This window comes from Caproicibacter fermentans, from assembly GCF_009746625.1.
Classification (GTDB): domain Bacteria; phylum Bacillota; class Clostridia; order Oscillospirales; family Acutalibacteraceae; genus Caproicibacter; species Caproicibacter fermentans.
The window spans coordinates 1-51,113 of sequence record NZ_VWXL01000002.1 but is presented as its reverse complement, the minus strand read 5'-3'; the positions used below and the strand labels follow the sequence as shown (position 1 = coordinate 51,113).

Genomic DNA, 51,113 nt, shown 5'->3' with positions numbered 1-51,113 from the left:
GAAGTTTCAGTGAGACCTGACAAGGGAGAAGTGCGCCCATTTCCGCAAAAGTGGAAATAAATTCAGGAGTATAGCGTTGAAATTCGACGTAATCATTCAGTTTGGAACGCCTCTTGAATCCCTTTTCTCTGAATTCCTCTTCCTGCGCCATTTGTTCAGAGGTTCCCTAATAATCGTTGGGAAAAAATGTAGGCTAGACATAATAAAGTAAAGGCTTGTGATGTAAGCTTTCCCGCAAAAAGCGTTAGATAATACCCGCGAAAGTAATAATTATCTTGCTCTGTCTCTGTATAATATCGATAATAGTATAATAAACGCTCTTTTCGTTCACTGATTTCTTCTTTTCTTAAAATAGACTGAATTTCAGGGCAGTGAAATTCATAAAAGCAATTTTGATCCTTATCTATAAAAATCTCATGTTTTGCAATATCTAAGCTATTAGAAACAACATTATTATCTTTATTTGTTATTTCTGATATTTCAATTGATGTAAATTTTTCCAAGGAAAGAGCAGAGGACATAATGATGTCTTCCATATCAGATTCGGCAACATCACTCTTTCGACCATTGGATTTTAATTGATCCAAACGATAGTGTACAACTTTTTCCAACGCATCAAAATATTCGCTATTTTGTAGCTGAATATCAGCAAACAGAAAATCAACCAAGGCAAGATTACCACCGCTGATCTTTTGTATTTGTGCGATTTTTTTTTGAAAATTCTCTGTAATAGTAAGGGAGAAGTGTTCTTTTTGTAAATATGCAATGATATCTTTTTCGCTATAAGGCTCCATATTAATATTTTCAATCGATGACAACTGATCAAAGACATGTCGATCAAAAAAATCTGATCTTGTGTCTGTTAGTATCAAAAATATTTTTTTATTGAATTCAGTTTCCAGATTGATGATGTTTTCTATGATTAGTCGGATAAAGAGCTTTATAGTACTATCTGCATCAGAAAAATTTTCCACGCAGAATAACGTATTTGAATGCAACCGCTTCCGGAGAATTTTTCTTAATTGCTGATATTGATTATTGCAATCTTGCAGTCCAACTCCAAAACCCAAATTTATAACAGGAGTCCCGATTGAAAACGATATTTCGCTTATGCGTGGGTGTTGAAATGTTCTACCAGGAGAAACGAATACGTCTCCGCGATTAATATAAGCATTGACTGGATGTATACCCCGTTGCTCTAGTCCTTTAATCACCCTGTTGATCACATATCGTTTCCCGCTTCCAGACGGACCTGTCACCAATACGACTTTTTCTGCATATCCATCCAGATAACTCCGAATCATCCGTTCCGCTAATTCGTTGCGTCGATTAAGACCTACACAGTTGCTGTTTTTCATACAATTCTCCCGATGATAATTACATATTATCCTTCATTCTTTTATAGTATATCACGCCCCTGTACGTATTTCACCAATATATTCCTGATTTTGCAAAAATTTTAGAAACTCAATGTCAAACTAAATCACATACTGCTCATCATCGCGTCAAAACCACGTACAGAGTGACGATTCATTTTAGTACCACCAGCAGTGAAACCATGAACGATAAAATCAAGCAGATGCTCCGTAATGAGATACAGCGGATATAGCCCGTAACATTAACAGTCCGGGAATCTGAAAACGGATTCCCGGACTTATTTTTGTTCTACGAACAAAAGATGATTTGTGGAATAAATCTATCGGTCAGATATTAATTCGGACTCAATCATACATACTTTTGTAAAGTTAAAACCCATCTGTGTTAGGCGGACGAATCCCTTCTCTAATACGATTTTATCAAATTCGCCATGTATAAGCATATTGCCCCTTACTGTTGAAATGGAAAATCCGCTGCCCGGACTTCCTGGAGCAATATACTCAGCTAATTTTTTATATGCTTGATTATCATAGAAAGAGGTGTACTTATCATCAGCAAGCGCTTGCGTATATTTAATTTCAATTAAGCCTAACCTTACCAAGTTAACTATGGATGCTGAAATAGCTTCCCATTCTTCACATGCTGGTACAGAAACTATATTGCTGTAGATCATTCTACGAGTATTATTTTTTGCCAATAAATAATTGACTATCGGAAGGTATGTTTCTGGGAATGAATATATTCCTGTTCCACTTAATTCTGGAGTAGGATTAGAATTTTCATTGGTTGATATAGAAAGGCCTATTTTCATTTCTTGTTTAGGCCTAAATAGCATAAGAATTTTGGCATCCAAAGGAGACAGCTGAGTAAGTATGTTAACAAACGAAGGATGCACAGCAGAAAGCATTTGGGAATCACAAGAATGCGCAACCAGATTAGCAAACATTTCTCTCATCTGCTCTTCTTCGAGATAATAGCGACTAGCATCCAATGCCGGGCCTATTACATTCAATGGCGGAGATATTTGTCGTACGGTTGGAATTTGATTGAACTTTCTATTTATCTTCTCTTTGAAATCATCCAGCCACGCATTACGAAAAATTACTGCTGCTTGAATAGGGGTAAATAACACATTGATTAAATCAGATATTCCTTTGCCAATTTCTTTGGCTGGAGCATCCAATGCCTGTAAGAATAGGTGAAGAATAAAGGCTCAGAACACTTCGCAGTATTTCCTGCGTTTGGTTTTACAGTCATCGGCTTCAATTACAATTTGTCAATGGCAGATGATGGCTGAATACAATCACGGGATTTAGGTAAAATGCCGCTTGATTCATACATACCACAGTTTAGCGAGCATCCCTTAATTATCCCTTAATTTGTAAAATGAAAATGCAAAACTTGTATTTTTAGAAAACAAGGTTAGCCGGATCGTTTTATATAAAAAAGCTGCAAACCCTGATTCTGACTGGGTTTGCAGTGTCTCTATCTTCTTTAGAAATCATCAAGACCCCGTTCAGTCTTTAATGGATGAATCGACTTAAAATCCTTCGGAAGTGATTCCTTGCCGGTTCAAGTCCGGCTGGCGGCACCAGAACGGAACTTCTCCAAGCCCAGTATTCATGCGGGTTTGGAGACTTTTTTTGCTTTTTTGCGCTTCGCTGAATTTACGGAATCCGTGGAATTTACCGCCTTTTTTTGTAAGGGATGTGTAAGGGATGGAGCACCGGGAAAAACATTCAGGATTGCGTTGGCGGAGGAAACCTTCGAATCGAAACTTAAATAGGTATCGATATTGGCGGTTGTGCCGATATTGCTATGCCCCAGCCACTCCTGTATTTCCTTGAGGCTCACTCCATGAGCGTACAGCAAACTCGCGCAGCTGTGGCGGAGATCGTGAAAACGAATTCTGCGCATGTGATTTTGCTCCAGCACGCGAGGGAAATGATCCGTAATATACGCCGGCTTGATCTGCTCTCCAATCTCGTTCACATAAATGTAATCAAGATATTTTTTACAGTAGGAGCTGCCGCATAATTTTTGATTTCTTTCCTGCTTCTGCCTCAACTCTTGCAGTACCTTTTCAAATGGAGCAACAAGCGGCAATGTTCTGCAACTGGATTTCGTTTTGGTGCGGTCGCGCGCAATCGTCAGAAATTTGCCGTCGATGCTGACTTCCGTAACGGTATGCCGAATCGTAAATGTTTTCTGGACAAAATCAACGGAATCCCATTTCAGCCCAACAATCTCGCTTCTTCGCAGTCCATAGAACGCACCCAGAAGAACCGCCAGTTCAATCAGCGTTCCCTTGACAACCTGGAACAGCTTTTCCAATTCTTCTTCGTTGTAGATGTTTCCTTCGAACGGTTGTTTTTCCATTTCAACCTAATTATCATTGAGCAAGATAGAAGTTTATGATAAAATGAAATAGATTTATCGCTTTAATATTGGCCCGAACCCGTTTGGGTAAGAACGATACGAAGTAGGTGTAAAAAGTGGATTCCGTGATAAACGATAAAATACGGCTGGCCCAACAAGGGATTGCACGGTTGCGTAAGATTGATGCTATGCTTCAGAATCTGCAAAAACAACAATCTCAGATAAACCACAAAGTTGCTGAGCTCAAAGCCGTTTTGGGAAAAGAAAACTATGATGTTGCTAAAATTGAGGATAAAAGTATTACATCCATTTTTTATTCCCTGTTTGGAAAGCTGGAAGAACGTGTTGAAAAAGAACGGAAAGAAGCTCTCTCTGCAAGATTAAAATACGATCAGGCCGTCAGAGATTTGGAAGATATCAAATGTCAGATTTCGAAGCTCTCCGCGGAACGGCAGAATTATATAAATTGCCAGCACGATTTCGACGCTCTTTATGTCGAAAAGAAAGAACAGATCATGAAAAACGGCGGTAAAGCCGCCCAGAGGATTCTGGAACTGACAAACCAAATAAACAGTGAAAAAATAAACCTGAAAGAAATCAAAGAAGCCATATCCGCCGGTCGTGATGCATTGGATAGTCTTAACCGGGTTCAAAACAGTCTCTCCAGCGCCGAAGGGTGGGGAACTTGGGATCTCCTTGGCGGAGGGCTTATTTCGGACCTTGCAAAGCACTCGCATATTGACGATGCCAAAACGGAAACTGAAAATGCGCAGCGGCTTCTGCGGCAATTTCACGCTGAGTTAGCCGATGTCCGGATCAATTCCGACATTCGCATTGAAACGGACGGCTTTGCTAAATTCGCAGATTTTTTCTTTGACGGACTGATTGCGGACTGGTTCATGCAATCGAAAATCAACCAGTCACAGGAAAGCGTTTCACATGTGCAAAGCCAGGTTCATGACGCCGTACATTGCCTTGAATCAATGGAATCCCAGACAAACTCCAGTATTGGAAAATTGGAAGTGGAACTGGAAAGTCTGATTGTCACTACGTAATAACCAGGTGGGAGAGGACATGCCTGGTTTCAAAACACAATACAAATATTATTCTTATAAGAAAGACAGTCTTAATACGATCTACTTGATCTAAGACTCATCTGAAAATTATATTTACGCGGTGGAAGATTTGTACTGATTGAAATCTATAAAGAGGTGGATCATGAAAAAAATCTAAAAAAACTGTTTCTGCCGATTTTTTATTAGCTCTCATCCTTGTTATGGCATTCTGGTCAGAAACCGATACGCCTTCGGAGCATGGAATCCATTGAGTATGCCTAATCGGGTTCCATTGATAAGAAAATATTCGATTAGCGCTCCGGATAACCAAACAGATAAAAAATTATATGCCACGGAGCCCAAAAACGAATTAGTGCCACCCATCATTTATCTGAAAATGGCGGACGGCAAATATCAACAGTACGTTTTGTCCGGAGGACCGTAAATTCAAAATGAAAAGCGTTAAAGCAAGTAAATATTACGCATATATGCTGCGCTGTTCGGACGGCACGATCTACAGTGGCTATACAACGGATCCGCCCCGCCGCGCTGCCGTACATAATCGCGGGAAAGGTGCGAAATATACCCGCTCCCGCCTGCCGGTTACGTTGGTTTATCAGGAAAACTTTTCCACAAAAAGTGAAGCTCTCAAACGGGAAGTATCTTTAAAAAAGTTGTCCCATTCCGAAAAGATTGCGTTGATAGAGGGTAAAGCGAAAATGCAATTGGACTAAGACTGCTCTTTGCTGATGGCTGAATCCTCAGATTCGCTTTTTGCACTTTTATCCTTCAAATATTCCAGATTATCATATCCCGTCCGAATCAGCTTTTTAATCTGCGGGTTGTCGGGGTCAAGGACAAAGCTGCCGAAGGCTTTGTCCTTTTCCTTATCCGTCAGCCACCGCTCCGAGCCGTGCTGGAACTGCCCGACCGCCTTCGGAGTTTTGATATCCGGCGTAATCGTGTCCAAATTTGACTGATAAGGCCGTAAATTTGTAAGATAAAATAAGAGTACCAAAATCAGAATAAATTCCTGCAAACACAGAAAAAGCATCAAATGCTGACGACTGGTAAAAAGTCCAACGATGCAGTTGCCAAACGGCAGGATTGCCAGTCGTGTCATTTTTCGTCAGCAGTCCATGAAGTGTCGCGGAGAAAAAGAGATTGAAAATACCCCCCACAAAGAAAATCAGGAAGCAGATCAATTTGTGGAGTTCTGTTTTGTGCTAAAGAAGTCATATCATGATTTATTTATTATATTGATTAAAAATTTTATACCATTCAGCACAATCTTTCCCATAATCGTTTGGCATGTCTGAAAGCAAATTGTATTTAATGAAAACCATTGCAATCTGATCCATCGAATAATTTACAAAATTGTCTTGATATCATATTGAAACAATAGTTTGACACCAAGAGGGAAAAGTGTTAAATTTACTAGATGACAATGAATTGCATTTGCATATAACTCGGATCATAAAAGCCCATCATTGACTTGGAGGGACATATGGATACAAAAATCGGCGTCATCTCAGGATTTCTGGGAGCCGGCAAAACCACTTTAATACAAAAACTGTTGAAAGGCACCATACCGAATGAAAAAGTTGTGCTGATAGAAAATGAATTCGGTGAAGTCGGTATAGACGGCAAGCTTTTCAAACAGACCGGGATTCGGGTACAGGAAATCAATTCCGGCTGCATCTGCTGTACCCTTGCGGGAGATTTCAGTGACGCACTGAGAGAAGTTATCCGCAAATATAAGCCGGACAGAATTCTAATTGAGCCTTCCGGCGTGGGGAAGCTATCGGAAATTCTCCCTGCCTGCCGCAGAATTGCTTTGAGAGAAAGAGGGGAAGTCAGTTTTTGCATCACGGTTGTCAATGCTCTGAAATACAAAATGTATGCCAAAAATTTTTCCGAATTCTTTTTCGACCAGATTGAAAACGCAAAAACAATTTTCCTGAGCCGAACGCAGAATGTCGAATTGGATCGGCTGCAGGAGGTGGAGCAAAGTATCCGCGAACACAATCCGAAAGCCGCGATTCTCACAACGCCTTGGGAACAGATTTCTGCAGACCGGATGCTGCAGCTTGCCGAAAACGGCATTCCGCTGCTGATAAAGAATGATGAGCTGCCGGAACATCATCATCACGCAGACGAGACTTTTCAAGTCTGGAGTGTGGAGACGCCGAATCTTTTTTCCCGCGACCTTCTGGAATCAGCACTGGAGTCGCTGCCCAAATATGGAAATATTCTTCGTGCAAAAGGGCTGGTTGCACTGAAAGAGGGCGGCTGGCGTCAGTTCGATTATGTCCCTAGTGAAAGGAATGTTCAGGGAGCACAACCGGATTTTACCGGACGGATTTGCGTCATCGGGGAAAATCTGGACAAACCGGGTCTCGCCGCACTGTTTCAGGTATAATTTATGACAAGGATTGAAGTGTTCTGCGGATTTTTAGAGAGCGGAAAAACGACCCTGATTCAGCATATTTTAGAGCAGGAGTACATCGAAAATTACAAAAAAATCCTGATTTTGCAGTGTGAGGACGGAGAAGTCGAATTCCGCGCGCCAGCCATACGGAACAAAAACGTGCTGTTGGATCAAATCGACCGGAAAGAAAAAATATGCTATGAGCTCTTCTATAAAATCAAGCTGGAATTGAATCCCGATCTGGTACTGATTGAATATAACGGAACTTGGCCGATTGAGACACTGCTCGCCATATCAATGCCTAAAAACTGCAAAATTGACCGGATCTTTTTTTGCGCCGATGCTTCTACTTTTGATTTTTATATGAAAAACACCGGCGGGCTAATGGCCAATCAGCTCGCCAATGCCGACGCGGTTTTTTTTAACCGCGTATCGGAAGGTAAGGGAACGCTGAGAAATACGGTTCGCAGCCTGAACCGTTCCGCTTCCATTTTCTTTAGCGTGGAACCGGCGGATTCTTTTTTCAAAAAGCTGTTCGACCCTGAAACATTCAGAGAAGACAGACTTCACCACCGGATCTTTCTGCTGATTGCTTCCGCTTCGCTGGTTTGTATGTTTCTGCTGTTAACGACGGTGATTTTTAACCCGGCACAGCTTTATGCGTCGGTCCAGAGCGTTAATATGGTTTTTATCGGCATTTTGATGCAAGCGGTGCCGTTCCTGCTGATCGGGGCATTCGTCTCCGCCCTGCTGCAGGTATTCATTCCCGATGAGACACTGGTCAGGCTGTTTGCCGCACACAAATGGCTTGGATTCCCTCTTGCGGTAATTCTCGGATTTTTCTTTCCGGTCTGCGATTGCGGCATCGTGCCGATCGCATCGAGGCTGGCGCAAAAAGGCGTGCCGTTGCCGGAAGCGATGGTCTTTATGCTTGCGGCTCCGGCGGTAAACCCCGTTACAATTTTATCCACCCTATATGCTTTCCCCGGTCAGCCGCAGTACGTGCTCTGCAGAATCGGCTTCGGCATCCTCATTTCTCTGATTGCCGGTTCAATTCTGGGTTTGACGCATCAGAAGGCGTCACTTGTTCTGTTCGGCGGATCTGCTGTGGCATGTTCCTGCGGGTCAGGTGGCTGCGTCCCCCGCCATTCCGGGAAAGCAGGCAAGCTGGAGGCCGTTTTTATGACCGCGGGGCAGGAGTTTCTCGGTATGGGCCGCTATATTATTATCGGTTCCCTTTTATGCGCCACCCTTCAGCAGGCACTGCCGGCCTCCCTGTTTCAGAGTGCGGGCGGGGTTATGATTGTGCCGATTTTCCTGATGCTTTTAGCGGCATTTTTTATGTCGGTTTGTTCTACCTCAAATGCGTTTATCGGCAGAAGCTTTTTGAACGTGTTTCCGCCTGTTGCCGTGCTCGCTTTTATAGTTATGGGTCCTATGCTGGATTTGTCCAATTTATTCATGCTGAGCGCCAGCTTTAAAAAGAAATTCGTGTCGCGTCTTGCGGGAACTCTTTTTGTCACCGGCCTTTTGATTTTTCTGCTTCTTTCCCTGCTGCAGAAAGGAAGGGCATTATGAAACATAAAATAAATTCGGAAGTACTTTTGGAGACGATCCTCTGTTTTTTGTTGTCCATCCTGTTTTTTTACGCATTAATTTCCGGCAGAACAACCGATTATGTGCATCCACGCATCAATGGATATCTTTGGTTTGCCGCAATCGCCTTGCTGATTATTTCTATCATGCTGCTGCCGTCCGCGCTCACCCCAAAACATAACCCGGAACCCGGCAGATACCTTCTGTTTTTCATACCGATTTTATTTGCCCTTCTGATTCCTGCGGGAGCCGTTCAGAGCAGCGCAATTTCGTTTGGGAACGCGCCCGCCGCCGGGACGGCGACAATTTCGACCGGAACCTCGTCACAGGATAAAGGGACCATTATTGCGGACAGTGCTTCTTCGGATGATATCGGGGCCGAAGCGTCTTCCGCCCCTTCTCTTCCAAAGGAAGACGGCAGCGGCGTCATAACGGTGCAGGACGAACAATTTGCCCGTTGGTATCAGGATATCAATCAGGATATGGATAAATATAACGGAAAAACATTAAAATTCAAGGGGCAGGTCTTTCGGATGAAAGAGTTTGCGAAAAACGAAATCGTTCCTGTACGGTATGCTATGGTCTGCTGCACCGCGGATTTGCAGCCATGCGGTATTCTGTGCAGGGGAGACGGGGTTTTAAAATACAAGGAAAACGAGTGGGTATGGGTCACAGGTAAAATTAAAATTGAGAATTATATGAATCAGAGAATGCCCGTATGCTATATTACCAAAATAGAAAAAGCGGAAAAAGCACAAAAGGCTTATATTTATTTCACTTATTAACGACCTTCGTCGTTGAAGGTGTGTATCCTTAGATTCTTTTTTTGCTGGGATTGGGAAACATGGGGAAACGTTTTCGCTTCTTCAGGCCGTTGACCGACGGATTTCCGGATTAACCAGGCCGATATCACTGTGGTAAACGGAATCGTGAACAGCATGCCAAGGCTCCCTATCAAAGATTGAAGAATTTCAACGATAATTTCCTCTTTGTTGAGCAGTTGAAGGATCGGGTAGTTAGAAGCGGCATAGATCAATACCATGATCAGGCTGCTTCCGATATAGGCAAGGATCAGCGTGTTGGTCATGGTACCCATGATGTCTTTCCCGATATTGAATCCAGACTGGATAATCTCGATTTTTCTCATGTTGCTTTTGCTTTTTTGAATTTCTTCCAACGAGGACGCAATCGACATTGCAACGTCCATGGTTGCACCCAAGGCGCCGACGGTAACCATCGCAAAAACAATTGCTTTTAAGTCCAAAGGACACTGTGTGAATGTCTGTTCCAACAGGGACGTTTGATCATTATAATAACCGGTCAATTTCATAATCCGTTCCATAACGATGTAAACGGCTCCTGAAAACGCAACGCCGCCCGAACAGCCGATTGCGGCCGACAGACTTTTTTGGTTGATTCCGCCTGTAAGAATATAGGATACGGCTATGATATAGATACAAATGACAACTGTCGAAGCGAAGATGTTGAATCCGGCCATGATACACGGAACAAACACGAAGAAAATTGCGAAACAAGTCAGTGCCAGCGACAGAACGGTTTTCAATCCTCTCTTCCCGCCGAAAACGACAATCAGACCGACAAAGACAAGCGACAGCCAAAAGACCTGTTCGATTCTGTCATAATTTTCAAACGTGTATTCTGTGGAACTGCCATCGGACAGCTTGCCAAGAACGACTTTATCGTTTGGACTGACCTGCGGCGGCATAGCCGCATTATTTTTGTATGCATATTGGGTGGCATAAACAGATGTTCCTTTTTTATCGCCCGATGTAATGATACAAGTGAATTTTACAACATTGGTGCTGGAATCCGTCTGGCTTGGTGTGACGGAATCAATTCTCGTGACTTTTGCAAAAAGCTGATCGTTCATCTCCGACTCATACCCGGAAATCGTGATATGCAACGCATGTGCGGATGCATATCGATTGCCTACCCATAGAAATAAAATGGAAAACAATAGAACGATCCAAGCAGCCTTCCCTTGACTGATCTTCATTTTTGTCACATCCTTTTTCAATAATCTATGTCCTCTTAAAACAGGATATGACGATCACTGCCTGAATGATCAAGCCAGAAAATACAAAAAGAGAACCGAAAGCATAGCACACACTTACGGCACTCTTCTATTTTTTAAGATAATGTCGGTTGTTTTACCGGCTGAGGCTGTCATATATTTCATTCAGATTTGACTTCATTCGTTCCAGGTAGGTCTTATGATCTTCCCCGCTTTCAATGGTATAAATCTGTTCCACCTTTGCGCCGATCTGATTGGCAAGTGTTTGAGAAACGGCAGGACTGACCATATCCTCAACAAAAATTGTTTTTACGTTGTTCTTCTTACAGTAATCCACCAGTCCAGCCAATTTCTGCGCACTGGGTTCCCCCTCTGCAAATACGTCTTCAACGCTGTTTTGCTTTAATCCAAAATCCCTGCATAAATAGGCAAAAGCGGCATGACCGGTCACAAAGCTCCTGTTTTTGGCGTCGTGAAATTTGGTGTTGTATTCTGAATACAAACTTTCCAACTGCGAAATGAAACTGTCACAGTTTTGCTTAAAGTAGTCTGCGGATGACGGATCTGCCTTAACTAATCCATCGCGGATGTTCTTTGCCTCTGTTTCAGCGCCTTTCAGACTGATCCAAATATGGGGATCATATTGCCCGTGCTCCTTGATTTCATCGGTATCTGTATTTTGGATCGGTGTCGCTCCTTTGGAAGCTTCCACCGCAACCAGATTTTTATTATCGGCCGCTTCAATTGCTTTATCCGCCCAAGATTCCATGCCAAACCCGCTGTATACAAAAACTTGCGCGGAGCTTAGCCCGGTAAGATCCTTCGCTTTCGGCTCAAAATCGTGCGGTTCCGTGCCGTCCGGTATAATGGTCGAAATTTCCACTTTCTCTTTACCGACAGCTTCTGTAAATTCTTTCATTGCGTTGAACGTTACAGATACTTTTACCTTTTTGCTTAAAGCAGTGCTTACCTGACCGGCGGTACTGCTTGCGGCGATCTTGTTATTCGTACTGCCGCAGGCGGAAAAGGCCGGAATGATAAACAAACTTAATAACAAGGCAACAGTTTTTTTTAACATTTTTGCTCAACCTCCAAGTTTTACTTGCAAATGATTATCATTTGCATTTATAATAATCTTATTACAGTTACTTTGTCAAGGAAAAAATTACATTAAATTAAAAGGACGGTGTTTTTAACGATTCAGGCGAAAGGATTATACTTTTCCTATACCGTTTCGGCGCCCTATATACTGGATGGAATTGATTTTGAGATTAAAGATGGCGACTACATCTCGATATTAGGTGAAAACGGCTGCGGCAAAAGCACACTTATGAAACTAATTTTGAAATTATTAAAACCGACAAAAGGCACCATCGTTACAAATGCAGACCATATTGGTTATGTGCCTCAAAAAAATGATTTTTCAAACGCTAATTTTCCTATAACGGTTTATGAAATGCTCAATGCCTACAGAAGACTCTTAAAAATCAAAAATAAAGAGGCAATCCTTGAAGTCTTAGACAGAGTCGGAATGAATCCCTTTATGGATTCTTTGATGGGAACACTTTCGGGAGGGCAATGCCAGAAAATATTTATTGCACGGGCGTTGATGGGAAAACCGGACCTGCTCATTTTAGATGAACCGTCTACAGGTGTGGACATCGGCAGTCAAAAGGAAGTCTATCGTTTTCTGAAAGAAATCAATAAAAAAAACGGCATCACGATTGTCTCAGTCGAACACAATCTTGATGCTGCCATTTCAAATTCTACGCTTATTTATCATCTGAGCGGCGGGAAAGGCCACCTTTGCACGCCCGAAAAATATACGGCTGAATTCTTAAAGAACGAACAATAGGAAGGATTCTCTAGAATGTTAAACTATAGTTTCATGCAAAACGCTCTATTTGTATCTGTTTTCATTTCCATACTTTGTCCATGCATCGGAATTTTTCTGGTACTCCGGCGGTATTCCATGATAGGAGATACTTTATCGCATGCGTCCCTTGCCGGTATCACAATCGGATTATTATGTGATCAGAGCCCGGTCCTGGGCGCTTTTATCTTTACTTCGATCTGCGGCGCTTTGATTGAATTTCTGCGAACTTATTTAAAAAAGTATACCGATTTGATTTTAACGATCGTGCTGTCCCTCAGCGTGGGCATTGCCATTACAATCATCAGTTCCGGAAAGCTTCACGCCAACGCGGATTCCTTTTTGTTCGGAAGCGTTCTGACTGTTACTGAGTTTGACATGATCACCGTACTTGTTCTCAGTATGATATCCGTATTAACACTCATTTTTCTTTACAATCAAATGCTCTATATTGCGTATGATGAAGAAGCCGCTAAAATAGCGGGTGTAAAAGTTAAATTGATTAACTATGTGTTTTCAATCCTTGTTGCATCGGCGATTTCAGTCTCCATCCGTATTGTTGGCGTCCTTGTTTTAAGTTCCATGATTGCTCTTCCGGTGGCTACTGCGCTGCAGCTCGGGAAAGGTTTTAAATTGACCCTTGCTTTTTCCATCGTGTTCAGCGTTGTAGACATTTTATCCGGACTATTTATTTCATACGATTTAAACGTTGCGCCCGGGGGATTTACAGCCCTTGTTTCAGTAGTTGTACTTGTGGTTGTCATTTTAGTCAGAAGAATAGCATCACAAGTAAAAATTAAAACATCGTAAAAAATGCGGCGTTTTCCTCGCCTGTCTTAGGCGGAAATGAGCGATATATTACTTTTTTTCATCCTTTTGACTGCATTCCTTACAATATCCATAGATCTCAATGTGGTGACTTTTTACGTTGAATCCATATTTTGATTTCATGATCAGATCAAATTGACCGTAAGGACAGTCATCAATTGGCATGATTTTATTACAGCCGAGGCAAATCGCATGATGGGTGTGTTCAGACTTCATGTACTCATATCTGGCCACACCGTCATCCGTTAAATTCATTTTTAACAGGATGCCCTTTCCTGTCAGCGTTTCGCAAGTCCGATAAACAGTAGATAAACTGAGTTTAGCATTATTTTGATATAAAGCAGAAAAAATTTCATCAACTGTTTTTGGTGATGAATCTTTCAAAATTTCAAGGACAAGAATTCTTGTTCTTGTCCTTTTTATATTTCTATTTTTCAACAATTTTTCAATTTCCGTTTGGTTTGGCAAGTTTTTCACCTCTTATATAATAATATTATTACTGATATTAAATAGATCTAATTCCTTTTGTGATGGACTTGTCTAAAGCTTGGGCGCCGCGCAATAAAATATGCCCCTCTTCAAGGTCAAATTCTTCCGCCTCATAGAGCCGCGTTTTGCACAATTCTGCGGATAATCCCGTTCGTAACCTACATGACTTGATTGGCAGTGTTTTCTTCTTAAATTGTACAGCAGGAAGAAAAAACTGTCAATTCAAACAGAAGGTAGCCGTACGTGTTTTCAGGCCGCTTGCCTTGAATTTTTATTCGTATTGAATGCAACAAACCATTACTTAAAAACAGCGTCGCCTCTGATGCCAGCATGACATCAGAGGCGTATCTACCTTCATTCTGTTTTAGTTCTTGCCTCATGGATTTTGCACGTTTCATTGCGAGGTGAGCGGCAAAAACCGGATTTCCATGACAGACGTACTCGACGGCGTTGAAATTGGAGAATTGAAGATACCGGGAACCGCGCTTTTCCATATGTGCATAGCAGTTCCTGAGTTGCCCGGATTGGCAGACCGAGGGCGTCCTATATAGCCAATTTGGCGTGGATGCACTCTGACGCCATATGTGCGGCGCAGTCCAGTCCCAAAGATGACGTATTGACTGCCAGATCATAAAGACGGACATCAAGGCGATCGGACTTAGTGAACGCTCGATTGTAAGCGATCCTCTGCCGATCGTTCTCTTCGATCTTTTCTTTTGCCGCCTCTTTGGAAATCTGAAACAGGGAAGCAACGCGCTCAATGCGTTCCGGCAATTCAGCCGTAACAAAAATCTTCACATGTCTCGGGCTCTCTCTCAGAACATATCGTCCCGCCCGCCCTAAAATTACCGCCGAAGTCTTCTCGGCAATTTTGAGAATATATTCCGACTCCAGGTAGAACAGTTCCTTATCGCTTGGGTGATACTGCGGAATCCATCCTGCAGCCGGTACGGTATACAACTGTTGCGTAAGCTTCTCCCACACGGAAGACAGTCGTCCGTCGCGGTGCTCCAAATCCTCTTCCGCCAGATGAAGCTCATCGGCTACCTGTTTCAAAATGTCGCGGTCCACAAATGGGATGTTAAATTCTTCTGAAAGTTTTTGCCCGATGTACGCTCCTCCACATCCGAGCTGGTGGCTGATCGTTACCACATAGCGTTGTTTTCCCACAATCGATGCGCTCCCTTACCATAAGATCAATATTTGCGGCTCCTCCGCCAAAATGATTAGTCTATCGCATTTTCTTCTTTTGCAACTTCATTTTCCAGCTTTGTTTCCCGTTCCCTATCCAGCCTGACATTGCGAACATACAGCACCATATCAATCGTAATTTCAGCGATATTAAGAAAATAGAAAATCCAGCCCAAATAGAAAAGGAAGTCCAATCCTTCTCCTGACGAGAACTGCATAAATTCCCGTATGATCCCAAATACATAGCCGATCCATAAGAAGACCTCAAAGAAAAGGCTTTTTCCTTTCGCGGTTCTGGCTGTATAGGAACGGTAGATGGAAATGGGCCATGAAAGCCCAAAACACAGGATCATGAGTGCTTCCAACAAATTCATTGCTTCGTTGCTCCATTCTCTTCTTAAAAATTTACTTGTACTTTTGCAACGACTCCATTATACTGGAAGCACAAAAAAATGTGAAAAGTATATTCGACATACCGACTATAATGATTTGATATATCAGGAGCGAAAGATGAGTGCAAATTATGACTACTATCGGATTTTCTATTACGTCGCCCGATACCAGAGCTTTACAAAAGCCGCGAATATTTTGCTGAACAGCCAGCCGAACATCACCCGCGGCATGAACCATCTGGAAAGTGAGCTGGGGTGCAAACTTTTTTTTCGGACAAATCGGGGCGTGACGCTGACTCCAGAGGGAGAACGTCTGTATGCGCATATCGCCATTGCCTACGAACAGATTCGAACAGGGGAAGAAGAATTAGCGGGTGACAAAAACCTGCAAAGCGGGATTCTTTCCATCGGCGCAAGTGAAACGGCCCTGTATGGCCTTTTGCTGGAAAAGTTGAGCAGTTTTCACCAATCGTTTCCCGGAATACGGATCCGGATCTCGAACCAGTCCACGCCTCAGGCCGTGGCCGCGCTGAAAAACGGTCTTGTTGATCTTGCCGTGGTAACTACGCCGACCGGCGTTGACAGGACACTGCGGGAAATTCCTTTGAAATATTTTGAAGAAGTTCTGGTTGGAGGACCTCAATTCGCTTTCCTCGCGGGAAAAAACATTCACTTGCGGGAATTGGAAAAATATCCGCTGATCTGTCTGGAAAAGAATACAATGACTTTTGAGTTCTATAACCAATTGTTTCTGGAACACGGATTAACCCTTCAGCCCGACACCGAGGCGGCCACAACCGATCAGGTGCTGCCCTTGATAAAGAACAACCTTGGAATCGGATTTTTACCGGAAGATCTGGCAAAAGATTCGCTTGCACGAGGCGACATCTTCCGCATTTCCCTGGCGGAAACAATTCCGAAACGAGCCATCTGCCTGGTGCGGGATGACCGGCGTTTTTTAAGCATCGCGGCAAGAAAGTTTGAAGAAACGCTTTATCATAAAAATGAAATAGTGAAGTAATTTTCACTTGCCTTTCTACAGCATTTCCAGTTAATTTTGCACTGTGTTTGTATTCCTCCCCCGCCTTCGGCGGGGGAGGAATACGTCTTGGCAATTAAAGCGGAATTGCTGTAAGCAGTGTTATGCTTGTATTTTGACCTGAACCCCGAAAGCTGAGCCAGTAGAAAAGCAGCCCGGTATTCCTGCGGGTTTGAACTTCTGCTCTTTCACGCTTCTCTTTGGCTGTGTCGCAGCAGCCCCCTCGCGGAAAGGCAAAAAAGCCGTTGTCCCCGACTCGGCGGAACGCAAAGAGCGCATCCGATAAATCAGGGGCAACATTATTTTGAAGAGCGATAGGGCAATCTCAGGTTCCGCCGTTCATGTCCCCGAGGCGGAGACCAGAGCGGCAGCCTTTTTATTCAAACGGATTTTCGGTTTTATAAAGCAATCCCTTCGGCTGATTGAAAGCGATCTCCGGGACGCCGAGCGCGCGGAACACCGTAAACAGCGCGCTGCCCGCGTGGGCAAAGGCCACGGCGCCGTGATGCGGGAAATGCCGTTCAATCAGAACATGGCGGTAAAATCGGCCCATTTCCGGAATGGCGAAAATGCCGATTCCGCCGAAGGAGCGGGTGGCAACAGGAAGAACCTCTCCCTGCGCGATGTACGAGGTCAGCCTGCCTTCCGCGCTGCCCTGCAGGCGGAAAAACGTGATCTCTCCGGGGGCGATGTCGCCCTCCAGCGTGCCGCGGGTAAAATCGGGTGTTCCTCCGTTTTCAAGCAGACGGTTCTGGATCAGCTGATATTTGACCGCCGCGCCTTTGGAAAGCTTGCAGAACGGAGTGTTGCCGCAGTGGAAGCCCATGAAGGTATCCTTCAGCGTATAGGGATACTTCCCGGCGACATCGGATTCATAAAGGTCATTTGGCACGCTGTTGTTGATATCCAGCAGAGTGACGGCGTCTTCCGTCACGCAGGCTCCGATGTATTCGCTCAAAGCGCCGTAGAGATCCACTTCACAGGCCACAGGAATTCCGCGGGAGGTCAGACGGCTGTTCACGTAGCAGGGCTCAAACCCGAATTCCTTCGGGAAAGCCGGCCAGCATTTGTCCGCGAAGGCCACATATTTTCTCGAGCCCAAATTATCCTTCGCCCAGTCGAGCAGGGTGAGTTCAAACTGCGCCATGCGCGGCAGAAGATCCGGGTAATGGTTCCCGTCCACGCCGAGCTCCGCGGCCATATCAGCCACAACTCCGGGGATGCGGGAATCGTCCTTGTGAGCGCGGTAGGCAACCAGAAGATCGAGCTCCGAATTTTCCTGTACTTCAACGCCGAGGTCGTAAAGCGGCTGAATCGGCGCGTTGCAGGCAAAGAAATCCTGCGGACGGGGACCGAACGTGATAATTTTGAGCGACTTTACGCCGATCAGCGCGCGAGCCGCCGGGACAAATTTCGCAATGCTCCCCGCTAGATCATCCGCCGTACCGACCGGGTACTCCGGAATAACCGCCGTAAGGTGGCGCAAGCCGAGGTTATAGGAACAGTTGAGCATGCCGCAATAGGCGTCGCCTCTGCCGTTAATCAGGTCTTTTCCCGTTTCTTCCGCGGCAGCAACGTACATGACCGGACCGTCAAAGTATTTGGCGATCAGGGTTTCGGGCGTTTCGGGGCCGAAATTGCCTAAAAACACCACCAGGGCATTGCAGCCGGCCGCCTTGACTTCCTCAACGGCTTTCAGCATATCCCGCTCGTTTTCCACTGTTGTTTTCGCTTCGTAAATGGCGCCGTAGTTCGCCGTATAGGAATCCACAATCGCTTTTCTTCTCTTTTCGGAAAGCGAGATGATAAAGCAGTCGCGGCTTACTGCGATAATTCCAAGCTTTACTTCAGGGATATTCGTCATTTCAAAAACACTCCTTTGTTAATGAAAGCTCCATTTCAGAGCATCATAGAATTTGACGTACTTCGCATAATGTTCCTCATAGCATGCGACATTTGCGGAAATCGGCGCCGTCATGCTTTCCGAACGGATCAGAGGCACGGTTTCCTCCAGGCTTCCCCAGATACCGGCGGTTACGCCGGCCGCCAGAGCGGCGCCGAAAGAGCCGCCCTCCGCGCTGCCGTACACGGTTCTCACGGGAAGATGAAAAACATCCGCGAAAATCTGACGCCAGAGCGGACTTGCCCCACCGCCCCCGGCGATGACAATCTCGCTTGCGTCTTTCGCACTCATCAGTTCGTAGACCTGACGCAGCGAAAACGCGACGCCCTCCAGAACCGCGCGGGCAAAATGCCCCTTGCCGTGGCGGGAGGTTACTCCTAGGAACGCGCCGCGGGCGAAAGGGTCGTTCAGAGGCGCGCGCTCACCGGAAAGGTACGGCAGGAAAAACATTCCTTCACTGCACGGAGGAACGGAAGCCGCCTCGCCATCCAGCAGAGCGAACGCGCTTTTGCCCTCCTCTTTCTCCCTCCGTATTTCATCCTGACCAAGAGAATTCCGGAACCACTGGTAGGAACCGGCCGCCGCAAGGGTCACACCCATCGCACTGAACGATCCGGGTTCATTCCCGCAGAAAACCTGAAGCATCCCGTTGGGATTCGGAAGAAACGAAGCAAGCCCCATGGCGACGACGCCGGAGGTTCCGACCGTCACCCCGACCCGGCCGGATTTTGCGAGGCCAAGGCCGGTTGTTGAGATAACGGCGTCGCCGCCGCCTCCCCCGACGGGAATTCCGGCAGACAGGCCGGTGACATCCGCAGCGCCTTTCGTTACATAGCCGGAAACAGCCGTCGATTCCACCGCCTCCACGAACATTGTCGGATCAAGGCCTGTTTTCCGGATCAGATCGTCGGACCACCGGCGCTCCCTCACACAGAAGAAACCCGTACCGGAAGCATCGGAAACATCCGTTTTAAGCTCCCCCGTCAGCTTCAGCCGAATATAGTCCTTCGGGTTAACGATATGTACGGTCTTTTGATAGTTCTCGGGCTCGTTTTCCTTCATCCATAGGATTTTCCCGCCGGTGTACCCCGTAAGCATCCTGTTATTGGTCTCGGCCAGAAGAGCATCCGGTCCCCCCGCCAGTTTCGTGATCTCGTCGCACTGCTTTTCGGTTCGCTGATCGTTCCACAGAATTGCTCGCCGAACCGCATGATTTTCATGGTCCAGCGCCACCATGCCGTGCATCTGCCCCGAAAGGCCCACGGCACAGACCGTTTTCCCGTTCAGCCGCGGAATGATTTTGCGGATTCCCGCCGCAGTACCGTTCCACCAATCCTCAGGGTCCTGTTCCGACCATCCCTGCTGAGGCGCATAGCAGGGGTACTCCTCCGTGACGGAACCCAGAATCACTCCGCAATCGTCCAGAGCAAGGATTTTGCATCCGGAAGTTCCAACGTCGATTCCAAGGACACATTTTTCAGACATCGTATTTCCCCCGTTACACCCTAGTATTTTTGCCCTGAAGGCCCACGAAAGCTCCGTCCGCCTGCAGACCGGACTCCGGATGTGCAATCATCCACTTGTTTTTGGCAAACAGCAGTGCGTCCTCTCCCTGTGCCGCCGGTTTTGCTTCCAGCGGAAGGTTCGTGCCGCGCGGAAGAATGATCGCGTCCCGGAAGCCCTCCGTTGATGTGCTGCACGGGGCAAAGTGCAGCGTCGTCGCATACAATTCAACCGCGGTTCCAGCCGGAACGAGGAACGCTTCCACCCGTCCGGTATCATAGGTAAACGCCGTGCTTACATCCTGCAGACAGCCAAGCAGAAGGATGAGCTCCGTTCCCGCGATATTGATCTCGGAACTCCGATGATATTCCAGAGCGTTGAGCTTATCATTGCTGCCGTTGCAATAGCCCAGCTCGATCGGAAGTCCGCCGAATTCCCGGTTCTGAAGCTCACCAAAAATATCCAGCTTTTCCAGTTCCGGGTCGGAAGCCACATAAACCGTTGCATCCGGCGGGCAAGGGGTCTTCTTCAGCCTGCTCAGAAGCTGGGCGCAGTTGAGCCCGGAAACGACTCTGCCGTATTTTCGAAAGGCATCGTCCCGGATGGATTGAACCGCGATTGTGTCACTCATGATTTTCACTATCCTTAAATATTAAATTTAATTACAACTTTTAAAAAATACTTTTCATAAAGTATGATAACATTCTATTTTCACCCTGTCTACTACATGAAAGAATAAAACCCTCACTAAAATAAAAGACTTATATAAAACCTGTAAAAATTCGTCCGGATATAAAATATAAAAAAGATACGTGTTATGATTTTTACAAAAGAATTCTATCGGAAAACGCAGTAAGGTTTCCAGCAAACTTTGGAAAAAGGTGTGTTAAGTTTGAATAATCTTCAGGTAAGAGATGTAAACAAGAACAGAATCATGAATTTTCTCTACTCCAACAACGGGGCAACCAAGCAAAACATCGCCGATTCTCTCAGCTTGAGCATGCCGACGGTATCCCTCATTCTGAAGGACCTGGAAAAACGCGGCCTGGTCACGAAATCAGGAACACTGAAATCTTCCGGCGGAAGAAAACCGTTCGTCAACTCACTGGACTACGGCGCGCGGCTCTCCTGCGGGATCGAAGTCACGCAGAACCATCTCCGCTTTGTGGTAATTGACCTCGGAGAGAGTATCCTGTTCTATAAAAAAATCCGTGAACCGTTCCGGAATGACGAGAAATATTTCAGGGCCATGGCCGAAGAGCTAGACCTCTTTCTGCGGGAAAATCACGTGGATCTCAACAAGCTCCTCGGGGTCGGCATTGCCGTGCCCGGGCTGGTAAATTCGAAAGCCGATCTTCTGGAATACAGTCCCACTCTGCACGTAAAGGACCTTCCGATCGACAGTCTGAAAAAGCAAATCCCCTTTCCCGTCATGGTCAACAATGAAGCAAATCTGGCCGGTCTCGCCGAAATCTGGCAAATGGATGAAGTGGAAAGCGCCGTCTTCCTTTCCGTCAACAAAGGCGTCGGCGGGGCCATTATCATTGACAACAAGCTTTATAACGGCATCAACGGCTACTCCGGAGAATTCGGCCATATGACGATTGTGCAGAACGGGCTGCCCTGTAACTGCGGGAAAAATGGTTGTCTGGAGGCGTACTGTTCCACAAAGGTTTTAACGGAACCGAATTTTGAAGACGTGGATGATTTCTTCGCGGCGCTTGAAACGGGAAACCAGTACTGCAAGCAGAAATGGGATATTTATCTGGACTATCTCGCCACGGGGATCAACAACATCCGCACCATTTTCGATGCCGAAATTATTATCGGCGGCGAAATTGACCGCTATCTGGAAAAATACTCCGGCATACTTATGGAAAAACTTCAAGCGCTTCATTCCTTCTGCGGCGAGCCTGACTATCTTCATTTCAGTAAATTCAAAGACAAAGCGAGCGCGGTCGGGGCCGCGCTTCAGCAGATCGACTCCTTTCTGAACGATTAGAAAGAATACGCCGATCAAGCCCTTCCGGGCATAGGATCGGCGTTCACAAAACACAATTTACTTCCGGTCAATCGAGTCGGAAAGATTCTTGCCGCCGTCCCCCGGGGACCCTGGTCCCTGTCCGCTTCCCCGCACGGTAAGCGAATTTTTATATTCCCGCCATGCATAGAGTCCGAACGCAATGGCAGCCAGAAAGAAAACAACACTCGCAAGCACGGTAACCAAGAGCGGCAGGGAGCTTGTGTGCTTCACCTGCGCAAAGACGATTCCTTTCGTCAGATACAGAATATAGAGCGCAACCAGAATGCGAAGAGTCAGCTTGATTCCGGCATTCTTTTTCTTTGTACGAAGTTCCTCTGATTGAACCTGCATTTGTTTTCCTCCCGCTTTTCACTCGCTCCCGAGCGGGCGACGAAATTCCATTTTCGCATTCCGAAACGGGAACCGCCTTCAGCGGACGGTGCGCGCCGCGCTTCGGGTGCTGTTTCCAACAATTTCTTTTGTGAAAACCGCCCGCAGTGCGGCGCGCCCGCAGCGAATCCCTCTGACGGATTTCCCCGCCGAATCGCGAAACGCAATCAGCCTTACTGCTTCCCTACCTTATGGTTCGAAACGACATCGAAGATAACGGCCGCAAGAAGAACAGCGCCTTTCACAACATACTGCCATTCGTCCGGAAGTCCGTAGATCGACATGCCCTGATTCATAACGCCGAGCAGAATCGCACCGATCATAATGCCGGAAACAGTACCGGAACCGCCGTAAGCAGATGCTCCGCCGATAAAGCAGGCCGCGATTGCGTCCATTTCGTAAGAGTTGCCCATGTTGCCGTCGACGGAACCGATGCGGGCCGCCACCAGCAAGCCGGAAAAGCCCGCCAATACGCTCATGAGGAAGTAAGCCCAGAAATAGACGCGCCTCGGGTCAATACCGGACAGTTTTGCGGCCTTTTCATTGCCGCCCACCGCGTAGAAATAACGGCCGAAAGCGGTTTTCATCGTAATGAACGCAAAGATCAGAACCACCAGAAGAATCCAGAGAAGCATAACCGGAATGCCTTTATAGTTGGCGAGCTTCCAGCAGTATGCGATAATCAGGGCATCGATAATGATGACCTTGACCAGCGTGGTGACCAGAGAATCAGCCGCATAGTTCTTTTTTACCTTTTTGGCCCGGCCGGAAAGCATCAGCACGGTCAGCAGGACCGCTACCGCCACGCCGACAATCAACGCCGAAACATGAAAAGACTTGGTGTCCATACCGGGAACGTCAATATAGGAAATAAAGGTATTGAGGAACGCTTCATTCTGAATGTTGACGGTTTTGGAGGCCAGGACGACACGGCCGAGCCCGCGGAACAGGAACATACCCGCCAGAGTCGCAATAAACGGGGGGATGTGGATATAACCGATCCAGAAGCCCTGCCAGATGCCGATCACAGCCGCAATCAGCATGGCAATCAGAATCGTTGGCAGCGCTCCCATGGAGTTTTGGTCCATCAGCTGCGCCGCGACGGCGCCCACAAGGCAAAGCGTGGCGCCGACCGAAAGATCAACGTTTCCGCCGGTCAGAATGCACAGCAGCATGCCGCATGCCATAACCAGAACATAAGCGTTCTGCAGAAGCAGATTGGAAATATTCTGGGCGTAGACCAGTCTGCCGTTCGTTAATACCGTGAAGAAAATGAAGACCACAACCAGAGCGATGGTCATCGTGTACTTTTTAATAATTGAAGATGCCTTTGTCATGCTTCTGCCTCCTACGCTTCCTTTTGTTCCTCTGAAATGCCCTTTTTATCGGAGTGGAGAATGGCTCCCATGATCTTTTCCTGCGTCGCTTCATCGCGGCTCATTTCGGCAACCAGGGAGCCTTCGTTCATCACGTAAATTCTGTCGCACATCCCCAGAAGTTCCGGCAGTTCAGAGGAAATCATTACTACCGATTTTCCCTGCGCAACCATATCGTTCATGATACAGTAAATCTCGTACTTTGCGCCGACATCGATGCCGCGGGTCGGTTCATCCAGAATCAGAACATCCGGGTCCGCAAACATCCACTTGGAAAGCAATACCTTTTGCTGATTTCCGCCCGACAGATTCCCGACCAGCTGCTGCACGGTCGGTGTCTTTATATTCATTACTTTTACATACTTTTCCGCAACATGGTTCTCCATGCCGACATCAATAACGCCGTGTTTGTCACACACCTTTTTGAGCCGCGCCATTGTGGTGTTCTTCGCAATCGTGTCGATTAAAACCAGCCCGTTGGTCTTCCGGTCCTCGGTTACGTACGCGAGGCCGTGCTCGATGGCGTCCTCCTCGGTTTTCAGGTGCACCTCTTTGCCGTTCAGATATTCCCGGCCAGAAATGCCGCTGCCATAGCTCTTGCCGAACAGCGACATGGCAAGCTCGGTACGGCCAGCGCCCTGCAATCCGGAAAACCCTACGATCTCGCCCTTATGTACATGGAAGCTGACGCCGTTTACCACCTGCTTCTCCGTATAAATCGGATGATGAACGACCCAGTTCTTTACTTCCAGTCCGATTTCCTCGCTGACCTTGTGCTCTCTGGCGGGGAACCGGTTTGTCAGCTCGCGTCCGACCATTCCTTTAATAATCCGGTCCTCATCAATGGTACGGTCCTCATTGTCGATGGTCTCAATCGTCGCTCCGTCGCGGAGCACGGTAATCCGGTCGGCCACATAAGCAACTTCGGACAGTTTATGTGAGATGATAATGGAAGTCATGCCCTGCTTTTTAAACTGCAACAGCATATCCAAAAGCATTTTTGAGTCTTCTTCATTCAGGGAGGAAGTCGGCTCATCCAAAATCAGCAGCTTTACGTTTTTGGAAAGCGCCTTCGCAATTTCAACCAACTGCTGTTTTCCGGTCCCAATGTCTTTAATCAGGGTTGTGGCCTTGTCTTTCAGTCCCACCTCTTCCAGATGTTTCGTCGCCTGACTGTATGTCTCGTTCCAATCGATACCGAGCTTTCCGTTGCGCTCATTTCCGAGAAACATATTCTCGCCAATGGAAAGCTCCGGGATCAAAGCCAATTCCTGATGGATGATAACGATGCCAAGCTTTTCACTGTCATGAATGCGTTTAAACTGGCACTCCGACCCATTAAAGAGAATTTTCCCCTCATATTCGCCGAATGGAATGGTTCCGCTTAAAACATTCATCAGGGTTGATTTGCCGGCGCCGTTTTCTCCGACCAGTGCATGAATCTCACCGCGCTGCACTTCCAGATTCACATTATCCAATGCCTTGACACCGGGATACAATTTTGTGATGCTCTGCATAACTAAAATATTGTCTGGCAAGTCAATGCCCCCCTGACTGTGTATTTTCATCTCTGCTTTTATAAATGAAGAGCGGGCGGGGCTGAATAACCCCGCCCGTACAAGCCGTTCGTATTATTTCTTTGCCTTCGGATATTTGCCATCCATCGTGTAGTAACCGGTGTCGACAAGCTCTTTCTGGATGTTGTCTTTGGTAACGACAGTCGGGACAAGCAGATAGGAAGGAATAATGCCTTTTTTGTTGTCGTAGGACTTCGTGTCATAGGAGCAGTCGAACTTCCAGCCCGAGGACTTAATCAGGCTTTCGTCCGGCTTTTGGCCGTTCAGCATCGCCATGCCGATATCAAGCGTGGCAACCGCTTCGTTCGCAACAGCCTTGTAGACCGTCATGGACTGTTTGCCGTCAATGATATTCGCAAGGTTTGCTTCGTCGCCGTCCTGGCCGGTGATGATCGGGGTGTTGCTGCCCATATAGTCGGAGCCGATTGCCTGCGTGACGCCCAGCGCGGTGGAGTCATTGGAGCAAAGAGCAACATCCAGCGTGGTCTTGCCGTTGGAATAATAGGAACCCAGAATGTTCTGCATGCGGTTCATCGCGTTCTTGGTATCCCAGGACTGCGTCGCAACCTGCTGGAACGTTTTCTGGCCGGAAGGAATCTTCAGAATTCCGGCGTCTATGTACGGCTTCAGGAGATCCATGGCGCCGTTAAAGAAGTAGGTCGCGTTGTTGTCGGCCGGATCGCCCGCGGTGAATTCGATGTTGTAGCTCTTGGACTTGTCGTCCGGCTTCAGGCCCAGCTGGTCGACCACGAACTGCCCCTGCAGCTGACCAACCTTGAAGTTGTCGAACGACACATAGTAACTGATCGCGTCGGTGTTCATGATCAGACGGTCGTAGGAAATGACCGGGATATTCGCGCTCTTGGCGGTATTCAGAACATTGGAGAGGGAATCGCCGTCGATGGCCGCCACAACAAGAAGGTCAACTTTATCGGCAATCAGATTCTCGATATCCTTTACCTGCTGGTCGATTTTGTTGTCGGAATAGGTAAGCTCCACGCTGCAGCCCTTTCCCTCGAACTGGTCTTCCAGGTAAGAACCGTCGCGGTTCCAGCGCTCCAGAGATTTTGTCGGCATGGAAATACCGACTTTCTTTCCGCCGGCCGCCGGGGCGGACGCCGCCGAACCCGCCGCGTCTTGAGCGGCTTCGGAACTTGGTGCCGCCGCCGAACTTTGGCCCCCGGCGGATCCATTGCTGCAGGCCACCATCGATGCCGTCATCATACAGGCCAATACAGCTGCAATTAGTTTTTTCATCAATACTTTCCTCCTTACATTTTTCCTGATTCATTGATTACAAAAGCCCGAAGAGGCAAAACACCTCGTCTGAGTCCTGAACCTGCTGGATACCCTCCTATTACGCGTCAGATTAAAAACATAAACATAACGGCGAAGAAAAAATCAAGTGAAAAGAATGAAAGGGATTAAGGGCCTGCCCTGCGCCGGCCTTCCGTGAAAGAGCGGACCGGATTTTCCAAATAAAGTAATTTACTTACTTTTATAAATGATATTTATTTAAGTGTCTAAATCATATAACAATCAGGCGGTAAAGTCAATATATTTCTGTGCAGTTTTCTATTTTTAGTCATTATCCCCAATGTTTATTTTGCTGATTTGGGACAAATACAAGTCAGACACTTTCGATATATTTCTTGATATAGCACCATGCAACACCCATCATATTTGCCTTTCGCGGGTACCGGCCGAGCCGTAAATACTCCGAGCCATCCTCAAAGGTATCCTTTTGCTCCACCATGCGTTTCAGTTCCGGCAGGTACGGTTCCAGGTACTGGGAAAGGAATCCGCCCAGAACGACGTCGCAGTCCAGCATCATATGAATATTGTTGATCCCGATCGCCAGATGTTCCAAAAGATCTTCCCATAAAAGCCGGTATTCCCGGTTTCCCTGTTTGAGCCCGTCGAAAAACTCCTCAATCGAAACACCTATTTTCGTGCTGATGCGAAGGGCGGAGCAGTAGGCCTCCAGGCATCCCCGTTTTCCGCAGCTGCACAGCAGTCCGCCCGGCTCCACACACATGTGGCCGAATTCGCCGCTTCTTCTGTTTTTCCCGTAATACTGCGCACCGTTGATTAACACCGCGCCGCCGACCCCGTTCTCCAGATAAAGGTAGGCGATATTGTTGCCCACCGTGTTCCGCGACCCGAACCACTCCGCAAATCCGCCGCTGGTCCCGTCATTTTCAATATAGGTGGTGTAGGGGATCGGCTCCCGGATGGTGCTCAGGCTGATATTCCGCATCTGCATGGTGGGCGACAGCTTTACCTCGTCCTTTTCTTCGTCCAAAACAGCCGGAAGCGTAATGCCTACGCCCAACATCCGGCTGCGGTCCAGCCTGTTCTCGTTCAGAAAGGTCTCCAAATCCCCTGCGACCCGCGCTCCAATTTCATTCATTTTCAGGGAACCGATCGCAATTTGTTTATAGGCAAGTTCGCTTTGCTTCAGATCGGAGGCCAGAAAATGCACTTTATCCGCTGTAATGGAGATACCCACTGCAAATTTGATATCGCTGACGATGGAATAGCCGATTGCTCTCCTGCCGCCCGTCGATTTCTGCACCTTTCCGACCTGAATGAGTCCGGCGTTTAACAGTTCCGTGATATTCTGGTGCACGGTCGGCAGACTCAGCCCGAGTTTTTGCGCGATTTCATGCTTTGACGGAGGGGACTCGGATTCATAGATGAAACTGTAAATACTGTTTCTGGTCAGCCTGCGCCTTTCGGTTACAGGTACTTTTAATTCCTTCATAGCTGTTCTCCATATTTAAGTTACTTTTGCAAAAGTATTTTATATATTATAATAAATTTTTTCCCCTTTTGCAATCCCTTGCTCGAATGGAGCAATCCGTAAACCTCCCATCACAGAACAATAAAGGAATCGATTTTTTGACTGATCGTAATTTCCGCTCACGTTGCTTTTCTTTTCCTCTTAATCCTTTTCCTAAAAATCATTTCCTATTATTCATGGAAAATAGCGAAGTCGGCCGGGAAACGCGGATTTTATCTTTTTGGTCGAAGAGGTATTCGTTCTCAGCTGCGGCTATACACTGAACTCATCCACGCTCTACGGTCCGGTATCGCATTGAGAATCAAATTTAAAGAACGTTATATCCAAGATAAGAAGTGTCCAGCGCCATTTTCGTTTCGATAAATACCGCGTTTAAGCGGGCAGCGGCAGGTGTATAGTCTTTCAGCAGCATAATCAGGCGGTTTTGTACTTCCGCGGACTGCAAAGCCGGTTCGGGCAAAAACAATACGGTTACGTCATGCTCGCCGCCGTACAGACCGGAATAACGAACCAAAACTTCTTTGGAATGATCGCCGTTCCAGTTTTCATATTCAACGATTCGAAAGGGAACGGGATCTCCGCAAAAATTCTTCAAATAAATTCGCAAAAGCTTCTCCATGGCTGTCCGGGTTCCCTTCCAGCCCTGGAGCCAGCACGCAACGGGAATCAATTCCCGCATTTGTTCCGGGGAAAACTGACCGTATCCATTTCGAAGTCCGACGAGCTCTCCCACAAAATTCAGAAACGGCTCCGGTGTTTGATCCGGGTCGTACAGCATTTCCGGAAGTCGGTCAATGATTTTCTCCAGCTTCAGATAAGGCTCCTCAAAAACAGCCGTTAGGCGGTCCAGCAGCGGATCGTCCTTGTAAAGATCCGGCAGATGGTCAAAAAAAGGACGTTCTTCTATATTGTACATACCGATTGTCCTCCGTTAAGTAAAAAGCTCAAGCCTTATCGATTCGATTTCAAAACAAAGATTCTTTGTTTCCCTGATTTTATCCAGATCCGTTCCTTTGTATTGAATCGACAGGCGTTCAATTTCCCTGACCGCCGGAACGGACAGTATTTCCATGCGGATTCCGCCGGTGTCCGGGCGTTCGCCGATCCTTTTTCTCTCGGCGGCACCGGTGAAAATGTCTATTATTTTTGCCCGGCAGGCTTGTGAACGCCCCGTGTCAGCGTCAAGCCGAACCATGCAGGAAACATTTAATGGCGCCAACAGCGCCTGCCGGATTTCCAGGCGCGTCGTCAGAAGGCAGTGAGGCTTGATTTCCTGATAGATCCGGCCGAGTTCTTCCGATGTCAGTCGTCCTTTCCGAAAGACGGTCAGGCGCAGCATGCCGCCGGTCTGTTCCGCGCGTGCCTTTTCGGGCCGCGGCGAAGAACTCAGGGCCAGCATTTCATAATCCCGGAAAGTCACTGCGCTTTTTACCTGCTGGAATTCCCGCACAAATTCCGCACTGCGCTGCGGAACCGGTTTTCCTTTGGTGCCCGGGGCGACTAAATTGAAGTAGGCGTTCAGAAAGCGGTCTCCGGTCTGATCAAGATAATAGATCTGAATTTCCGTCATTGCGGCCAGCAGCTCTAAAAGCATGATTCCGGTGTCCTGCGGATTGAAATCCGTCCACTTGTCCGTCAGGAGAGGAATTCGGGCGACGGCCTCCTCAAAAAGCCTGCGGTATTTTTTATCATCCAAAACAGGAAGTTCCATCATGCTGAAATCTCCACCTTTATTTTGACGGGGCCGGGAACGTCAAACGGACCCGGCGTGATTTCTTGAAGATCGGTGGTACGGCCGTTTTTTAAAACGGCCGCCGACAGGTCCGAAATCTGCAGCCTAGGGAAACCTTCCTCCAGAAACGACAGGATCTGGTCGAAGGTCGGAAGACGTCCGATTTCCCAGCCGTCGCCGCGCAAGCCGCCGCCGATTGGATCGAAAAAGGCGGTAAGCTTTTCTTCCAGCGTTTCAATTTCTTCGCCGATCGGCTGATCCTTTGCGCGAACGTTCAGGCTGCACCCCATCGGTACCGAAACAGCCCGCAAAATTTCGATTTGCGTTCCGGCCGTCCGCGCAGCTCCGCAGGCTCTAAAAAAAGGGAGCAGCGTGCGGCAGATTCTCGGAAAAACGACACGGCTGTCCGGAACATCCAGCAGTACCGCCAGCCGGACCGGCGTTCCGCCGATGCAGCGCGCCCGGTATATTTCAGGGCAAAGGTCGAGGGCCATAAGCTCGTAATCCTTCTCCGTAACCGCATGGCCGTGGGTGTAAAGCAGATTTTCAGCGCGGGACGCCAGTTCTTCGTCTTTTTCGCTGTCGTAACCATCCAGCACTGGAAATGGATTCCGTATGGATGCAATGTAGGGAATTTCCTTCCTCATTTTATTGATTGCACCAGCTGCGACGTTGGCCCGTTTCCCGTCTCCCGTGTCGTAAACGATGAAGATCACGTCGTCCGGCGTCGAAGCCCGATAAAATATCTGCGGAGGAAAATAGATTCTTCCGCTGCTGTGGTCGATTTTGTACAGGCCCTGCCGGAATTCACAGCCCGGCAGGAATTCTTTCCAAAGCTCCCATTTCCCGTCGTCGGCGGATTTCACAAACACCCACGTTTTGATCAGATTGCCGTGGGGGAGCTGAAGAATTCCGCTTTTCGGCAGGTTTTGGAGCGGGACACCCCTGCGGTGCCGGACCCTGTTTTCGACCCGTTGTGCGTTCAGATAAAATCCTTTGATCTTCAGCCCCTCGGAATTCGCCGGTGGAGTCATCCGGATCCAGTATCGCTCCGCGCCGAACAGAGATCTTTTTTGAACCGATGGAGGGGTAAGGAAAGAAATCAGCCCGCTGCGCCGCAGTCCGCCCGTTTCGTCGTCGACGGCCATTTTGACCCATCCGGTTTCGCCGAGGATTTCCATCGTCAGCTTTTCGTCCGCCTCCTGCGGCTCGTCCAATGCCGCGCACATCTGAACACGAAGATTGCCGGAAAGCCAGTCCAGTCCGAGGAACAGGGATTTCGACCGGCAGGGCGGCGCGGAAAAAGGCCGAACCGGAAAATCCGCGGGCAGCTCGGCCCGGTCGCCGAAATTAACGGTGCGAAAACGTTCCGGACGCAGCGGGCTTAAAAAGCGATAAGAAAACCGCGCGTTCTGAATACACGGCGTATGGACGCGGCGCGGCAGCCGATACAGCTCCCTGCATTCCCCGCAGCTCAGGCGCAGGAAATATCCCTTCCTGCCTCCATACTCCCCCAAGCTGATATCATCCGGGCAGTCGAAAACGAGCCGCAGCTCCCCGTCTTTTGAAAAGTCGTCCGCCGGCCCGCATTTCCCGGATACGGCGCGGAAGGATTTTCCGTTCCAGTACTCCCATTTCACCGAGGATGCGAAAGCTTCCTGGATTTCTTCTTTCGGCTTCGGTAAGGGCTTACGCATGATCCATTTGTAGTTGACCGTTTCTTCCCTCCGCTGCGGGTGCTCCTCCGTCGTTTCAACGGACAGCCGGAAACTCAGGGTGATTTCCGCGCCGTGTTTGGAAAGCGCCTCGCCGCAGAACACGCCGCATTCTTCGAACGGATGAAGAATCGGCCGGAACGGATAAAACCGGTTCCCGTCCAATTCACAGTCTCCCATCACCACGGCGTCCGGGCTCAGTCCGCTCTTTTCCGCGCATATCTCGATCTGTTCAAAGGACAAATCGCGGGCGGCTCCGTCCAGCAGCTCCAGACTTAAGCAGGCCAGCGGCTCTTTGCTGCGGAACCCATCCGCGGAAAGGATCAGTCCGCCGTTTTCTTTCGGTATCACGCGCACGGATTTCCCCAAAGCGCCGTCCGGCTCCGGGGACCAATCCGTCAGGCTCCAGCGGAACCGCACAGGGTCGGCGAGCGCCCCGGCGGGCAAAGGTGGATCTCGCAGGCGGACATTCATAGAAAGAGCGACGTCCAGATTTTCCCCTTCGCCGCCCAATACGTTGCGAAAGGCCATGTCGAACCGGTGGCGCCCGTCCGGTTTTGCCCCGCACCATGGCTCGAACGCTTCGGGCGACGGGTCCCGCACGTCCGAATACACGCGGCAAGCCGTATCGGCAGCACAATCAGCCCAAAGGATATCCCGGATCGACGACGGCACAACCCAGAAATTCCATTTGGTTCGGAATCCTACCGATTCCCCGCCGTCCTCGGGCACAGCGGTCAGCACGGTCCCTTCCGGAATTTTGACTGGGCAGCCATATCCTTTCACCACCTGAAAAACGACAAAAGTATTGGCCACCTGCGCGGGAAAATGAGCGGCCTGAAGACAATTCAGAAAGGCGATGCGGTGCTTTTCCGGGGTCCGGTTCAGGCGTTCCGCCGTTTCTGACCAAAAATACGAATAAAGCGTAAAAAGCGTATTGGCGAGGCCCTTTGGGTCGGAAAACGTGATCCCCGAATCCCCGGCGGATTTTTTCACTTCGGCCAAAAGCTCTTCACGCGATTCTGAAACGATAAGAGGCATTTCCCCCTTCTCTTTCATCTTCCACCCCCCTCTTCCAGATAAAATGGAAAGACGAGATTGTCCGGACGGTTGGTGGCGCGTACGGTATAGGAAACCGTGAGAATAACCTTTCCCCTCGAAAGCTCAGAATCGTCGACAGCCGCGCTCACATGATCCACCCGATGCTCCCAGCGGCAGACTGCCTGGACGATCTCGCTGCAAAGTAGATGGCGGCAGGTTTCGCCGGGCAGATCGAACACATAATCCCACAGGCGGCTTCCGAATTCCGGTAGCATCGGCCGCTCCCCCTGACGCGTCATCAGAATCACATAGATTGCCTGCCTGATCTTTGCTTCCCCATTTTCCGGCTCGATTTCCCCGTCGGCTATTCGAAGCGGAAACGGGAAGCCTCTGCCTAAAAATCCATTCTCCATAGAAATGCCTTTCACCGATTAATTGATCTTGGTTATGCTGCCCTTGATGGTCATAATTCCCTGCGAACTGATTTCCACCATGGAACCGGAAAGCGACGTTTTCGTCCCCTGAACCGTCAGTTCCCCGCTGCTTTTAGCCGAAATGGCGCTTGCCTTCCACTGCAGATTCTCACCGTTTACGGTAATTCCTCCATCCGAACCCATCATCACGGACGAACCGCCGGTTTTCAGTAAAATCTTTTCTTTTGCACTGATTTCCGCCGTACCGTCCGCGTCGCTGATTTTTACCTGATTTTCACCCGCTGAAATTGCGGCGGTTCCATCCTTCTCCGAAAAGATCATCGAGATTTTTTTCGGCGTTTTTACCGAAATGCTCTCTTCGCCCTTTTCGTCGGAGATTTCAATTAAGTTTCCTCCGGCGGTTACGATCCGCTTGTACGCGTTGGTTTCGTGATACGAATCTGAAAGCATGCGGTCCTTTACCGTACAGAGGCTTCCCAGCACGAAAGGCCTGTCGAAGGAACCGTTCAGAAAGCCGACCACCACCTGTTCGCCGATTTCCGGCAGCGCGCAGATCCCGTAAGCGTCGCCCGAAAACGGAACGACGACTTTAACCCCGTCCAGAACGGCCCTGCCGGTTCCCTCGCAAATGAGTTCCACCTTGAGCAGCCCCTTATGGTCTTCGTCATTGTTCGCCAGAACGGTCGCCGGCAAAAATTCGTAAATTTTTTCGCTTTCCGGAGCAAACGGGTCCATTTTTATTCCATCCTTCCCGTAATCGTTGTCGTGAACTGCGTTTCGTCCATACGATGAATCACCGAGGTCAGATACAGGTTCCCGTCCAGTTTTGGGCTGAACCGGGTCAGGCTGACGGAAAAACCCGGCAGAAGTTCGGGCAGGCCGGTCAAACGGACGGATATTTCGCTTGCCATTTCACGCCTTCGCCTCATTTGCGCCTCGGCCAGTTCCTGCGCCGCTTTGTCATCGCCGGCAGAGGAAAAAAACTCCGCGGAACGCTGCCCGATCAGGCGGCCGGCGTCGCTGCTCTCCGCAGCAATCGACTGCGTGTTCTCCGCCTTGCCCAGCGCGCGTTTTTTCTCGCCGTCCCTTTCGTCGTCGGAGCCGCCCCGTACCGTAACCGATTTGATATATCCGGCGGAACTCAGGGCGGCGTGGAACCGTTTGATTCCCCGGTCGGAAGAAAGCTCCAGAAGAACCGGGGCGGAGTCGGGCTTTTTTCGTAAGAGCAGCTTTCCCTTGCAGACGAAGAACTCCAGACCGAACCTTTGGGCCGTGCCGCACAGAAAGCGGTAATCGTCCGTCTGCGCCGGAGAAAACGGGATAGGATTGTCCAGTTCAGGAAGGCCGTCCGTTTCCGGGGAACCGCAGAGCACATTGTAGCCGCGGGCGTTTTCTCCTGAAAAAAAGCTCCGGATCGCCTGCCGGTAGGTCAGCCCCCCCGTTAAACCAAGTCGGCCGTTTCCCATCATGGCCCCTTTGACATCCATACACAGCAGGATCATCCGCGGCGGGTCTTCTTCTCCAAGCTCGTATTCCAGCCGGTAAAGGTAACCCTTGAAAACCGATTCGGTTACAATGTAGCCGAGTTCCACTTCCACGATGGAGCCGAGGGGCCATTCGTCTTCGCACAGGAACCGTGAGTTTTTGCGGTCGTAAACTCCGCCGAGCGTCACGGAACAGATTCCGGCGGAAAGCTCGGTCCCCGTGACGCACTCCACCGATTCGATCCGCCAGGCTGCGGCGGAAAGCGGACTCCCGTTCATGGAAACCTTAGCGGTCGGGGCCCGCCAGCCGTTGTATTTGGCTTCCAGCTGTTCGTATGTATACTGCGCCATGGATTCATTCCTTTCCGCCGGGCATGGCGGGGATGGTCAGGGTAACGGCGGGGGAAAGTTTTCTCGGATTCTCGATGCCGTTGGCCTTTGCGATGGTTCTCCAAAGCTCCGGCGAACCGTAGGCCTGATTCGAAAGCGACCACAGGGTATCGCCCTGACAGACAACCTTTGCCCTCGTTCTGTCCGGGGAGTTGTTGAAACCGGCGACGAGGTCTTCGTCGTTGCAGCCCTGGATACTGAGCGCAACTTTCGCGCGAACCGGAGTTCCGTTTTCGGCAAACATGGTAAATGTTTCCTGTATTGACAAAATGTCGCCGACAAAGGAAACCTTCCCCCATGAGAAACGAACGTGAGGGGGCGAATGCAAATCGGGTTCAATCTTAGTAAAGCCGCGCAAAAGCCGATATTGGTCGCGAACGTCTTTTTGTGAAGATTCCGCCGCTCCATATACGAACGTGTCAAACAACAGCTCGACTGACAGAGTCGCAGGCCCGCTTTGCAGGAATGCGTCGTCGGCCATCTGCCCGGAAGTTAGCCTTGAGTTCTTCTGAAACGTATTTGTCTGCGAAACGGAATAAGTATTTGGATTGAATTGCACGTTTAGAAAATCGCCTTGAACTTTTCTGCTCTTCGGGTCATACGCCGCGATAACGGCCTTCTCCACGGCAGCGCCCCCTTTGTCCTAAGTTCCATTTTTCCGATCTAGAGCCAAATACCCCTTCGTTCCTGATCCAGCCGCATACGCTTTTCCACCTGCTCCAGAACCTGCCCGGCAATTTTTTTCGCGTCCACACCCCGGCAGTCGTCCGGCTGCGGCTGCGCAGCGCTTTCCGCGTCCAGATGGATCTCACTGACCGAACGGGTATCCCGAACGGATTTTTCCCGGACGATATCCGTATAAAACGGTTCCCCCGCAGTTTCCGAAGCCGATTCCGCACGGGTCGGATTGTGCATGTGAACGGCGTAAAAGCTCCGGATCACATGGTACGGTTTCGCATTCAGATATGCCCTCATCCGATTCAGCCGCCTCTGGTTGGAACCGATGTTTTCCCCGCGTTCCATCAGCGTGAGCTCCCGGTCGATTTCTCGCTGCAATTCTCCGTCGATGATCGCTTGGGCCGCGGCACCGACGCTGCCCCAAACTGCGCCCGCCCGGTTTTCTTTCATCCGGGCATTTTGCCGGATCATTACCCTGACGGAAATATGATTGACGGTTTTCAGGTTATTCGTAATATTGGATGTAACTCTTTTGATATGGGATTCGGGTCCCCGCGCTGGATTTAGCAAGGACATACGGGCTCCGCTGAAATTTTTCCCCACGCGGCAGAAAAGCGGCTGAATCAGCGGCTTCAGGGCAATCGTGCCCGACCTGATCACCAGAATATTCGGTTTCATTCAGAATCCTCACACGTGAGCGTATCATAAACCACTTCGACCGTTTCCAGAAGGATGCCGCCGCCAGCCGCGTCAAGGTCGGAAACCTTCCATTTGCTGACCATCCACCCGTTCACACGGTATGTCTTGAGAATTTTGGTCTGAGAGCGGTCGTAGATACAGATGGTCATGAGCTGCTGCTGCCTTACGCCAAGCAGGCGGCTCATTTTTCGGTCCAGGTATTCTTCGCAGCAGCCCCTTTCAAAGATCAGCTTTTTCAGTTCGCTTTGAGGCCGGATCAGCGCGTGGGCATAGCCGTTCACGCCGCCTTCCGGAAAAGCCTCCAGATTGAGCGATTGCTCAATGCTGCTGACTTTGGACGCGCGAAAAACTCCTGATTCCGTGTCTACGATAAAATTAAAGCCGAGTAAAAGTCGGTCGGTCAATGTTTTTCCCATCGTTTCCTCCACTCCATTCAGTTGACTTCAAAGGGATTTTTCGGGCGTCCCGCCATACTGTCGTGAAGGTCGGAGATCTCGCGGCAGAAGCGGCGCCGTTCCTCGTGGGGCAGAACCAGAATTTCGTCGGCCGTCCAGTGAAGGTAGTAGGCAATAAACGTAATTTCCCGGTATAGCTCCCGTTCCGGGTAAACGCTTATTCCTCCCGTGTAAAATTTAGCGGTATCTCAAACTTTTCTCCGCACTGCGGGCATACCGCAGAAACCGTCCGGTCTTCCAGCCCGTTCAGGCGCTGATACATATCGTTCAGGAAGGCTAGGTCCCGCGCGAAAAGGCGCTCCACCACGTCGGTGCCGACCTCCTTCAGGGTACCCAGCCGGACAATAACCCTGCTGAGGATCAGAATGGTCAGGTAAGACGGGTTCTGCTGCACGCGGTAATCCTTCATGGGCAGAATTTCGTCCGCCGCCGTGGCAAGGCGCATCACGCCGTCCCGGTGAAGGGTTCCGGACTCGTCCACATAGCCGTCCGGCAGCGTAAATTCGTATTCCGTCATCAGAGACATATTCGGTCACTCCTTACTTTGTGCGGCTCAGCCCTTCATGGCAGAGCTCAACGCTTTCATACGCGTTTTCATTTTGCGACGCCTTGAAATCCGGCGCCGTGTATTTGGTCGGCCAGGCGTTCTCAAGCGTCCACTCCGCTTTAACCGTGGAGTTCTTTTCGTCCATCAGTTGTATGGTAACCTTTTTCTGCGTTACGTCGCCGCCCGCTGTCTTTGCGATCCAGTCGGAAAATTCCTTGCTGTCCGAAGAACCCCATTTCAGTGTTACATTGGAGTACTTCACCATACCGGGAATCATCTGCAACGACATGGTTTTCTGGTTTCCCTCCCGGTACTCGATATGCTGTACCTCGACATCCGCGGCGCTGACTTCGGAAAAACCGGCCTGCTTAAAGCCGTCGATCAGCACGGCGTAATTGTATTTTTTAAACGGATATGCCATTCTTCATTCCCCCTTTAACCATTCTGTTCCATAATCTGAGTGATTCGGAAGATGACAAATTCAGCCGGGCGCACAGGCGCCACGCCGATTACACAGACCAGTCGGCCGTTCAGAATATCGTCCTGCGTCATGGTGCTGCCTTTTCCGATATTGACAAAGTAGGCCTCCGCTTCCGTCGCCCCCATCAGCGCGCCGTTTCGCCAGAGTGTGCCGAGAAATGAGGCGATGCTGCCGCGCACTTTAGTCCAAAGAAGCTGATCGTTCGGTTCAAACACGGCCCAGCCTGTATTCCGGCGTATCGTCTCCTCAATATAGATAAACAGTCTTCGCACGTTGACGTATTTCCAGCTTGGATCGCTGGAGCAGGTGCGCGCACCCCATACACGGATGCCAAGGCCCTGAATATTCCTGATCAGGTTGACCCCGACCGGATTCAGCATGTCCTGCTCCGGTTTTCCGAATACGGTTTCCAGCCCGGTGCAGTTCCGAAGGACCTCATTAGCCGGCGCTTTATGAACCCCGCGCTCCGTATCGGTGCGCGCGTAAACGCCCGCCATGGTCCCGGAGGGCGGCATATAGACCGATTTCTTTTCCAGCGTTTCAAAGACCTGAACCCAAGGGTGGTACATCGCTGCAAAGGAACTGTCAAACTGTGCGCGGTACTGTTGCAGGTCGGTCACTTGATTCATACCGGACGGCATATCCAGAATACAGACGCGGTTTTCCATTTCCGCGCAGTGCGTTACGATCTCCTGTACCTCCGCCGGGTCGGTTGCTCCCGGGCAGACCAAAATGCTGACCTCCGCAACATCTTTCATGGCACAGAGTCCGCTGCGTCGGTTCGGGCCGTCATCCGTCCCCTTCAGAACAGCCGCGTTGATCTTGTCAGCGGGATTTTCTCCCTTTGCGCAGTCGCACCCGCCGGTCAAAGGTACGGTAACCCAATTCCCGTTTTTCTTGTCTTCTTCACTGTCCGGAAAGAGAGAATACAAATCCGGCACCTCTTCCGCTGGGGTGTATTCCGCCCTAACGAGAAGCGATTTTTCCAACAGGCGGACAAGATAGCCGTCCGATTTCGGGTCCATTGAGACATTTTCGTAGGATTCTTCAAATTCGGGGCTGGATACGAGCAAATTGCAGAGTTTGTCGTTGACAGGACTTCTTTTGCACGATACCCGAATGGAATCACCCCAGGCCCCTACGCTGGACGCCGTGATTTTCAGGGTACCGAGATCGGCCGCGGAAGCCTGCGCGCCGGTTCCATCCAAAAGGCGCATCACAAAGCACCGCGAGCCGCCGTTGGCGAAAAACTGCTCCACCGCCATCGGCAGGAAACGGCGCTGCCCATAGATTCCCTTCGGCAGGTATCCGCCGAAAATGCGCTGGAATTCCGCGAAGCTACCCACAAACTGCGGAACGCCGGTCAGCGGTCCTCTGGCGGTCATGCCCACGAAACCCACCGTACTGGTGCTGACCCCGTCCATCGGTTTGATCCCCGAATCGAATTCTTCCACATAGACTCCCGGTGATAAATATTCAGCCATTATTCCTCGTCTTTAACGGGGTCACTTCCCGCAAAGCTCTCTCCTTTCAATTTTTGAAATTAATATTCGACGGAAGATTGACCCGCCGTACTGATGGTGATGATTCCACCGTAGGAACAAATCAGTTTGCTTTCCTGCGTCAGTGCCGGAAACCCGCCAAACAAAAGAGTTGGATTACCGGGCACCCAGGGTGAAATGGTAACCGGTATGCACGGAGCCGGAGTCGGGACCCCCAAAGCCGCTGCCGTCGCCGCGGCCACCGTCGGGTTGGAGGGGCAGGTGCACATCCCGAACGGGCAGATGTTGATGAGCGGTTTATTATCCATGATATTTGCCGCGGGCATGCCGCCGCAAAAAACACGGCTTCCCGGCAAAACCGCCAGTACGGACGGTACCATGCCGAACGTGCATTGCAGCAGCGCGCCGTTTACGCCCCCCTGTCCCACATTACCCCTCCTCTACAATCAAACTGGAAAAATCCATGTTTTGGGGAATAATCAGGCGGCAGTTCCCGCTGTCGTCCCCTCTTCCGGGATAAATCCTGCAGGCCGTCCCGCCGGTGTAGTCTCCCTTCAGCTCGCTGAGAAAATAGCGATTGGGCGGCTGCTTTTCTAAGATTAAGGCCTGCTCCCGCACGTTATCACGGGAGAAGAGAAGACTTCCCCCGATAAATCCAGGGCGGGCATATAAGCATACCGTTTGCTTTTCCCGTTCATTTGTAAGCAGCCGTATCTCGCAGGAATTGTCCCGAATCCAGCTGATGCCTCCGGGCTTGGCTTTTGCGGTTACAATCTGCCACCCCACAGGCGGGTTGTACCGGCTGTCCGGATAAAGGCAGATGTGCCTGACCTGTCCGGTCTCAACATCCGCCGCTGCATTTTGGTATCCGGGGCATCGGATAGATACCGCACCGGGCGGCAGATCGACGAAAACATAAATTCCGCCCGGTTTCGGAAACGGATTCAGAACGCGCCCATCCATCCGAAATTCCGGCTCTGATTCCGGAGGGGCGGAATCGAACGGACGGTGCAGCACGAGCGCACAGGAAAATACAAGTTTCATACGTTTTCCACTTCTCCGCTAAACTCGCCGACGCGGTTCAGGCTTTCCGATTCTCCCGCCAGAAGGACTGGTCCGATTTGCAGATAGATTGCGGGGCGCAGCGGCTCGGAAAAGCCGTTCCAAAGCTCCTGACGTTGGTGTGAGTCCAATTTGGAAAACGCAATCTCTGCCGGAAGATCCTCTCTGTCCGCTTCCGCGTGGATCCCTGCGATGTCGATCGTCGGGCCGACAGAGAATTGTTGGATCAGCCTGCCGAACACCCGCTGCCCGGTCAGAGCGTCCAGCGGCATCTGCGCGTGTCGGCTGAAAAACAGGATGTACTGAAGGGAAAGTGCTTTTGCCGTTTTCCGGGACGAGGACTGCAGCAGAGACGCCGCGTCCCGCGGGAAATAATCGTAATGATCCTGAATCCCGTACAGATAAACGCAAAGCAGCGCCGTCTGGTTTTCCGAATTCGGCGACCCAAAGGAGATCTGTTCCCGGCTTTGAATCAGATTCGGGCAGACAGAATTTCGCACGGTGTCCAGCAGATATTTGCTTATGTCCGCAATAATGCCGTATCCGGCCATATCGCTCTCCTCCTATTCGTTTTTCTTGTCTTTTTCACAGAAGATGACCCACGGTACGCCGTCTTTTGTGCAGTCGCTTGTTCGATAAAAATAGGTGACTCCGTCCTTGTCAAAGCTTTTTCCAGTGAATTGGGCAGCTTCTGGAAGATTCAACGCTTCAAAAAGATGGTCTCCCCGGATGGTGGTCCTGGGCTGATAGCTTTGCCGGAAGGAAGAATGCGGAATACGGGCAAGCCGGGATTCCATCAGTTCCTCGAACCCGGTAATATTGTTTTTCACAGCGGACGGAGATTCGTTTTCCGGCATTTGCAAAGAAAAGAACCGCTCTTCAACCAGCAGGGTATTAACTACCAGATTATCCTCCGGCTTGGCGAACAAACTGCTGTCTGCTTCGCTTACTATTTCAGAAGACGTAGAAATGGATAATGTGTTTTTCATTGCTGGTCCGGATTGCGAAGAATCCGTTGAGTAATCGTACTTTGTAATAAACGCAAAGCCCAGTTCCTGATAGAGATACCCGACGAAACCGGAACCATAATAAATATCGGGCACTTCTTTTACTTCCGTCCGCAGCGTGGAAACCGGAATTCCCAACAGGCTCAGATAATCCACGGAGCCTTCATATACGGCGCCGCTGTACAGGAGCTGGCCCCTCGCATTGTAAATGGAACCGCTGGGGCCGGGCTTTCCCTGAATGAAATTGCCCTCGAACTGAAGGCGGGCGCCGCCGCCGGAATATAATTTTCCCTCTCCGTCGTAACAGTCGTTACGGAAGGCGCCTTCATAAATCTTAACGCCATCCGGCGTGGTCTGAATTCCCTGCCCGTCCCGTTTCCCCTGCGCAAAGCCGCCGGTATAAATCAGCTTGCCCTGCGTGTAAAGGGAACCCTGACCGCTGTAGAGGCCGTTTTCAAATCCGCCCTCATATACTTTGACACTGTTCGCGTACAGAGTTCCTTTCCCGCTGTAAGCCCCGCCCGCAAACTGTCCGGAATACAAAATGTTTTTTCCTTCGTACAGCGTTCCGGTTCCATCGTAAGCGCCATTCGCAAACTGACCGGAAAAAAGGACATTGCTTCCGGAATATAAAGTGCCGTTTCCGTTATATAAGCCGTTCAGAAAACCGCCTTCATATAGGAGCTGTTTTCCGATGTACAGGCTTCCCTGGCCGGAGTATTTCCCTTCGGAAAAATCGCCGGAATAAATCAGCGTCCCGTCCGACGGGGAATAAAGCTGCCCGCTGCCGGAATATTTTCCGCAGGCAACCTGCCCCGCATAGATTTTTTGATTTCCCTGATTCATCAGTACGACCGCCTGCCCCGAATAGAGCTTCAGCTTCGCATCCGATTCACGGAAAACCGGTACCGCGCCGGCCGGCTGGCGGCTGAAAAAGCAAATCAGCGCCACTGCCAAAACCGGGATCAGAACGGAAACGATGATCAGCAGCTTTTTATAAATCATCCATCTTCCGACGGTGACATAATCCTTCCACGAGGTCGGGTACGCAACAATTTTTTTCCAGAGCGCTTTCAGCAGTTTTTTCATGTCTCTTCCTCCGAGAGGACACAGGCAAGGGCGTTTGCCGAAATTTCCGGCAGGCCGTCGATGCTCGCGGCGATTTCAAAAACGCCGGCCCGGTCGGGCGCCATATAGATTCCGTCCGCGTCGATGGTTCCTCCGTCAGGATCCGCAACCCGGAACCGGCAGTCCCTCCCGGAAATACCGTTGTGAAAAATCGGCGTATATTTTACGGTCTGCCCTCTGCGCAGAAACGCGACCGATGGATTCAAAAGGAACTCCGCGCTTTCGGGAAAAGCGGATTCAGCCGGCTCCGCTTCCTGATTTTCGGGCTTGCTTTTTTCGTTTGGGATCGGTTCTTCTTCCTCAGGCGTCTCTCCCCCGTCCTCCATTTTCCGCGCGTACCAACGCAGACGCAGCAGCCCGTTCTGAACGGAATGCGGCCGCACCACGGCAATGAAGCTCCCGCGCTCCGGGAACAGTTTGACCGCCGTTCGCAGGGGGCAGCCGAACAGCTCCGAATTCCCGCTGATTACGCAGCCGGAATCCCCGTCGCCGTCCAACACGGCTGTTATGACGGAGATATTCGCGCCCGGCCCTAAGCCGTGGGATACCTCCCGGGAATAAAAAGCACCTTCATAGTCCGGAATGCGGTCAAGGTTGACCGACAGTACCCCGCTCGCCGCAGTCTTCGTTTCGTCCTTCACGGAAAACAGAGCGGGCCGGAACGTGCGGCTGCAGGGATTCAGGTCCGCGATCACGGGCAGCCCGTCCCGCGGCGCAATCCGCACTTCCGCAAGCTCAACGCCGTCAGCCGGAACTTCGAGCGCGGAGGCTATTTGCAGGGATTCCTGAATCCGGTTCGGAATAACAGGGTGGCTTCCGTCCGGCAGGGGTAAAACAGCCGCTTCGCCCACGGCCGATTCGTCATACCGGACATAAATTCGGAGCCACCCTTCAAAATGATCTGTTGACGGAAGTAATTCGTCCGCTTTTTTTCGGACTGTCCGCGGAAGATAAATTTCACGCCCGGCGAAATCCAGCGCAAGGCCGGCGCCGATCGTCAGCACCGTCCCATCGTCGTCCGTTCCCAGCGAAAAGCCGTTTACGACTCCGGATCCTATGGCCAAACGGTTCAGCAGCCTGCGCTTTTCCACATGGTACGCCTGCTGCTGCTCCTGATCCTCGGCGGTCAGAAGCATGCCCTTTTCATATCTGTTTCGCTGAAAAAATTCGTTCTCCATAGGTTACCTCGTGAAATTTACGTTTTATAACAGCATTTTACGGAAAACTGTCGATTGAAATAGCAGGATGAATCTTCTATAATGAAAGCAAAGATCGGGCCAAACCAAAAGGGGGATTTTTTTATGGCGGCACGGGACGGGTACCATTCTAACTGGCAGAACCTAATGGATGCCATCGGGATATGCAAGCAATGCGTGTCTCTGATGGATTCCGACAATCCGGAACCGGTTCGGAGCCGGATCGCCGAAGCGGTCCGTGAAATCAGGGAACGTGAACAGTCTTCGGAGCCGTATCTGACCTTGCCCGCGCTGAGGGAAGCGCTTGCGCTGGAGGGATGCGGGTGGTTCTGTGTCGTCCTTGCCCTGTGCTGCGAACTGGACGGCGGCCTGCGCAACAGCGTCCAGAGCCTGACGGGAACTCCCGTGCCGAATTTCGACTTTGCCTGCGGCGTCTATTCCCAATTTTCTTCGGAAGGCAGGATCGACGAGGGTCTGAACGCCGCCGATGCGGAACACTCCGTCCTGCGTTACCTGTTCTGCCTGGAAAAGGGAAGCGACGCGGTTCAGCCGCTTCTGTTCACCCCGCTGCTGCTGCGAAGGAACGTGCTTCGGTTTTTGCTGAACGGGAACGTGCAGGATGGCCGGAACCGCCGCCTGTTTCAAGATCATGCCGACGATTTTCTGCCGGTTCGGAATGAATTGCTGGAATCCGCCGAAAACGCGCTTCGAAAAATGATGCGCGGGGAAAATATTCTTCTCTATGTAACCGGCCGCGCGGGAAACGGAAAAAGGATCTTTGCCCGCCGCGCCGCCGCAAGAACGGAGCGCCCGTGCCTGTTTTACCAGTGCGGAGGAGAGCCGGACGAAGCGGAGCTTTTCGCGCGTTCCTGTGAATGCGCGCTGGACGCGGTGCTTTCCAACAGCGTGCTGTGCGTATGCGGATATGGTCCGGATTGCGCGAAAGAAGCGCAAGCTCTGTTCCGGCAGCTCCCGGACCGGGGAATTCCGTGCCTGATCCTCAGCGACCGGGAAGACTGCCCCGCGCCGGAAATTGAGGGAAAAACGGTTTTGCATCTGACCACCGGCTTTCTGAACGGAAAAGATTATGAAACCGCGCAAAGTTATTTCTGCGGGAAGTACGGAATCGAACCGTCGGAAGCGCCGGATTACTTCCGGATGACCTTCCGGCAGATCGAAACCGCGTGGCTTGCCGCCGAAGAGCATTGCCGCCGGGAGGGACGCGGGAAGATCGGCGGCGGGGACTTTGCTTTTGCGGTGCGCGCGCAGGAAAAAGAGATTTCCGGCGCCCTGAATGTGGAAAGCGGCGCGAAAATGGACGATCTGATTGTCACGGACGAAACGAGGAATCGGCTGGAGCTGCTCTGCGGCTGCATCGAATCCAACCGCGAAGCGGAAAAGCGGGGGGATTCCGGCGAAAACAAGGGCGTGATCGGCCTGCTTTACGGCCCATCCGGAACCGGAAAGACGATGGCCGCCTCCGCCATCGCAAATAAACTGGGGCTGGAACTGCTGAAAATCGACCTTTCCCGCGTGCTGGACAAATACATCGGCGAAACGGAAAAGCGCCTGGCGGAAATCTTTGAGGCGGCGAAGGAGCGGAGCTGCATCCTGTTTTTCGACGAGGCCGACGCGCTGTTTTCCCGCCGCACGGAGGTAAGCTCCTCCAACGACCGCTACGCGAACGTGGAAACGTCTTACCTGCTGCAAAGCATCGAGCAGTACGGCGGGACGGTTCTCTTGGCCACGAATCTGTTCAAAAACTTCGACGAGGCGTTTCTGCGCCGCATTACGGTTCTGGCGCGCTTTTCCATGCCGGACGAGGCGCAGCGGCTTCTGCTGTGGAAACAGGCGTTCCCGGGGGATTGCTCCGATTTAGACTTGAAGACATACGCGCGGGAACTGGAGCTTTCCCCGGCGACGATCCACGCCGCCGCGCGGCTGGCCCGCATGGCCGCGAAAGCGCGGGGCGGGCGGGTTACGGATGAGTTGATGACGGAAGCGCTCAGGAATGAGGCGGAGAAGGAGGGACGAAATTTCTCGCTTTTTTAATAGTAATCGGCATCTTTAACTCAGATTTAATTTTTCGAAATCGGCAATAAATTGTCGCACAAATTCATTATTTTGCTCATCTTTTGCGTTCGTCCGTATACTTTTTATAGTATCATTAATGAATGTCAACATATATTCCAGCACAACCGCAGTTGTTTGACTAGATGGCAATTGCACCCATTTCCTATTTTGGAAAATTTCAACTGACTTAATTTTATGTTGCTCTTCAAGTTCGGAAATTTCTGCTAATGTTCGACTCATTCCTTCAAAAATTCCTTTAAAAAGAGGCGATATTTTTTCTGGCATTTTTTTAAATAATTCCTTAAATTTACCATATCTTGATTTTGTGTCTGATCTAAATTCTAATTGTTTTTTGTAAGTTAATCTTACGTATTTAATACCATTGTCACATGTAATTCTTAAATATTCTTTCCACAAATCTTCGTCATCGGGTAATAAATCTTTGAGGTAAGAGTTTTCTGTCAAAAGAATATTGTGTAAATCCATCAGGAATACTTGTGATCTGTTCAATTTATACACTTCATCAAATTCAGCTTCGCCTAATTGTTTAGGTTGATTACTGTGTCCCATTTCATGTTTAGCCGTACGATCAATAAAGGCCTTATCGGAATAAAATAATGCAGGTGGGTGGGGAATAAATGCACAAGTACAGGAATCTAATTCACTTAATAGGTCACTGCTTGTTACATAGTTATTTTCTGACATGACTTTTCTCAGAAAAATTGCAGCTTCTATCTCGCTATTCTCATTCCCATATGTTACTATGATAATACTATTTTTGCCATCATCGCTTTTAGCTATGCTTTTATTCAAATCAATGACGAAAAACGGGACATTGGTTTCGGATTTTAGAAATTGACTTAAATCATTATATTGAGGTTGAATTTCAAAATTGATTTCAAGTGCTTGCTGGGGTTGCGGCAGCACTGTTATTCGTTGTGCTTGCTGTGGAAACAATATTTCTTGTTTCGCCTGAGGTGCAGTGTCTTGCGCTGCACCAGCCGGTGGTTGCTGTATTGCTGTGGGATAAAGCAAATCAGGCACAAATTGATAACTCCGGTATATCGGTTTTTTTTCGTACTTCACCCGACCTTTCATTTTTTTCCGCTGTGGTGCTTTAATCTTGCTAGCTTCCTTTAAAGTTGGAAAATCTCTCTCTGGCAATTTTCTTTCTCCTTTAAAATTTTTCGATAGAGAGCCATCAGAATATCCCGATCTGTCTGGTGGAATCGCCCCTCGGCCGGATTCCGGTTTTTACATCGACCCTTACCGACGCGTGGGTCAGGAGTTTGTTTTTATTGTCGTACACGTCGAACATGATGTACGCCGTGCCAAGGCCGTTTCCGGTGACTTGATAATTGCCGTTTTTCAGCTTTGCAACGGTTGCGGTTTTATCGCTTGTTGAATAAACTTTTACGGTCATTGCCTTGCTTCCGGTCAGCTTTACGCCAATCTGATACTTTCCTCCGACGGGCATCTGATAGTTCTTCGTGTCCAGTGTGATTGAGTTGCCGGTCCCCGCAACGACGTAATAGCTGAAATGGTTGGTACTGAAAACAAGGTATCCGTCCTGCACTGTTGCGCCGAGATCGGTAAACGTGCCGGTTGATTCCTCATAGCGGAACACATGCGGCGTGCCGTGAATTCCCGCCGGAAGCGGAATCTGTACTGTAACGCTGCCGGTGAAGGAAGCCGAGTTTCCACTTTGATCAAGCAGCTTGATGTTGTAAAGGAGCGGGGTGCCGATGATGTTCAAAGCTGTGTCTGATATGGCATATTTGTAAACAGCCGCACCCTGCGGGTCGGCCGTGCCTCCCGAAACCTCTTGGGGAGCGCCGGTTGACGTTTCCGGAGTAACAGAAAGCGAAGCACCGGTTACGCTGGGCGGGAACGTTGCGCCGGAAAGATCAGCCTGCGCGCCGGTGAAAGCGTCTGTCAAAGTGGATGGCAGGGATGGAGTGGAAGTACTTGAAGAATGGCTTCCCGATGAGGACGAGGAAGACGAAGAGGCCGCGCGCGTGATTTTCATGGTATACGTTTTTGCCGTTGTTCCGTCCTGTGCGGTAACTTTGACATAAACCGTATTGACGCCCACGTTCAAACTCACGATTTTATTGGAAATTTCAGTTTGGCAGCCCTGATCGTTATATAGTTTCCATGTTGCGCCCGCGCTGACCGTCACGCTTACGGGCAAGCTGGCCGTGCCGCTGCCGACCGAGGCCGTGACGTCCGCGCCGCTTACCGCCGCGCCGGATGGGCTCGTAAAGCCGGTAATATCACAGGCGGAAGAGGCCGCGCGCGTGATTTTCATGGTATACGTTTTTGTCGTCGTTCCATCCTGTGCGGTTACTTTGATATAGGCGGTATTGTCGCCCTCTTTCAAATCCACGGTTTTATTGGAAATTTCAGTTTGGCAGCCCTGATCGTTATATAGTTTCCATGTTGCGCCCGCGCTGACCGTCACGCTTACGCTGTTTCCGATGTCTGCGCCTCCGAGAATGTTGTCGGTCGTTTCGGTGCTTTCCGCGGTAACCGTGCCGCCGGATATTGTGATTGTGCCGCCGTTTCCACTGTCGGTATGGGAAGAATATTCACTATTCTGCATATTGTTGTAGGGGATTCCTCCGCTGCCAATGGCCGCCCCGTCGGTCGGAACTTGTAAAATATTGTCCATACTGCCGTTTTCCCAAGTGGCATGATACAAATAGCCGAAACCGTTAATATATTTGTAATAGATGTGGTAAGTTTGCCCGCCCTGAGAAATCGAGCCGCCGTATTGAAGGCCATAATTGCCAAAATTATCATTCTTCGGGGCGTTGGACAGATATTCCATTGCTGCGCCTCCGCTTTTCGCGGTCACAGTGCCGCCGGAAATGGTGATGGTGCCGCCGCTTCCGCCTGTGTCGATTCCTCCGGCGCCGCCGATTCCCGCACTGCGGAGTAAGGTGTGGGATCCACCAGAATTGGCTAAAGCGGTGCTTCCGATCGCCGTGACCGTCCCGCCGCTGATGGAAACGGTTCCGCCGGAACCGCCGCCCGAATAGCGCCCGCCGCCGCCGATCCCCGCTCCGCCGAATATGTCTTCACTCGAACCATGAAAAGCACCCTCAGTACCGCCGTTCGCGGTCACCGTGCCGCCGTGAATCTTAATGGTGCCGCATCCATAGCCATACTTTTGAAATAAATTCTCTTGATCAATGTTTGCACCGCCGCCGATTCCCGCCGCGCCCAAACCGCCGGTCGCTGTCAGGCTGCCGTTGCCGTCAATATTCAACGTCTGTCCGCCGTCTACCTGCAACCCGGCAAAACAGCTGCCGCTTTTTAGGTAGTTGCTGTCTTTCAGCGTCAGATTCACCGCAGGATAATCATGGTGGCCATAAAAATCCGACAGGCAGAGCGCGCAGTGCTTCGCTGTGTTGGAGATGTCGTTGGTCTTCGAAAGAGGGTCCGTTACATTGGAAACATCAATGTTTACGCCGTCCAGCGCCAGGTTTACGGGATACGGGGTACCAACGTCCATAATCGTATTCGTGGTAGAGTTTGTGCTGCTCTGACGAATGATAATGGTAGCATTCGAATCAAAACAATGATAAATGCCATCACCAAACGTATATGCATTATAATCGTATGCAGTAAACATGATACTGCCGCTGTCAAGGTCCAGAACAATCTGGCTGTCGTGAAGATGGGATTCGTCCATAGTCGGCTGATCTGCGTAAACGCCTACGGTGTCCAGCGAAAAAATGCTGCACACCAGCGCAAAACACAGTAAGAAAGAAAGCGCTTTTTGACCGACCGTATTTCTGCTCATGTTGCTCTTCTCTCCTCGCATTTCAAGGAAATTGGTTTGCTGCCCTGCGATAATTTCCTTGTTTCATATGATAGCGGACGCCTCTGACAGGATTCTAACAAGATGCCGCCATTAATAAAGGGATTTTGTTCGCCTTCCGGCTAAAACACGCCGATCTGCCTGGTGGAATCGCCCCTCGGCCGGATTCCCGTTTTCACGTCCACCCGTACGGACGCGTGGGTCAGGAGTTTGTTTTTATTGTCGTACACGTCGAACATGATATATGCCGTGCCAAGGCCGTTTCCGGTGACTTGATAATTGCCGTTTTTCAGCTTTGCAACGGTTGCGACTTTATCGTTTGTCGAGTGGAATTTTACCGCCGCGGCTTTCGTACCGGTCAGCTTCACGCCGATTTGGTACTTGCCGCCGACGGGCATCGAATAATCCTTTGTGTCCAGCGTGATCGAATCGCCCGTGCCCGCGACGACGTAATCGCTGAAATGGGTGGTCTGGAATACGAGGAAGCCGTTTTCCACGGCCGCGTTCATGTCTGTCAGCGTACCGTTTGATTCGTACCGGAATACGCGCGGCGTGCCGCGCAGGTCCGCGGGAAGCGGAATCCTGACCGTGGCGCTGCCGGTAAAGGAAACAGGGTTTCCGCTTCGGTCCAGCAGCCTGATGTTCAAGAGAAGCGGCGTTCCAATGACGTTAAGGGCCGCGTCTGATAAGGCAAGGCTGCAAGCCGCCGCGCCCTGCGGGTCGGCCGCGCCTCCCGGAGTCCCCGTCGGAGCGCCGGAGGCGGTTTCCGGGGTAACGGAAAGCGAAACGCCCGTCACCCACGACGGGAAGGTTACGTCCGAAAGGTAAACGGTGATATGCGTCGGGACATCCGTCAGCGAAGAGGGCAGAGAAGGAACGGAAGCACTTGAAGAATGGCTTCCGGATGACGGTGCCGCCGCGACCGTCACCGCCACCAGAATGCCGCCGACCGTATTGTAATCCGCCGTATCCGTCGGCGTGAAAATCACCTCGTAGCTTCCGGAGGCCGTTACCGTCATATCCGGATGCGCCCACGCGAATGTGCCGGATATTTGCTTGCCGTTCGCCGCCGCGACGCCTCCCGTCAATACGGACGCGGATAGCTTCTCGCCCGCTTTGACCGGCGAGGCCGTCGGGGCCGTCTGGATAGCCGGCGTTATTTTTCCCCCGGATACCGTCACCGCCACCGGAATGCCGCCGACCGTATTGTAATCCGCCGTATCCGTCGGCGTGAAAATCACCTCGTAGCTTCCGGAGGCCGTAACCGCCGTATCCGGATGCGCCCACGCGAATGTGCCGGATATTTGCTTGCCGTTCGCCGCCGCGACGCCTCCCGTCAATACGGACGCGGATAGCTTCTCGCCCGCTTTGACCGGCGAGGCCGTCGGGGCCGTCTG

49 protein-coding genes and 1 pseudogene are annotated in these 51,113 nt (G+C 49.9%); 11 read left to right on the top strand and 39 right to left on the bottom strand.

The genetic code is table 11. From position 1 onward, the window contains the following. Nucleotides 1-155: 155 nt before the first annotated feature. A complete protein-coding gene (locus tag CAFE_RS00250; RefSeq protein ID WP_156989452.1) occupies nucleotides 156-1,358 on the bottom strand; it encodes a P-loop NTPase family protein in 1,203 nt (400 codons plus the stop codon). Nucleotides 1,359-1,408: 50 nt separating this feature from the next. Between CAFE_RS00250 and CAFE_RS20765 the strand changes: the two genes are divergently transcribed. Further along, entirely contained in the window at nucleotides 1,409-1,609 is a 201-nt protein-coding gene (locus CAFE_RS20765; RefSeq protein ID WP_456236872.1) for a transposon-encoded TnpW family protein, read from the top strand. Between the two features lie 87 nt (nucleotides 1,610-1,696). Here the strand turns inward: CAFE_RS20765 and CAFE_RS00240 are convergent, their stop codons facing one another. Further along, a complete protein-coding gene (locus CAFE_RS00240) occupies nucleotides 1,697-2,560 on the bottom strand; it encodes a DUF4393 domain-containing protein (RefSeq protein ID WP_156989451.1) in 864 nt (287 codons plus the stop codon). A 437-nt stretch (nucleotides 2,561-2,997) separates the two neighbouring features. Further along, on the bottom strand, nucleotides 2,998-3,756 hold the full coding sequence (locus CAFE_RS00235; protein WP_156989450.1) for a site-specific integrase: 759 nt from the start codon (nucleotides 3,754-3,756) through the stop codon (nucleotides 2,998-3,000). A 116-nt stretch (nucleotides 3,757-3,872) separates the two neighbouring features. Here CAFE_RS00235 and CAFE_RS00230 point away from each other — a divergent pair, with 116 nt between their 5' ends. Both CAFE_RS00230 and CAFE_RS00225 read left to right on the top strand, forming a co-directional pair. Then, entirely contained in the window at nucleotides 3,873-4,811 is a 939-nt protein-coding gene (locus CAFE_RS00230; protein WP_330593675.1) for a hypothetical protein, read from the top strand. A 452-nt stretch (nucleotides 4,812-5,263) separates the two neighbouring features. Then, nucleotides 5,264-5,545, top strand: a complete 282-nt coding sequence (locus tag CAFE_RS00225) for a GIY-YIG nuclease family protein (protein ID WP_156989449.1) — start codon at nucleotides 5,264-5,266, stop codon at nucleotides 5,543-5,545. On the opposite strand, the gene CAFE_RS00220 is transcribed toward CAFE_RS00225, so the two are convergent. After that, the gene (locus CAFE_RS00220; protein ID WP_233452641.1) at nucleotides 5,542-5,934 is read right to left on the bottom strand and encodes a TRAG family protein; all 393 of its coding nucleotides are present in this window, start codon (nucleotides 5,932-5,934) and stop codon (nucleotides 5,542-5,544) included. The genes CAFE_RS00225 and CAFE_RS00220 overlap by 4 nt on opposite strands. Before the next feature lie 384 nt (nucleotides 5,935-6,318). Here CAFE_RS00220 and CAFE_RS00215 point away from each other — a divergent pair, with 384 nt between their 5' ends. Genes CAFE_RS00215 through CAFE_RS00205 form a run of 3 tightly spaced genes read left to right on the top strand, consistent with a single transcriptional unit; the run spans nucleotide 6,319 to nucleotide 9,623 of the window. Beyond that, on the top strand, nucleotides 6,319-7,233 hold the full coding sequence (locus tag CAFE_RS00215) for a CobW family GTP-binding protein (protein WP_156989448.1): 915 nt from the start codon (nucleotides 6,319-6,321) through the stop codon (nucleotides 7,231-7,233). Between the two features lie 3 nt (nucleotides 7,234-7,236). Further along, nucleotides 7,237-8,820: a permease gene (locus CAFE_RS00210; RefSeq protein ID WP_156989447.1), complete on the top strand. Its 1,584-nt coding sequence runs from the start codon at nucleotides 7,237-7,239 to the stop codon at nucleotides 8,818-8,820. Continuing rightward, on the top strand, nucleotides 8,817-9,623 hold the full coding sequence (locus CAFE_RS00205; protein ID WP_066643730.1) for a TIGR03943 family putative permease subunit: 807 nt from the start codon (nucleotides 8,817-8,819) through the stop codon (nucleotides 9,621-9,623). The genes CAFE_RS00210 and CAFE_RS00205 overlap by 4 nt, the downstream gene beginning before the upstream one ends. Here CAFE_RS00205 and CAFE_RS00200 read toward each other — a convergent pair. Beyond that, nucleotides 9,620-10,855, bottom strand: a complete 1,236-nt coding sequence (locus tag CAFE_RS00200) for a YibE/F family protein (RefSeq protein ID WP_156989446.1) — start codon at nucleotides 10,853-10,855, stop codon at nucleotides 9,620-9,622. The genes CAFE_RS00205 and CAFE_RS00200 overlap by 4 nt on opposite strands. A 154-nt stretch (nucleotides 10,856-11,009) precedes the next feature. After that, nucleotides 11,010-11,951 (bottom strand): metal ABC transporter substrate-binding protein, encoded by a 942-nt coding sequence (locus CAFE_RS00195; RefSeq protein WP_156989445.1) that lies wholly within the window; start codon nucleotides 11,949-11,951, stop codon nucleotides 11,010-11,012. Nucleotides 11,952-12,059: 108 nt separating this feature from the next. Here CAFE_RS00195 and CAFE_RS00190 point away from each other — a divergent pair, with 108 nt between their 5' ends. Both CAFE_RS00190 and CAFE_RS00185 read left to right on the top strand, forming a co-directional pair. Then, the gene (locus CAFE_RS00190; protein WP_321173021.1) at nucleotides 12,060-12,728 is read left to right on the top strand and encodes a metal ABC transporter ATP-binding protein; all 669 of its coding nucleotides are present in this window, start codon (nucleotides 12,060-12,062) and stop codon (nucleotides 12,726-12,728) included. A 15-nt stretch (nucleotides 12,729-12,743) separates the two neighbouring features. Next, nucleotides 12,744-13,556, top strand: a complete 813-nt coding sequence (locus tag CAFE_RS00185; protein WP_066643734.1) for a metal ABC transporter permease — start codon at nucleotides 12,744-12,746, stop codon at nucleotides 13,554-13,556. Nucleotides 13,557-13,604: 48 nt separating this feature from the next. Here the strand turns inward: CAFE_RS00185 and CAFE_RS00180 are convergent, their stop codons facing one another. From CAFE_RS00180 to CAFE_RS00165, 4 genes are all read right to left on the bottom strand, one after another. Continuing rightward, a complete protein-coding gene (locus tag CAFE_RS00180) occupies nucleotides 13,605-14,042 on the bottom strand; it encodes a Fur family transcriptional regulator (RefSeq protein WP_066643736.1) in 438 nt (145 codons plus the stop codon). A 209-nt stretch (nucleotides 14,043-14,251) separates the two neighbouring features. Then, entirely contained in the window at nucleotides 14,252-14,557 is a 306-nt protein-coding gene (locus CAFE_RS20395; RefSeq protein ID WP_156989444.1) for a hypothetical protein, read from the bottom strand. A 49-nt stretch (nucleotides 14,558-14,606) separates the two neighbouring features. Further along, complete coding sequence (locus tag CAFE_RS00170; RefSeq protein WP_156989443.1) at nucleotides 14,607-15,233, bottom strand: cytidylate kinase-like family protein; 627 nt, start codon at nucleotides 15,231-15,233, stop codon at nucleotides 14,607-14,609. Nucleotides 15,234-15,289: 56 nt separating this feature from the next. Continuing rightward, the gene (locus CAFE_RS00165) at nucleotides 15,290-15,628 is read right to left on the bottom strand and encodes a hypothetical protein (protein ID WP_066643739.1); all 339 of its coding nucleotides are present in this window, start codon (nucleotides 15,626-15,628) and stop codon (nucleotides 15,290-15,292) included. Between the two features lie 136 nt (nucleotides 15,629-15,764). On the opposite strand from CAFE_RS00165, the gene CAFE_RS00160 reads away from it, so the two are divergent. Continuing rightward, a complete protein-coding gene (locus tag CAFE_RS00160) occupies nucleotides 15,765-16,667 on the top strand; it encodes a LysR family transcriptional regulator (RefSeq protein ID WP_066643740.1) in 903 nt (300 codons plus the stop codon). 394 nt (nucleotides 16,668-17,061) lie between these two features. Here the strand turns inward: CAFE_RS00160 and CAFE_RS00155 are convergent, their stop codons facing one another. The 3 genes from CAFE_RS00155 to CAFE_RS00145 are packed head-to-tail and all read right to left on the bottom strand — an operon-like array spanning nucleotide 17,062 to nucleotide 20,710. Then, nucleotides 17,062-18,549, bottom strand: a complete 1,488-nt coding sequence (locus tag CAFE_RS00155) for an L-fucose/L-arabinose isomerase family protein (protein WP_066643741.1) — start codon at nucleotides 18,547-18,549, stop codon at nucleotides 17,062-17,064. Between the two features lie 18 nt (nucleotides 18,550-18,567). Next, nucleotides 18,568-20,073 (bottom strand): xylulokinase, encoded by a 1,506-nt coding sequence (xylB, locus tag CAFE_RS00150; RefSeq protein ID WP_066643742.1) that lies wholly within the window; start codon nucleotides 20,071-20,073, stop codon nucleotides 18,568-18,570. Nucleotides 20,074-20,086: 13 nt separating this feature from the next. After that, nucleotides 20,087-20,710 carry a DUF4867 family protein gene (locus CAFE_RS00145; RefSeq protein ID WP_330593676.1) on the bottom strand — a complete coding sequence of 208 codons (624 nt, stop codon included), beginning with the start codon at nucleotides 20,708-20,710 and terminating at the stop codon, nucleotides 20,087-20,089. A 273-nt stretch (nucleotides 20,711-20,983) separates the two neighbouring features. On the opposite strand from CAFE_RS00145, the gene CAFE_RS00140 reads away from it, so the two are divergent. Beyond that, nucleotides 20,984-22,093 carry an ROK family transcriptional regulator gene (locus tag CAFE_RS00140; RefSeq protein ID WP_066643743.1) on the top strand — a complete coding sequence of 370 codons (1,110 nt, stop codon included), beginning with the start codon at nucleotides 20,984-20,986 and terminating at the stop codon, nucleotides 22,091-22,093. A 57-nt stretch (nucleotides 22,094-22,150) separates the two neighbouring features. Here CAFE_RS00140 and CAFE_RS00135 read toward each other — a convergent pair whose 3' ends face one another. The 23 genes from CAFE_RS00135 to CAFE_RS00030 form a co-directional block, all read right to left on the bottom strand. Next, nucleotides 22,151-22,465 (bottom strand): hypothetical protein, encoded by a 315-nt coding sequence (locus CAFE_RS00135; RefSeq protein ID WP_066643744.1) that lies wholly within the window; start codon nucleotides 22,463-22,465, stop codon nucleotides 22,151-22,153. 212 nt (nucleotides 22,466-22,677) lie between these two features. Next, nucleotides 22,678-23,841, bottom strand: a complete 1,164-nt coding sequence (locus tag CAFE_RS00130) for an ABC transporter permease subunit (protein WP_066643745.1) — start codon at nucleotides 23,839-23,841, stop codon at nucleotides 22,678-22,680. Between the two features lie 11 nt (nucleotides 23,842-23,852). Next, the gene (locus CAFE_RS00125; RefSeq protein ID WP_407926820.1) at nucleotides 23,853-25,448 is read right to left on the bottom strand and encodes an ATP-binding cassette domain-containing protein; all 1,596 of its coding nucleotides are present in this window, start codon (nucleotides 25,446-25,448) and stop codon (nucleotides 23,853-23,855) included. Nucleotides 25,449-25,511: 63 nt separating this feature from the next. After that, nucleotides 25,512-26,714 carry a substrate-binding domain-containing protein gene (locus tag CAFE_RS00120; RefSeq protein ID WP_066643747.1) on the bottom strand — a complete coding sequence of 401 codons (1,203 nt, stop codon included), beginning with the start codon at nucleotides 26,712-26,714 and terminating at the stop codon, nucleotides 25,512-25,514. A gap of 373 nt (nucleotides 26,715-27,087) precedes the next feature. After that, on the bottom strand, nucleotides 27,088-28,224 hold the full coding sequence (locus CAFE_RS00115) for an ROK family transcriptional regulator (protein WP_066643748.1): 1,137 nt from the start codon (nucleotides 28,222-28,224) through the stop codon (nucleotides 27,088-27,090). 346 nt (nucleotides 28,225-28,570) lie between these two features. Next, nucleotides 28,571-29,179 (bottom strand): phage tail protein, encoded by a 609-nt coding sequence (locus CAFE_RS00110; RefSeq protein ID WP_156989440.1) that lies wholly within the window; start codon nucleotides 29,177-29,179, stop codon nucleotides 28,571-28,573. A 15-nt stretch (nucleotides 29,180-29,194) separates the two neighbouring features. Then, a complete protein-coding gene (locus CAFE_RS00105; RefSeq protein ID WP_156989439.1) occupies nucleotides 29,195-29,977 on the bottom strand; it encodes a hypothetical protein in 783 nt (260 codons plus the stop codon). Next, nucleotides 29,974-32,769 carry a baseplate J/gp47 family protein gene (locus CAFE_RS00100; RefSeq protein ID WP_156989438.1) on the bottom strand — a complete coding sequence of 932 codons (2,796 nt, stop codon included), beginning with the start codon at nucleotides 32,767-32,769 and terminating at the stop codon, nucleotides 29,974-29,976. Before CAFE_RS00100 ends, CAFE_RS00105 begins: the two co-directional genes overlap by 4 nt. Next, on the bottom strand, nucleotides 32,766-33,164 hold the full coding sequence (locus tag CAFE_RS00095; protein WP_066643752.1) for a GPW/gp25 family protein: 399 nt from the start codon (nucleotides 33,162-33,164) through the stop codon (nucleotides 32,766-32,768). The genes CAFE_RS00100 and CAFE_RS00095 overlap by 4 nt, the downstream gene beginning before the upstream one ends. Nucleotides 33,165-33,182: 18 nt before the next feature. Next, entirely contained in the window at nucleotides 33,183-33,920 is a 738-nt protein-coding gene (locus CAFE_RS00090; protein WP_156989437.1) for a phage baseplate assembly protein V, read from the bottom strand. A 2-nt stretch (nucleotides 33,921-33,922) separates the two neighbouring features. Next, a complete protein-coding gene (locus tag CAFE_RS00085; protein ID WP_156989436.1) occupies nucleotides 33,923-35,020 on the bottom strand; it encodes a phage late control D family protein in 1,098 nt (365 codons plus the stop codon). Between the two features lie 4 nt (nucleotides 35,021-35,024). Then, nucleotides 35,025-35,684, bottom strand: coding sequence for a CIS tube protein (locus tag CAFE_RS20260; RefSeq protein WP_156989435.1), 660 nt, complete (start codon nucleotides 35,682-35,684; stop codon nucleotides 35,025-35,027). Nucleotides 35,685-35,722: 38 nt separating this feature from the next. Beyond that, on the bottom strand, nucleotides 35,723-36,415 hold the full coding sequence (locus tag CAFE_RS00075) for a hypothetical protein (protein WP_156989434.1): 693 nt from the start codon (nucleotides 36,413-36,415) through the stop codon (nucleotides 35,723-35,725). Next, on the bottom strand, nucleotides 36,412-36,852 hold the full coding sequence (locus tag CAFE_RS00070; protein ID WP_156989433.1) for a phage tail protein: 441 nt from the start codon (nucleotides 36,850-36,852) through the stop codon (nucleotides 36,412-36,414). Before CAFE_RS00070 ends, CAFE_RS00075 begins: the two co-directional genes overlap by 4 nt. A gap of 17 nt (nucleotides 36,853-36,869) precedes the next feature. Beyond that, on the bottom strand, nucleotides 36,870-37,007 hold the full coding sequence (locus tag CAFE_RS20555; protein WP_407926882.1) for a DUF6760 family protein: 138 nt from the start codon (nucleotides 37,005-37,007) through the stop codon (nucleotides 36,870-36,872). Nucleotides 37,008-37,048: 41 nt separating this feature from the next. Then, nucleotides 37,049-37,417: a phage tail assembly protein gene (locus CAFE_RS00065; protein ID WP_156989432.1), complete on the bottom strand. Its 369-nt coding sequence runs from the start codon at nucleotides 37,415-37,417 to the stop codon at nucleotides 37,049-37,051. A gap of 13 nt (nucleotides 37,418-37,430) precedes the next feature. Next, complete coding sequence (locus CAFE_RS00060) at nucleotides 37,431-37,859, bottom strand: phage tail protein (RefSeq protein WP_066643760.1); 429 nt, start codon at nucleotides 37,857-37,859, stop codon at nucleotides 37,431-37,433. A gap of 14 nt (nucleotides 37,860-37,873) precedes the next feature. After that, complete coding sequence (locus tag CAFE_RS00055) at nucleotides 37,874-39,403, bottom strand: phage tail sheath family protein (protein WP_156989431.1); 1,530 nt, start codon at nucleotides 39,401-39,403, stop codon at nucleotides 37,874-37,876. 59 nt (nucleotides 39,404-39,462) lie between these two features. Then, on the bottom strand, nucleotides 39,463-39,849 hold the full coding sequence (locus CAFE_RS00050) for a DUF4280 domain-containing protein (protein WP_330593674.1): 387 nt from the start codon (nucleotides 39,847-39,849) through the stop codon (nucleotides 39,463-39,465). Between the two features lies 1 nt (nucleotide 39,850). Next, nucleotides 39,851-40,465, bottom strand: a complete 615-nt coding sequence (locus CAFE_RS00045) for a hypothetical protein (RefSeq protein ID WP_156989430.1) — start codon at nucleotides 40,463-40,465, stop codon at nucleotides 39,851-39,853. Next, nucleotides 40,462-41,034 (bottom strand): Pvc16 family protein, encoded by a 573-nt coding sequence (locus tag CAFE_RS00040; RefSeq protein ID WP_156989429.1) that lies wholly within the window; start codon nucleotides 41,032-41,034, stop codon nucleotides 40,462-40,464. The genes CAFE_RS00045 and CAFE_RS00040 overlap by 4 nt, the downstream gene beginning before the upstream one ends. Nucleotides 41,035-41,046: 12 nt before the next feature. Beyond that, nucleotides 41,047-42,579, bottom strand: coding sequence for an MORN repeat-containing protein (locus CAFE_RS00035; protein ID WP_156989428.1), 1,533 nt, complete (start codon nucleotides 42,577-42,579; stop codon nucleotides 41,047-41,049). Further along, entirely contained in the window at nucleotides 42,576-43,796 is a 1,221-nt protein-coding gene (locus tag CAFE_RS00030) for a hypothetical protein (RefSeq protein ID WP_156989427.1), read from the bottom strand. The genes CAFE_RS00035 and CAFE_RS00030 overlap by 4 nt, the downstream gene beginning before the upstream one ends. Nucleotides 43,797-43,877: 81 nt before the next feature. Here CAFE_RS00030 and CAFE_RS00025 point away from each other — a divergent pair, with 81 nt between their 5' ends. Then, nucleotides 43,878-45,866 carry an ATP-binding protein gene (locus CAFE_RS00025; RefSeq protein WP_156989426.1) on the top strand — a complete coding sequence of 663 codons (1,989 nt, stop codon included), beginning with the start codon at nucleotides 43,878-43,880 and terminating at the stop codon, nucleotides 45,864-45,866. 15 nt (nucleotides 45,867-45,881) lie between these two features. On the opposite strand, the gene CAFE_RS00020 is transcribed toward CAFE_RS00025, so the two are convergent. The 3 genes and pseudogenes from CAFE_RS00020 to CAFE_RS19605 form a co-directional block, all read right to left on the bottom strand. Next, complete coding sequence (locus CAFE_RS00020; RefSeq protein WP_156989425.1) at nucleotides 45,882-47,051, bottom strand: hypothetical protein; 1,170 nt, start codon at nucleotides 47,049-47,051, stop codon at nucleotides 45,882-45,884. Between the two features lie 37 nt (nucleotides 47,052-47,088). Then, nucleotides 47,089-49,698 (bottom strand): cadherin-like beta sandwich domain-containing protein, encoded by a 2,610-nt coding sequence (locus tag CAFE_RS00015; RefSeq protein WP_156989424.1) that lies wholly within the window; start codon nucleotides 49,696-49,698, stop codon nucleotides 47,089-47,091. A gap of 140 nt (nucleotides 49,699-49,838) precedes the next feature. Beyond that, nucleotides 49,839-51,113 (bottom strand): annotated as a pseudogene (locus tag CAFE_RS19605) (hypothetical protein); the annotation flags it as partial.

Bases quoted from the DNA above. Each gene is read 5' to 3' on its own strand.
- CAFE_RS00250 (WP_156989452.1), bottom strand. From the start codon at position 1,358: ATGAAAAACAGCAACTGTGTAGGTCTTAATCGACGCAACGAATTAGCG.
- CAFE_RS00235 (WP_156989450.1), bottom strand. From the start codon at position 3,756: ATGGAAAAACAACCGTTCGAAGGAAACATCTACAACGAAGAAGAATTG.
- CAFE_RS00225 (WP_156989449.1), top strand. From the start codon at position 5,264: ATGAAAAGCGTTAAAGCAAGTAAATATTACGCATATATGCTGCGCTGT.
- CAFE_RS00220 (WP_233452641.1), bottom strand. From the start codon at position 5,934: ATGACACGACTGGCAATCCTGCCGTTTGGCAACTGCATCGTTGGACTT.
- CAFE_RS00215 (WP_156989448.1), top strand. From the start codon at position 6,319: ATGGATACAAAAATCGGCGTCATCTCAGGATTTCTGGGAGCCGGCAAA.
- CAFE_RS00210 (WP_156989447.1), top strand. From the start codon at position 7,237: ATGACAAGGATTGAAGTGTTCTGCGGATTTTTAGAGAGCGGAAAAACG.
- CAFE_RS00205 (WP_066643730.1), top strand. From the start codon at position 8,817: ATGAAACATAAAATAAATTCGGAAGTACTTTTGGAGACGATCCTCTGT.
- CAFE_RS00200 (WP_156989446.1), bottom strand. From the start codon at position 10,855: ATGAAGATCAGTCAAGGGAAGGCTGCTTGGATCGTTCTATTGTTTTCC.
- CAFE_RS00195 (WP_156989445.1), bottom strand. From the start codon at position 11,951: ATGTTAAAAAAAACTGTTGCCTTGTTATTAAGTTTGTTTATCATTCCG.
- CAFE_RS00185 (WP_066643734.1), top strand. From the start codon at position 12,744: ATGTTAAACTATAGTTTCATGCAAAACGCTCTATTTGTATCTGTTTTC.
- CAFE_RS20395 (WP_156989444.1), bottom strand. From the start codon at position 14,557: ATGGAAAAGCGCGGTTCCCGGTATCTTCAATTCTCCAATTTCAACGCC.
- CAFE_RS00165 (WP_066643739.1), bottom strand. From the start codon at position 15,628: ATGAATTTGTTGGAAGCACTCATGATCCTGTGTTTTGGGCTTTCATGG.
- CAFE_RS00160 (WP_066643740.1), top strand. From the start codon at position 15,765: ATGAGTGCAAATTATGACTACTATCGGATTTTCTATTACGTCGCCCGA.
- CAFE_RS00155 (WP_066643741.1), bottom strand. From the start codon at position 18,549: ATGACGAATATCCCTGAAGTAAAGCTTGGAATTATCGCAGTAAGCCGC.
- xylB (WP_066643742.1), bottom strand. From the start codon at position 20,073: ATGTCTGAAAAATGTGTCCTTGGAATCGACGTTGGAACTTCCGGATGC.
- CAFE_RS00135 (WP_066643744.1), bottom strand. From the start codon at position 22,465: ATGCAGGTTCAATCAGAGGAACTTCGTACAAAGAAAAAGAATGCCGGA.
- CAFE_RS00130 (WP_066643745.1), bottom strand. From the start codon at position 23,841: ATGACAAAGGCATCTTCAATTATTAAAAAGTACACGATGACCATCGCT.
- CAFE_RS00125 (WP_407926820.1), bottom strand. From the start codon at position 25,448: ATGAAAATACACAGTCAGGGGGGCATTGACTTGCCAGACAATATTTTA.
- CAFE_RS00120 (WP_066643747.1), bottom strand. From the start codon at position 26,714: ATGAAAAAACTAATTGCAGCTGTATTGGCCTGTATGATGACGGCATCG.
- CAFE_RS00115 (WP_066643748.1), bottom strand. From the start codon at position 28,224: ATGAAGGAATTAAAAGTACCTGTAACCGAAAGGCGCAGGCTGACCAGA.
- CAFE_RS00110 (WP_156989440.1), bottom strand. From the start codon at position 29,179: ATGTACAATATAGAAGAACGTCCTTTTTTTGACCATCTGCCGGATCTT.
- CAFE_RS00105 (WP_156989439.1), bottom strand. From the start codon at position 29,977: ATGATGGAACTTCCTGTTTTGGATGATAAAAAATACCGCAGGCTTTTT.
- CAFE_RS00100 (WP_156989438.1), bottom strand. From the start codon at position 32,769: ATGAAAGAGAAGGGGGAAATGCCTCTTATCGTTTCAGAATCGCGTGAA.
- CAFE_RS00095 (WP_066643752.1), bottom strand. From the start codon at position 33,164: ATGGAGAATGGATTTTTAGGCAGAGGCTTCCCGTTTCCGCTTCGAATA.
- CAFE_RS00090 (WP_156989437.1), bottom strand. From the start codon at position 33,920: ATGGACCCGTTTGCTCCGGAAAGCGAAAAAATTTACGAATTTTTGCCG.
- CAFE_RS00085 (WP_156989436.1), bottom strand. From the start codon at position 35,020: ATGGCGCAGTATACATACGAACAGCTGGAAGCCAAATACAACGGCTGG.
- CAFE_RS00075 (WP_156989434.1), bottom strand. From the start codon at position 36,415: ATGAAACCGAATATTCTGGTGATCAGGTCGGGCACGATTGCCCTGAAG.
- CAFE_RS00070 (WP_156989433.1), bottom strand. From the start codon at position 36,852: ATGGGAAAAACATTGACCGACCGACTTTTACTCGGCTTTAATTTTATC.
- CAFE_RS00065 (WP_156989432.1), bottom strand. From the start codon at position 37,417: ATGTCTCTGATGACGGAATACGAATTTACGCTGCCGGACGGCTATGTG.
- CAFE_RS00060 (WP_066643760.1), bottom strand. From the start codon at position 37,859: ATGGCATATCCGTTTAAAAAATACAATTACGCCGTGCTGATCGACGGC.
- CAFE_RS00055 (WP_156989431.1), bottom strand. From the start codon at position 39,403: ATGGCTGAATATTTATCACCGGGAGTCTATGTGGAAGAATTCGATTCG.
- CAFE_RS00045 (WP_156989430.1), bottom strand. From the start codon at position 40,465: ATGAAACTTGTATTTTCCTGTGCGCTCGTGCTGCACCGTCCGTTCGAT.
- CAFE_RS00040 (WP_156989429.1), bottom strand. From the start codon at position 41,034: ATGGCCGGATACGGCATTATTGCGGACATAAGCAAATATCTGCTGGAC.
- CAFE_RS00035 (WP_156989428.1), bottom strand. From the start codon at position 42,579: ATGAAAAAACTGCTGAAAGCGCTCTGGAAAAAAATTGTTGCGTACCCG.
- CAFE_RS00030 (WP_156989427.1), bottom strand. From the start codon at position 43,796: ATGGAGAACGAATTTTTTCAGCGAAACAGATATGAAAAGGGCATGCTT.
- CAFE_RS00025 (WP_156989426.1), top strand. From the start codon at position 43,878: ATGAAAGCAAAGATCGGGCCAAACCAAAAGGGGGATTTTTTTATGGCG.
- CAFE_RS00015 (WP_156989424.1), bottom strand. From the start codon at position 49,698: ATGAGCAGAAATACGGTCGGTCAAAAAGCGCTTTCTTTCTTACTGTGT.